Here is a 57671-nt window from a genome sequence, read left to right on the forward strand (position 1 = left end):
TCGATCTGTAAAAATTCTTCATACTGCATTTTGACCGAAATGGCGATCCCTAATAATATGCTGATGAGATTGACTAACTCATTCTGAGCAGTGATCGACAAACGATCCAATACCCCACATTCTCGTAACAAATTTCCAAACATCAAAAAACCAACAAGTGGCAGAGAAACAGGCGCAATCAAACCAGCGACGACTGAAATAACTAAAGGAAAGAGGATTTTTGCTGTTTGCGACACTTCCCCTGCACGATAATTCATTCGAATACGTCGCTCTTTTTTAGTCGTCACAGCTTTGATCGCAACTGGCTGAATGATTGGCACGAGGGCCATATACGAATAGGCAGCCACCATGATGGCACCCATATATTTCGAATTCAACGTGTTCGCGACAAAAATGGAAGTTGGTCCATCCGCTGCTCCGATGATGCCAATAGAAGCTGCATCATTCAAATCAAAACCTAATAGGATCGCTACGATGATCGTAAAGAAAATCCCAAATTGTGCGGCGGCTCCAAAAAGTAATAAAAATGGATTTTGTAACAAGGGACCGAAATCGATCATTGCACCAATACCAATGAATAATAAGAGCGGAAATAGCTCCGTCGTAATCCCCATATCAAACAAAATTTGGAATGCGCCGGCCTCACCACCGGCACTCAGCACACCTGAATTAGGGAAATTGACTAAGATCGTACCTAACCCCATCGGTACGAGTAACGTTGGTTCATATTCTTTTTTTATCCCAAGGTACATGAGGACTCCGCCAATCACCATCATCACGATGCGTCCCGGCTCTTGCCCCATGCCAATAACTCCTTCAATAAGTGTTTCCACACATGTCACTTCCTTTTACTTAATATTGAATACCAAGAGTCACCAAAATGACTCTACTCTCAAAGCGAACATTTAACTAATCGTGATAAGTGGATCACCAGGATTCACCATTTCTCCTTGACTGATATGGATTCCAGTCACTTGACCAGCTTTTCCAGCAACGATTTCATTTTCCATTTTCATCGCTTCTAAAATCATCAAAGGTTGATTGATTTCCACTACCTCCCCAACTGTAACTAATAAACGAGAAATCGTGCCTGGCATCGGCGAAGTCATCGCATCCGCTCCCGCTTCGACTGAGGATTTCGTTTCTGGTACAGTTGTTGAGACCTCTGATGGTACGACCGCTTCCACTGGTGTAGATCGTTCTGGTGTTGGAACTGGGTTCGTTTGCGGACTTCCACCGATTTCTTCCATTTCCACTAAATATTCTTTTCCATCAATTGAGATTTTGAATTTCCGCAACATTTTTTCTCCTCCAAAACATTTATTTTTTGGCTATTTTTCGTATAATAAACTGACTATTTGGATTGACTCCCGCTGCTACACTTGTAGCAATCAGTGAAACCAAAATTGCTTCCGGATTTCTCTGCTTGATTTTTTTGATAATGAATCGACTCTCCGGATCATATTCTGCTGCTAAACTTGCAGCTACCACACTGACAAGCTGAACATCAGCTGGCGCAGCATCAATATATGCAGGAACCGGTTTCATTTCATCCATCTTTTCATTGTCTCTTTCTACTATTGTGGGGCTGGGCTCCACTGCTGGTTGCTGCTTCTTTCTTCGTTTTGTAAACAGCCACATACTTCTTGCTCCTTTCTTCTTTTCTGTCCTTATTTTTATTATAGGATGTTTCAACCAATTATGTTTTCCAAACTGATATAAGATTGTTTTTTTGTTGTTTCTTTTTCTTGAATCAGGCAAAAAAAGCAATACAAACATTGATATAAAAGCTTTTTCCAATGAATTAATGTTCTGTTAAGGTACTATTAAGCATTCGATAAGATTAGGTAGACCAAATTGTTTTTTTCATGTTCTTTTTTCTTACTTCACCTATCTTCCCTTTAAAATATTGCTTATCCTAGAGTCGTCAAGGAGGCGTCAATTTTAGAAACACACAACTCTTTCTGTCCTAAGAATAATTTTCTACCCATCTAATTTTGATACCGCTTACAAACAATACAATTAGAAAAGGAGAAGCGTATGTTATTAACCGTTTTATCTTATGCAATGATCATTATTTTTATGTATGTCATCATGAAAAAGAAAATGTCTCCATTTACTTCCCTTGTGATCATTCCACTATTATTTACTTTAGTTGCAATGATTTCCGGTGCTTCACAGAAAGGAAATATTGGCGATTTTGTATTAGAAGGTATCAAAACAACTTCAAATACAGGAATCATGCTATTATTTGCCATTTTATATTTTTCAATCATGTTGGACGCTGGTCTATTTGATCCAATCACTAAAAAAATGATTTATTTTGCCAAAGGCGATCCAATGAAAGTTTTAATGGCAACTGCGATCGTTGCCGCAACCGTTTCGCTGAATGGCGATGGGACAACGACTACGTTGATTTGCTGTTCCGCTTTTATTCCTATCTATAAAAAATTAAACATGAAAATGATGAACTTAGGGGTATTGATCATTCTTCAAAATACCATCATGAATCTATTACCTTGGGGTGGACCGACCGCTCGAGCGATGGCAGTATTGGAAGTCGATGCGGATATCTTGTCTTACCTAGCTCCTGGAATGATCTTGTCTTTGCTTTATGTCATTTTTTTCGTTGCACGCCGGATGGGAAAACAAGAACGTGACCGTTTAGGTATTACCCAATTATCAAATGAGGAAATTGAAGAAATCACTAAAATCACCGATCCTGAAACAGTCAAAATGCGCTGTCCTAAAAATTTTGTATTCAATGGGATACTCACGATCGTGTTGATTGCCTGGTTGGTTGCCAGCTCATTTATTTCTTCGATTGCCTTACCACCTCTTTTATTATTTTTAGTAGGAACATGCATTGCCTTAATGGTCAATTACCCTAATCTAAAAGATCAATCCGCCCGTATTGGTGCAAATGGTGGCGATGCGGTGCAAGTCGTGATTTTAGTTTTTGCGGCGGGAGTTTTCATGGGGCTTTTCCAAGGTTCAGGTATGGCTGAAGCACTCGCGAACAGCTTTACTTATCTCATTCCAAAACAATTAGCAGGATTCTGGGGATTAGTTATTGCGTTGATCTCAGCGCCAGGTACTTTCTTTATTTCAAATGATGGTTTTTATTTCGGTGTATTACCGGTTTTAGCAGAAGCCGGTCATGCGTACGGCTTTACCAATATGCAAATGGCCCTTGCCTCTTTGATGGGTCAAGCCTTCCATTTGCTCAGTCCGTTAGTGGCTTTTATCTATCTCTTGTTACGTTTGACCGGATTGGATATGGGAAAATGGCAAAGAGAAGCCGGAAAATATGCCTTAGGTATTTTTACTATTTTTGTCGTCACAATTATTCTTTTTGGACATATGCCATTTTATATCCCACAATAAAAACCGATCGTACCAACAAGAGTGACTAACTAAACGAACGGCTCCTTCATTATTGGAATACTAATTTTCACGTTCTGCCAAAGTGAAGGAGCCGTTTTAATTGCTATTGACATATTTTTGGGTTCGTTCTCTTGAGGGTTGGAAAGCATGATAAACTTAGAACAAAAACTGAATGTCTAAGTAGAAATGGGGAGAAAAAAATGAAGCAAGTGGTTGAAGCATTACGAAAAAATTTGGATCTAACTCAAAATAAAACATTGAATGCACTTATTTATGAAGCGTTTCGTAAAACGATCATTCTTGGTGATATTCCTGCAAATACACGAATCAATGAAAAAGTCTTAGCGGAAGAATTGAATATCAGTCGCACACCCATTCGGTTAGCAATGAAGCAATTAGTCAATGAAAAATTAGTTGAACACGTGCCTAAGATCGGCATCGTCGTCAAAGGTATTCGTATAAAAGATGCTTACGAAATCTATGATATCCGTAAATCTTTAGATACCCTTGCCACGATCAAGGCAATGAATCAGATGACAACAGAAGACTTCATTGAACTAAAAGAACTGTTGTTACGCGGTGAAAGTTATAATCAAGCAGATCAAACAGAAAAAGTCTTGCAAAATTTTTCAGACTTCAATACGTTTATTTACGAGAAAAGCCAAATGCTCCGTTTAAAATCTATTGTCTTAGAGTTACAAGCTTACCTCGTTTATTTTCGCGATATCGCCATTCGTTCATCCAGACGGAGAGATAAAGCTCTTGAAGAACATTGGCTGATCTATCGCGGAATGCAAACAAAAAACGCAGAACAAATCACCTTGATCACCCACGAGCATTTAGATCGTTCATTACAATTTATTTTAGCTGAAATGGAGCGTAGAAAAATTGACTAATCATACACTGATAGGTACGATCGCACAGGCTGCACAGCACGCTTTGTTTTACGAAGTAGCATTAAGTCCAAAACCAGGACTAGTCGATCCTATTTCAAATGGCGCGCATAATGATATGGATTTTCAAACCTTTCAAATAAGTATCGAAACGTTAACACCTTTTTTCCAAGAATATATCGAAGCAGGTTTTACTCATAAAGGGAATACGAAATCATTATTTAAAAAACTAAGAAGCATGGGGTATCAAGCAGAACAAGCAATGCTTGTCGCAACGAATGATATCAATACACATAAAGGAGCGAATTTTTCGTTTGCAGTCATCTTGGGCGCGATCGGTTGGCACATGCAACAGTGTTTTATCCAAAGACTTCCATTAAACGCCAAACAGACGGAGCAAATACTAGATTTTACAGGAGAACTGACACATGATTTGATCAAAGAGGATTTTCACGACTTAGCGCGGAAAACACACCGTACACATGGGGAAGAGCTTTTTTTGACACATGGTATTTCAGGTATTCGTGGCGAGGCTGCTCAGTGTTATCCCAGCCTTACTTCCATTCTTCTCCCTTACTTACGTTCAGCAAACTATCATGCGCCCGATGAAGTCTTTCTACGTGCCTTGGTTTTATTGATGAGCGAAATCGAAGACGGGAATATACTTCACCGAGGCGGTATTCAGGAGTGGCAAAAAGTACAACAAGAAACAAAAAAAATTCATCAAGCAAAGCTCCCATGGAAGCAGCTACTTGATGAATTAACAATCTATGATCAACGATTGACCAAACGCAATTTAAGCCCTGGTGGTGCAGCAGATTTACTTTCATTAGGTATTTTTTTCGCTCAATTAGAAGGATTACTTTCTTTACCAGAGGGTAAGAAAATATAACCAAGTCCTCTAACCGTTCTGAGGTACTGGACATTTTTTGGATCATCTTCGATTTTGTTTCGTAAGTGATTGATAAAAACCATAATGGTATTGGCATCCAGCTCACTGTCATTCCAAACACTTTGATAAATTTGTTCCTTTGAAAAAACCTGTTCGGGATTTTCTATAAAGAATTGCATCAGCTTGATTTTTTTTGAAGACAACTCAATCGATCTGCCTTTTTTATATAAACGATAGAGCGCTTTGTCAAAGCAAAAATCACCTATGATGATTTTATTTTTTTTACAGTTGGTGGTTTGTTCTTTAAGTACCTTGTGTCTGTCCAAAATAGCGAGAACTTGCGCCTTTAGCAGTGTCGGATTGAATGGTTTAGTGATGTAATAATCTGCTCCCATCTCCAATCCAGTGATAATTTCAATCTCATTTTGTTGTTCGGTAAAAAAAACGATGGGAGAAAGACTGTCTTGCTCTCGGATGAGTTGCACAATATGGTAGCCATCTGTTTGATGAGCTAAACGAATATCTAAAAGATAGAGATCAAAAGTCACTCTAGACATGATATCCAGTGTTTTTTCAACGGAATCACTTTGATAGATCAAAACCCCAGCTGGTTGTAAGGCCTTCCAAATCATTCTTCTAAATGTTAGATCTTCATCAATCGCCAATATCTTTTCACTTCTCATTTTCTTTCCTCCTGCCCAGAACATCCATAGGTTAAAACTGTAATTTACTTATTCAATTAAAAAAAGCAATTGATCATAATATCACAATTTATTCTTCAGCTCTATTATACGCACAGAAACGATGATTTCTCGTCTCAAAAAAAAGAAAATACAATAAAAAAACATTTTTATTTACTCCATATAGACGTCGCTTCATATAATAATTTGTTTTTACTATTTTTTATGATAGTTAAACCTAGTGAAAATTTTTATAGAATTTTTTTTTACAGCTTTATAGTATGACTAACTATAAATATCTATTATTAAGAAAAGTACAATTTGTCCTCAGAAAAAACTTTGAAAGAAAAATCCTTTAAAAAAGAAAGATACTTATAATTGTGGATAGAGTATGCAATGGAATATTTTGCTCATTTTTTTAATATGTTTTAATTATGTACACAAGATAATTCTAATACAGATTTGAATGTTACTGCTGAAGTCACTTTAATCAAGAGTTTTAAAAAACATAGCATATTATAAGAAAGAACGGTAAAAATGTCCTGAAATACTCATACAAAAAACTTTTAAAAATTAAATTATATCTCTTAATAGTTCTGAAAAATCGTAATCAAGCCTAACCTTACTCGTTACTCTCGTATATAGATTGGGATTAGCTAATTTAAAATTATAAAATAGCGCCTTAAGTTCTCTTATGAAGTTGTTCCTAATTGTATTTCTCTTTGATAACATAATGGCTATAGTAACGAATAAAGAAGAGATATCATTTTTTAATATACCCTTTGTATATAAGCTTCTAATTTCTTTTCTTTCAAGTGCGTATAACTCTAAAAGATGGATTTTGATATTGTGTCTAGAGCGATGATTAATGATTCTATTACTGTGTGCAGCACGATTCCTGTATTCTTTTATGATTGTAGTTAGATTTACAAAGAATTCCAGATTTTCTTCTATATCAGTTATGTGGTAAAACGGGTACTGGCTGAAATCATACATCATAGTTTTAACGGTTTGCTCTTTTATTTGTCTATCAGATAGCTTATACCAATACATAAGAGTATCCATAGATAAACAACCCGCCAATACCCATGGTGGTACATAGCCATACATATTGGAATAATGCTTTATCTGTAAATCTCTTTCCCTATCAATAGTTCGATTTAATTTTTCTAATAAAATCTCAATTTCGTATTTTTGTTCTTTTTTTACAAAACTACCTTTTCTATATTTTTTTCGATCAAGATAATCATGGTTTTTATGTCCATAATGTTTGCCAATATGGTATGAAAATATAGCTTTAATAGAATCTTCAATTCTCAATAAGTATTTAAAAATCAATGCTGAAAGTTCTTTATCAAAATCATATGTATCTCTTAAATCTACAAATAGTACGTATTGATAATCATCTTCCCCATTTTTATCTATAATACTGAAAAAATCTTTATATCCGTTAACTAGTGAATAATATGAATTATTTTGCAATGTATATATTGCATCTTTCCTTTCTTCATCATTCCTAAACCTAAGTTTTCGAGACTCAAGTTTTTTTATTTGTTCTTCCAAAGATAAAAAAATTTTTTCTCCCATATTATTATCCCTTCAAAATGATAGAAAAATAGCCCCAATCCATAAAAAATATGAAATGGGACTATTTTCCTAGGCATCGCGCCCTTCGTTAAATAAAATATATCATAGCAATTTGATCAAATCAATAGATAGATAGATTTTTTCATACTAATTTTTTAGCACAAGAATTTTTTCTATTTAGTTGGAATAGTCAATACTTAATACTTAAAATAAAAATCCTGATGTTCTTCATTATCGAAACCAACAAAACATATAAGAACGTCCAATCTCGCTTAGGTCATTGGGATATCCAAACGACTATGAATATCTATACTCATGTTTCTCCAGAAAAGCGTGATGAGACGGCAGTTAACTTTGCCAACTATCTAGCAATGAACTGAACGTATTCAAAAACGTATTCAAAACAAAAAAAATGTAGCAAGAACACTGTACAATCGCTGGTACAACAGTGTTTTTGCTACTTATATGATTTCTCCGAATGGAGACGGCGGGAGTCGAACCCGCGTCCAAACACATCGCCACTTAAAAATCTACGTTCATAGTCAACTCATTTAGAGGTTCGCTTTACAGCTTGCCGAGTGACAGGCATTCTGTATCGCTAGTCTGATGTTCTCTTTTTCAACTTACAGACGGAAAGTTGAAACGTATCCCACTAAAGTTAGGACCCTTACTCGAGCACATGGGCGATGCCGAGAGGATCTACGCTAACTGTTTTTAGGCAGCTAAAGCGTAAGAGTTGTTTTCGTTTTTAGCAGTTATATTTAACTGTAACGTTTTAGCGTAGACGTAACCTACGAAACGCAATTCAAGCTCGAACTGTGCCTGTCGAATCCGTAACGTCCCCTTAATAAAATGGGTTACGGTATTTTCAAGATACTTACATAATATACCACATATGTAGTTTTTTTTCAATATGGTTGATTGCTTTTCAAGTAGATGCTTCACTTCTTGAGGGAAACAAGAAAGGTCTAAGGGATAAATAGACATTAGACTTTTCTTGCTCCCTCTTAAAGTGAACGTTCATTCTACTTTAGCTGCTTCGATCGCAAAAGAACGTTTCAGCGAATTGTTTTAAGCAAGTGTTTTCGCGACATTCAATTCTGTTTCTTTTTCTGCATATTCAGGCATGTTTTTGAACAATTGTTGCAACAATGGACTTTGGTTATGTCCTTCGATTGCTTGTTCATCCCGCCAATTTTCAACCATCACAAAGACATTTACTTGTTCCGTTGACTCATACAATTGATAACTCAAGCAGCCGTCTTCTTTTCTAGTCGCTTCGATCAATTGTGTCGCTTCTTCTAAAAATTCAGCGCGCTTTGCTTCTTTGATAGTGAATTTTGCATTGATGATGATCATTCGTCCGTCTCCTTTTTCTTTCTATTTGAAAGAAGTGATTTTTTCTGAAGCTAAACGAACAGATTCGTAGCCTTGATCGACCGCTTTACCAACTGACAAGATCATTACAGGTACGTAACGTTCTTTGTCCAAATCGAAAGCTTCTGCTAATTGGTCTGCTTCAAATCCGCCGATTGGATTTGTATCATACCCATGGCTACGTGCAGTTAACATAAATTGCATAGCTGCTAAGCTTGAATCGATTTTCACTACGTCATTCATTTGTTCACGTGTGAAATTTTTGTAATAAGGAATGATCGCTGCTAGTTGTTCGTCACGAACTTCTGCTGGCATTTTACCTTCTTCTACAGCTTGATCATAAATTTCTTCTCCGTATTCGTAGCAATTCATATCACCAAAAATCAAGACCATGGCAGATGAAGTATCATTTTGTTTTGTGTTGAAACGGATCAATGGTTTCAATTTTGCTTTTGCTTCTTCGCTTTCAACTACTACAAAGCGCCAAGGTTGTAGATTCACAGAAGATGGTGCTGTTGTTGCTTCTTGGATCATTTCCAACATTTCTTCATGAGGGATTTTCACATTTTCGTCGTACACACGGATTGATTTTCTGCCAAAGACGATATCAGAAAAATCATTGTTTGCTAGAGTTTTATTCATTACTTAACCGCTTCTTTCTTCATTTTGATTTTTAGTATAATTTATCTAGTAATTTAGTCAGTTGATCGATTTCTTCATCTGATAGCGAAACACACAGGGAGTCATCTGATTCTTGATGATTTTTTTCACACTCGGTCAATTCATTCACTGCTTTATCGGACAAAGAAACGAATACTTCACGATTATTGTTCTCATTTCTTTTTCTGATCACATATCCTTTTTGTTCTAATATCTTTAGATGACGTGAAATAGCTGCCAAATCGATTTTTAAATCGCTCTGTAACTTATTTTGCAAACATTCCCCATTTTCTTGTAAGAACATCAAGATCTCGTACCTCGTTAAACTAAATCCAGTTTCCTTTTCAAATAAAGCTGTTCCTTCTTGACTGATGATTTTTATCTGATAAAGCAATTGACTTAACTTTCTCAGCTCCATACTGTTGCCTCCTACTATCGTTGACTAATCAATTATTGACTTGTCAACAATATAAATCATTTACTTCCTTTTGTAAAGTAAAAAGAAAAAGAAGCAAGTTAAAAGTTATTTTCCCTTTTAACTTGCCCTTTCTTCAACTGTCTGTATTCGAGTATTCTATTTCTTTACGATTATGTATGAATGCTCAATTGCTTCTATTATGTATGCAAATTAAAGGAAGTCTGATAATTAACAATAGCTTATTCAAATCAGACTTCCTGATAGGCGATAGTCGTATTCATCACTTTAAGATACCATTGCTTGTGTGTAAAGCTTGGTTGGTGACTGAAAGACTTGTTCAACGGGACTCAACTCAAAGATATCTGTATATTTTGCGACAACTTTCCCACATTTCTCTAGAATATCTAAGTGATCTGTACGATCATATTCCTCTACACTCATAATCACACAATTTTCTAATTTTCCGATTACTTCTCCGACTACTTTATTTTTGATGCCGATTGGATGGCATACATATTTTTGTCCTAAAACGATTGTTTCGCTTGTCATAACTCATTCTCCTCTTGTTCTTTAATATTTCATAAAATGATAATAACATTAAAATTAGATTATGAAAACAAAAATATTCAATAAATTTAAAAAAAGTTGAAAAAAAGTGATCAAACACCTTTTTTCAACTCTTTTTCACTTTATTTCATAACATTTACAGGAAAATCACCTAACAATAACTCAACATATCGTTCCAAAAATTCTTGATCTAAAGCATCGTAGCCCTCGGTCACACCACAATCGATATCAAGTACTCCGATCAATTGGCCATCTTTGATCATTGGCACTACGATTTCAGATTGTGCGGCTGAATCACATGAAATATAATTTTCATGGGTTTTCACATTCGCAACGATCAATGTTTTTTGCTTTTCTGCTGCTTCGCCACACACACCTTTTCCCATTTTGATACGGGTACATGATACTCTACCTTGGAAAGGACCTAAAATCAATTCTTGTCCATCATATAAATAATAGCCGGCAAAGACTGTTTGAGGTAATGTTTCATTCAATAATGCAGAGGAATTAGCTAAATTGGCTAACCAGTTATCTTCTGCTTCTAAAAGTCCTTTTTGTTGGAGTAGCAAAATTTCATAAGCATCTCTTTTTTCTTTTTCTGTCCATAACATCCAAACTCACTCCTTCTATGCCCAAAATTATAGCCTAATTCAAGGAGCAATGCCATGATTTGTTTTTCATTCTTAATGACTAGATCATTCTGCTTGCTCGATTTCAGCAGCTAGATCTGCATAGTCGATTTCATTTTGGATAAAAGTCGGATCATTTGTCGGAAAATGTTGCATCAAAGATTCCATTTGACTGATTTCTACTGTTCCTTGCGACACATCAAAATCAAGGATATGCCCTCCAAATGTTTTCTCATCGTCAATAAAATGCAAATGGAAGCCTGCAGCAGCCACCCCTTGAAATAATTCCGGTGTATAAAACCCAACAATTGTCCCTTGAATATCTGATCGATGGAACTCTGGCTGGGATTCTGAGATCTTCGCTAAGCGTCGGTATGGTTTCTCTTGTTTCGGCATGATCCGGATATGCATATCTTTAAATAAACCGCTGATCTTGACGGCTAAAAAGAGATTTTTTCCTGCTTCGTCCTTCAGGATTTGTTCTTTTAATGCTTCGCTAGATAGCTGTTTGACTGCAAATGAACGATCCGCTGAAAATGCAGTGATTGCCGCATAAGGAGTGGACTCTTCTCCGGACAAATGGATCAATGCGCCATCTGATCTACCTTGATAGGCTTCACCGTCTAAAAATATCACTTCTCCGTCTAACCCATGCAATGTTCCAAGACCTAGTGTACCGTACTTTAAGACCTCAGCGATGGAAGTTGTACCGTCCATCAGTCCCGCCATTAGCGCACCTAATGTACCATGTTGATATAATACTTTCTCTGTCATCTGAACATCCCCTTAGTAAAATTGGTCTGGTAAGATCGTTTCACCTAATTTTTCATTATCCCGATAGTCAATCGGGATATCGATGATGACTGGTCCTTCTGTAGCAAATCCTTCTTCTAAGGCAGATGCCAATTCTTCTGCATTGCTTACTCGCAGACCTTTAGCCCCAAAAGCTTCGGCATATTGAACAAAATCAACTGGTCCAAAATCAACCCCTGATGCTCGATCATATTTCATGATTTCTTGAAACTCGACCATATTATAACGACCATCATTCCAAATCAAATGAATGATCTTCAATTTTTTACGCACAGCTGTTTCTAAGTCTTGGGCAGAAAATAAGAAGCCACCGTCTCCTGACACAGAGATTACTTGCGTATTTGGACGAACCAGTGCAGCAGAGATCGCCCAAGGAAGTGCGACTCCTAATGTTTGCATGCCATTACTGAATAGCAAATGACGGGCTTCATAACTTCTAAAGTGGCGGGCCATCCAAATGTAATGACTACCTACATCAACCGTCACAGTCATATCGTCCGTTACTTTCGATTGCAGTGTATTGATCACTTCTAAAGGATGTAAGATCCCGTCTTCACTACTGGTTTCACAAATATCTCGTGCCTTCAATTTTTCTTGCAACGTATTTAAATATTCTTGCGCATCTGCCGATACTTGTGTTTCTTCTAATGACTCTGTCAGTAAATCTAATGTTGCAGAAATGTCCCCGATTAGTTCACGTTCTGGTTGCATGTAACTGTCGATTTCAGCTGGTGTTTCATCAATGACGATGATTCTAGCATCTTTTTCAGCATTCCAGTTTCTCGCTTCATATTCGATTGGATCATAACCAATCGCAATCACTAAATCACTCCGTTTTAACAGCATATCTCCTGGTTGATTGCGGAATAGACCTACTCGACCAAAAAAGTGGTCTTCTAATTGACGAGAAATCACACCGGCTGCTTGGAAAGTTTCTACCACAGGCAATCCTGTTTTTTCAACAAGTTGACGAATGGCTGCTGTTTCATCTTTACTTGATCCACGCATTCCAACTAACAATACGGGTAACTTCGCTTCACGAATCCGTTCAACCAAGTAGTCGATATCTCCTGAAGAAGCTGAGCCTAATTTAGGATCTTGTAATGGTTTGATGACATCACTTTTGACGGGTGCATCCACCACATCTTGAGGGATACTGATAAAACTAGCGCCTTTTTTCGAACTCTTTGCCATTCGGTAGGCATTAGCGATAATTTCTGAAATTGTTTCAGGATCTTGGATTTCTGCACTATATTTTGTGATTGGTTCAAACAACGCGGCATTGTTCATGCTCTGATGTGTTAATTTTAATAAATCACTTCGTTTTACTTGCCCTGCGATTGCCAACACAGGATCACCTTCTGCTGTCGCTGTGACTAGTCCGGTTGCTAGATTACTCGCACCTGGCCCACTTGTCGCAATCACCACACCTGGTTCTCCAGTAATACGACCAATTGCTTGCGCCATAAAGGCGGCATTTTGCTCATGACGCGTCACGATCAACTCTGGACCATGATCTTCTAATTCATTGAATACTCCATCGATTTTCGCTCCTGGAATACCGAATACGTAATCAACTTGATGATTGATTAAACTTTCTACTACAGTTGTTGAACCTTGTTTTTCTTTAATCACTTCTTCTGATACAGTTTCTACGCCTTGTTTTTCTTTAATCATTTCTTCTGATACAGTTTCTAAACCTTGTTTTTCCTTAACCAACATGAGACATCTTCCTTTTCAACGCTATTTACATGGTCATTACATAATAAATAGAAATAATATTAATACAGATATTCACACCTGTTTCATTTATTAGTCTAGCACTTAATGAGTCATTTGTGTAGTAAGAAGCAAAAAAAAAGACATACATTTTTGTCACATGGACAAAATGTATGCTTTTTTATTGATTTTAATATTTTTTTCCTAGAATGATCAGGTCATTTTCTTGATCGCCCATGTTGGCAATTTTTGGCAAATGTCCCCAAATGGCATATCCATTTTTGAGAAATAACTTTTTACTCGCCTGATTTACATCAAAAACAAATGCCAGCACTGTCTGGATTTTTAAACGATGCAGTTGAGTTTCCACAAAGGCCAGTGCGGCCTTGCCTAAATGATGACCACGTGTCACCGGGTCTAGATAAATACTGATTTCAGCTGTTTGTTGATACGCAGGCCGACCATAAAAATCACTAAGGCTGATCCAACCGACGATATGATCGTCGTGATACATCACCCAAAGCGGTCTGGTGTCAGGATGATGCGCTTCAAACCAAGGGATTCTCGAGTCAACCGTTATCGGTTCTAGGTCCGCCGTTGCTTGCTTCGATGCGATAGACTGATTATAAATGTCAACAATTCGCGGTAGATCCTTGATCGTTGCATAGGTATACTTGATATCGATTGGTTTCGCCCCCTTTATTTTTGAATAGTATAACACGTTTTTTATCATCGTTATACAGGAAAAAAAGGAGTTCTTTTGAAACCAATGATATTACTACTATTAGTATTTATTCTTCATTCTTTTTGATTGTTGGATGATTTTGAGCGCACGTTTTCGTGTTTTGATATTCGGGCTTTTCAATCTTCTGTATGCACTTGAAAGATCTTGCTTCTCCATTTTATCCCACCTTTTCTCGAATGTTCATTCCATACTATTTCACTTCTGTAAAAAGCATTTTCTTTCTTAACTTAGGTGAATATTTTTTCAGCGCTAATCGTTCAGGGGTATTTCTTTTGTTTTTACTCGTCAGATAGATCCGTTCACCGGTTTCCTTGCATTCTAATGTAATGTTTTGTCGCATCTTTTTTTCCTTCTTTCACTTATTTTTATGATTCAATCGCGGACTTATTTCGGCTTTTACTCAAATTTTCTATCCATCGCAAACAGTAATGATTACGATTTATAAAAAATAATATACGCTACTCATTTACTTGTGTCAATAAAAAAACGAATGAAAATCCGCTCAAATGAATGCGCACTCATTTCACTTCATAAAAAAATAACAAAAAAACTGCTGTTTAATGAGGCAACTGCTTACACCATTGACCGACAGTTTTTTGTCTTTACTATTAATTAGTACTTGTTTCTAGCAATTCAAATAAATCTGTTAATACAAACTCTGCTTGTGGCTCATCTGCCCAAATACCGACCATACTCCCCTTCACCGGTAATTCAGTACCGCTAACTACAGTGGATGTTGAGATTGTCGCTTGTGCGGTTTTTGCTGTATCAAAGGAGTAATGTCCTTGTTCACTTGTTTTTCGACCGATGACCCAATACCAGTGATCGTTCGTATTCACTAGTTGATGCCCTTGATCAAGTAAAAATTCGGCAGAACTGACGTGATAGTTGTCCCACCCTGCTGTCCAATAGGCAATCATTAAGTCTTGATCGAATCGACCAAATTGTTCTTTTTCCTCATAGTAAATGCCGTCGTTAAATACGATCGGAATCATCCCATAGGTTTTAACCAGTTGAGCCAATTGATTGGTATATGTGACAAAATCTCGATACTTCCCAGACTGCTGGAGTCCTCGCCACCCGCCATCAGTTAAATCATTGGCAAATTCATCGCAACCTATATTGAAGGAACTAGCTATCGTTGAGAAGTAGCTCACATATTTTTCAAGCAGTGCTTTCGTGAAAGCGACCGCTTCTTGATTGTCCAGATCAAGTGTGCGAATGGACGTTTGATAGCAGGGATGTTGAATACCTAATTGTTGCATTCCTGTTAAAATCGCATCCATATGTCCAGGCGTATTGATCAGCGGGATCACTTCCATGTTTTCTGCCTTAGCCACACTAGCTAACTCTGTCATTTCTGTTTCCGTCAAATAAGTACCATTAGGATCATCATAATACTGTTTTGTTCCTGCAATCAATGCTTCTTTGACTGATTGACTGGCATAAGTTATTCCTTTGACAATCAGCGTCATGTCATCCAGTAAAAAGCGTAAACCATTATTTCCCAATGCAAAAGAAATTGCCGTATATTGACATTGACTTGCTTTTTTTATGATCCGGATCAATTGTTCTTTTGAAAAATATTTACGTCCATTATCAATCAATAAAACCTTTTCCATCTTTACCTCCACAAAAGAGATCGTTTACATATTATACAATAAAGGAGGCCCAACGAAAATACTCTTTTTCATTTAAATAAAAAAATCCCCCTCCCAACCAGATTACTCGATTGTCAAGAAGGAGAGGGTTTGCTTATTCAACTGGAGCTACACAGAATGCCTTTTCTTTGGCTAAAAAGAACGGACGGAGATAACCGACAGTGTTTGATAATGGCAGTAATTCTTCACTTAAATGAATCTTCAAGACATCTGCTAAATATTGCTTACGTCCAACGATCCGCTCCCACATGTCTGGATATTGCTCCTTCAATTCATTTCTCAATCCTTCATCTGCAAGTGCCACACATTCTTCTGCACTTACTCCAGTATATCCTGATACAGAAGGAATAATATCTAATTGGAAGATCATACCACTCTTGATGATTTCTTGCGAACCAGAATAAATGGGTGAGGCTAACCATTCTTCATCCGCCGTCAAGTGTCCTGGATTCAAATGCCAGTGATAGGTCGCTTGTGGCAAGACTGTTTCAATCAACTGATACAGATCTGCCCCCTTCATTCCGATATGGATGGCTTCTAACCAACTAACGATAGCTGCATAATAAGGTTTTGCTACGCGATCAAGATAATCGGCTTGTTCTACTGGCAGTTGTGTTTCTTCTTCGATCACAAACCCTGTACGACTGGACAAGCCACCTTTGAAGCCTGTCGTCAATGACATCGGATCACCTAATTGAATCGTTTTTGCTGTCGGATAAAGATTTGCAAATTCAAAACGGCGTCCAGTTGCAGCAATCGTGATCACTGTATTTGCTTGTCCTTGTCCCTGCAACATCTCTCCGATCTCGGATTCTTTCACACCAGGTTCAATGGCATCCAATGCACGTAGCATGCAAGAAGAAGCAAGATTTGCACCGTATTCGTAGTGTGCGATTTCATTTGCATTGTTCGTGACACGTGCCCCTTTCTCACCAATCAATAGATGAGTGCCATTGACGATAGCAGTTTCCGCAGTGGTTGCTTGTTTTAGCGCATCTACGATAAAAAATGGTACATCGAACAATTGGCTATTGTCTTGTGTCGTAGACGTAAACAACTTCCAACCGACTAAACCGATTTTCTTTCTATCTGCTACCTCTAATGATGCAAAAATAGCTGACAGATTTTGTTCATGGTCCATTGGTTGATTCGGTAAAGAAAATGCTGGATAATGGATCAAATCAGCAGTGATCCGCGCATGTGCATTCATTTTTAGATTCTCATTCCCAAGGATCATCGTGAATTTGCCTGTTTGATCTAACACCAATAATCCTTCTTCAAATCGCGGGATAAAGCCTGTAAAATATTCAAAATTACCACCATGCTCTTTATCTGCGTATATCACCAACAGTTCGATCGCTTCGGCTTTCATGCGTTCGATCGTTTTGTTGATTCGTTCGGTGATCGTGTCCTCTGTCAAAAAAACAGGGGGAACATCTGGAAAAATCGCTGGTTTTGGTATAGTTGTTAACTGGATGTTTTCTTTTTTCATTCATTCTTCCTCGCTTCTATGAGTTCTACGTGGTTCTCAGTCAGTGCTTTGGCTAATGCTTTAGGAGGCTTTTGATCCGTTATCAAATAGTCAATCGCTGATAAGTCGCAAACTTTATAAAAACCAGTTTTATCTAGTTTTGTATGATCCGCTAGCGCGATCACCCTGCGTCCTTGTTGGATCATCTGGCGTTTCACTAAGCCTTCTTCCTCCGTATGGATGAACAGACCTTCGTTTGACAATGCAAATACGCCAAGTAGCGTATAGTCTGCTTGATAATTTTTCAACTGCTCCACTGTTTCCGTTCCAAATAAAAACAACTGTTCTTTGTGTAATCTACCGGGCAATAATGAAATAGCTGTTTTCGGATAATTAGCTAATAATAAAGCGTGAGATAAAGAATTGGTGACCGCATGGATTTTTTTGTCCGGTAGTTCTCTGATCACTGCTTCCACCGTGGTCGAAGAATCAAAGATGATCGAGGAAGGATCTGCCATTATTTCAAGCGCCTGCTCAGCCATTTGTTTTTTCACATCATTTAGGATCGTTGACCGTTGTTCATAATCAAAGATCGTTGCTTCTTTTTGAATTGCTAAAGCACCGCCATGGGTCCGTTTGATTTGGCGCTGTTTTGCTAACTGGATCAAGTCGCGGCGAATCGTATCTTTCGACACATCTAAGCGATCTGCTAAATCTTCGATCGAAGCACTTTTTTCTTGATCAATCATTGTTTTGATACGCTGGATGCGTTCTTCCTTCAACATGATGCTCACTCCTTTTATCTAAGATACGCTATTTTGCATTTTTTTGCAACATTCTGCTGTTTTTTCATAAAAAGTGGGGCATTCACCCTCTTGCACCACTTAAAACTGAATGAACGGCAAAAACAGAAGGAACTTCTTCGAAAAAAAGGTGTCATCCACAAAAATTTGAAGAACAATTCTTGTGGATGACACCTTATTGCTCGAGGTTAAACACTTCTGTGCAGACCTCTTGATGGTAGGACGAATCAATTCATAACAGCTTGCTTCTCTTCAATCATTTCTATGAGTCTTGGCAAATCAGAAAACCGATCGATCACATGATCTGCACCAGCTTCTAAAAATTCTTGACGCACCCGTTCAAAAAGTTTTCCTTTTTCAGCAGCTGACAATTGCTGATACGTGTCAAAGGAATAACCAGCTTGTGAACTTCCTTCAATTACGCCCACAGAAAGGACTCCTGCATTCTTCCCTTCGAGTATATCAGAGATCGTATCTCCTAGTTTTAACACTTCTTGTCTATTTTCCTGTTTAAAATAGTTCAAGTTCCTTAATAACATCTCTGGGGAGGGACGCCCTTTGCCGTCTACTTCATTTGGCGTGACGATGTGATCTGGTTGATATCCTTGTTCTTTCGCCTTCGCAACAACGATCGCCATCATTTCACTCGTATAACCTGTCGTACTACCGATTTTGATTCCACGCTTACGTAAAGTCGCGACGGTGTCAAGTACACCCGGTTTCACTTCTGCATGATTTGCCAATTGCTGGAACAATACTTCTTCAAATGTTTCATAGATTGCCTCGATATCAGTAGTTTCAGGCTGACGTCCGTGAGTTTCTAACCAACTTTCAGCAATTCGAGGCATTTCTAGCATCATTTGGATATGCTCGATTTTTTTCATTCCCATCGGCTCTCTGATTTCTTGTTCAGTCACAGTGATTCCTTGATGTTTAAAGGCTTCGCGAAACGCCGCCACCGGTGCCATACAACCAAAATCGACTGCTGTTCCTGCCCAATCTAAGATGACCACATTAATCATTTTTTCGCTCCTCCATATATTGCTGGATCAACCCAGCTACTTTTTCAATATCTTCCAGATAGATCTCACCAATATTCCCAATCCGGAAGCAATCAGTATCACTGATTTTTCCAGGATAGATTGCGTAGCCATGTGCTTTTAAATAGTCATAAAATGCTTGGAATTCGAATTGGATGCTCTCTGGATATTTGAATGACGTGATGAAAGGTCCTTGATTCTCACTAACATAGGCTTCAAACCCAATTTCCGCCATTCGTTCACGCAAACGCTCATTGTTCAACTGATACCTGTCATAGCGAGCATCGATACCACCTTCATCCGCCAACTCTTCTAGCGCTTGCCAAAACGCTAATACAGTATGTGTTGGCGAAGTGAAACGCCACTTCCCATCAATGTCCATCACACGAAATTGATCATAAAGATCCATACTCAACGTGCGTGCTTGTCCGGCACTTTTTTTTAGTAGCTCTTTTTGACAAATCACAAAGCCAAATCCAGGCACTCCTTGGATACATTTATTTGCACTCGAAACAAGAAAATCGATTCCTAACTCTCCAACAGGGATCGGAATGCCACCAAAGCTTGACATTGCATCAACGATAAAACACAATTTGTGTTTCTTTGTCACTGCTGAAATCGCTTCTAAAGGATTCAAAATACCAGAAGTCGTTTCACTGTGGATCATTGCAAGTGCAGTAATATCAGGATGCAACACTAATAGTTCCTCGATTTTTTCAGCTTGTGGTATTTCATTTTCAGCCACTTGATAAATCACATGATCAATGCCGTGGTATTCAGCCATTTGCACCATCCGTTGGCCATAAGCACCATTTGTACAGATCAGTAAGCGGTCTGTCGAGCCAACAACTGAACTTAACACAGATTCAACTGCAAAGCTGCCACTTCCTTGCATCAAAACAGCTGTATAAGCCTCATTGGAGACACTAGCAAGATCAAGCAATCGTTGACGAATCGCCTGGGTGATGACTTTAAAATCATCATCCCATGTACAATGATCGACAAGCATTGCTTCTTTCACTGTACGACTCGTGGTCAGAGGACCTGGTGTCAATAATTTATAATTGATTTTACTGTGATTGATTTCTTTTTCATACTGTTCAATCACCTTTGTTTTTCCACTCATTTTCTTTCTCCTATTCAACTAGACTGGCATGTTTTTTTAGTAGATCTGGGGTTAATGCCTCCGGAAAGACTTTTTGATTTTTGGCGGTTTCAACCCCCGATAGATCATCTGTTTCATAAAGTTTACTTGGGTAGAATTGTAATAAATCTGCCCGACCTTCTTTAAGGATCACATTCAGCATTTTTTCGGCTAAAGGATTCGTCGCTTCTCCTTTATCGATCACCGCGAGTGATTCTGTTAAAGCGTATGTTCCTTCACTTGGTTCTACAAAATCGATTGGCAATCCTTCATTTTTATCTTTGATTGCTTGATGACGTAACCCAAAACCCAACGCCACTTCACCGACGCGGACTTTTTTCAACGGACCCGAACCAGACGCTTCAATATGGTCGCCTGCATTGTCATAAATATCGGCTAAAATCGCTTGCGCTTTTGTCTCTCCATATTGATCAATCAATCCTTGGAACAATAACCAAGCTGTTGAGGAATGGTTGATATCAGAAATCGCTAGTTGCCCTTCGTAGATTGGATCAGCTAAATCAGCTAAACTCGTCGGTACAGGCAACTCCGCTTCTTTCAGTGCTTGAGTATTGTAGAAAATGACACCTTCTTGTGTCGTCATCGGTGCTTGGTAGTTTGGCAGATCATCCATCGGTTGGACTTCTAACGCCAATTCTTTGAATATCGGTTCATTTTCTTGAACACCATCCAAATAGAACGTACTCATTGTCACTAAATCCGCTTCAATATCTGTGCCTTCTGCCCAAAGTTTACCACTCAATTCCGAAGTACCGAAGGATTGCAGCAAGTATTGGTTTTCAAAACCATTCGAATCAAGGACATCTTTGATGATTTGAACCGGCTCTTCATCTGCGTTGGTGTAGATGATGACTTTTTCATTGTTGTCATTGGCATTCTCACTTGCATTTGACGTACTACACGCCCCTAAAATTCCTAAAGCGCTGACGAATGACAGATAAATGAACCCTTTTTGAACTAGTTTTTTCATTTGCTTCAAATCTCCTCATGATAAATTGTGCAAGTATTCTTGCGGTTAAATTGATCAATAATAATAAGATAGATAGGATAAAGATTTCTGTGAATCTGCCGAAATGCTGTAATTCTTTGATTTTGGTCGTGATCACCATCGTTCGGGCACTTGTCAGAAACACCACTGCACTGATCGTAACCATCGAATTTGTAAAATAATAACAAGCCATCTCAACGATCGTCCGCTTTGAATTTGGAAGAATGATTCGAATCACTGTATCAAGCCAACTATCCCCCATCATCTTCGCTGTATTTTCCCAGTTGGGATTCATTTTTAATAAGGCACTTTTCGCTAACTGATAAGGAGTTGCAAAATAATGCACCATGTTGGCAATCACCAAAATACTGATCGTACTTTGAAGAGTCGTTCCGCTAAACACCAGCAAATAGGCAATCCCTAAAACCATACCTGGAATCGAGTTCGTGACAGAAGCGAGACTATCGATCGTTTTTGTGATCACGCTTTGTTTTGTGGATCTAGCGGTGAAAATTGCTGCCAAATAAGCAATTACTGTTCCAAACAGCGCCGTCCATAGGGCAACGAAAATCCCTGTATTCAACGTTCTTCTTAAATCAGACGTTTGTAGGAACGCTTCGATATGGCGTGTGGTAAAAGTCATATCAAAGGGCCACCCTTCGACAAAAGGAAGAAGGAACATCACGAGGAAGACTCCTACAATAAACAGGCCACCAACTGTCAGTCCTACACCAAAGAAAAAATCTCTGACAGGGTTGCTTTTTACTGACATATTTGTCCCGGGGGTTGCATGATCATTTTTTTGGATCTTACGCAAAAACAGAACACTAATGATCGAAGGAACTAACATGATCAGTGCAATGACGGCTCCGCGATTAAAGTCTGGAATCGACCCCATAAAGTACTCATACAACAAAGTCGTGATAAACGGTTCTCGGCCACCCACCGCTACAGGTATACCAAAATCCGTAAAACTCATGAAAAAGGCTTGGACGAAAGCAACACCAAATGTTTTGCCCAACGGTTGCAGGATCGTGATTTTCAATCCTCTAAAAAATCCGTCTCCCATCAATCTGGATACCGTCAAATAGCGTTTATCCAAATAATTCATGGCGTCATTCATCAACAAGAAAGTCACTGGGATCGTATAGATCAGTAACCCTAAGATCACACCTGATTTTCCATAGATCGAAAACAACTCTTGACCGAACAAACGCGTCCACAATCCTTGACGGCCAAAAGAATAGATCAACACAAAGCCGTATGTGATGGTCGGTAATAACATTGGTAATATAAAGCATTTCTCAATCATCCACTTGAATCCTTTAGGTAGTTTCGTAAAGTGCATCCCGTAAGCAAACCAAAAGCCAAAGAAGGTCGCAAAAATCGCTGTGATCCCAGCAATGAGCAAACTATTACTTAACGCATTTAGCCAATCGAAGTCCCTTGCTAGTTCTCGGAACAGCTCAAAGGAAAAGCTGCCTTCAACAGTCAACGCTTCTTTCAAAACATTCGCTAATGGATAAAACAATACGAGGACAAAACCAAATAAGATAATCGTTGGCAATAGCGTTTCTATTTTCATCCTTCTCATGAGAAGCGAACCACTTTTTCATGAACTACGCCGGTTGCTTGAGTAAAGATCCGTTCAATATTGCGTCGTTTGATTTTTAGCTGATCGACAATAAATGCCTGCACAAAGGGTTCCATCGTATTTGTCACGATATCTTTCGGTGTACTGTATTGTGCGATCCGACCATCTTTCAAAACCATGATTTTATCAGAAAGGGTCAATGCCTCTTCTGGATCATGTGTGACGATGATCGTCGTTAAGTTCAGTTTTTTAGCAATCAATTGGATACGTTCTTTGATCGATTCTTTGATGACACCGTCCAATGCACTTAATGGCTCATCAAGTAACAATACTTGGGGTTTCATCACCAGAGTCCGACCTAATGCCACCCGTTGTTTTTGCCCGCCAGATAATTGGTGGATGCGTTTATCCAAATGATCATTCAAATCCAATAGATCGATCAACTCTTGTAATTCTTCTTTAGAAGTGATATTTTTTTGTTTTCGCAATCCGTAGACCAAATTTTCATAAGCACTTAGGTTAGGGAATAAAGCATAGTCTTGAAAGACAATATTAAATGGTCGTTTTTCCATGACCTGTTTTGTGATATCTTCGCCATCATAAAGTAGTTGACCGTTTGTTGGTTGCTCCAATCCAAGGATAATATTCAATAAAGTGGTTTTTCCTGAACCCGAAGCACCGAGTATTGAAACGATCTCACCTTTATCGATCGATACATTGATTTCTTTTAAAACTTCATGATGATTAAACGTCTTACTAATACCATCTAGCTTTAACATGCTTTCACTCCTTTGTTCTTTCTATACTGCTAATTGTAGAAAATCACTTTTTACTTCTGATTAACTTTAAGTAAATTCTTTGTAGGAATATATATTTTTTGTGTAAATTTTCTAATGATTTTCAGATAAATATTTCTATAAAAAAACAATGGCTTGCCTCAATGCGATATCCTCAGCATTGAAAGCAACCCACTGTTTCAGTAATTACTTGTTCAATTATTTTATTTATAAACTTGATGTAAATTTGATTCAAGCGTAAGCTCGCCTAGTTCTAAATCTCTCTCCGAAAATCAGCACTTCTTCGACTTGACTAACGTTGATCGGCGAGCGTTTCTTCAATATTTTTCACGATATTCTCTACTGTCAAACCATTTTCCGCTAATAGTTCCGATGTTTCATAGCGATCATGAAAGGCTTTATCTAAGCCGTAAGTTTGCACACGGATCGCTGCATCTCCTAAATAGCCAGCGACCATTTGACCGTAGCCGCCTTCCAAGATACCATCTTCAAGTGTGACAACTACATCGTGCGTTTCTTTAAGTTCATCCAGCAATTCAGTATCTAAACCAGAGATGAACGCTGGATTAATCACCGTAGCCGTTAGTTGGAGAGCTTTCTTCAATTCAACAGCCACTTCTTCTGCCAAACCATAAAAATTACCTACACCCATGATTGCTACTTTTTCGCCTTTTTGGATGACTTTGTTCTTATATAATTGACTGTAATCTGTTCGATCTACTTCACCAGAAGAAGTGATTGGGCCGACTGGTACGCGGATTGCCACTAATCGATCCGTTTGATCAATCGACCATTCAAGCATCGCTAAGTATTCTTCTTTCGTAGTTGGGGCTAAGTAGACTAGATTTGGGATATGACTCAAAAATGGAATATCAAAGATCCCTAAATGACTTTCATCATTCATTCCATTTACAGAAGCAAGTGTCACGAGGATCGTACCCGATAAACGATTCAATGCTAAGTCATGAGAGATTTGATCGTAACTTCTTTGTAAAAACGGTGAATGGACTGCCCATATAGGTTTTACCCCGCCTTTGGCTAATCCAGCAGTCATCGTCGCCGCATGTTCTTCGGCAATCCCTACGTCAACAAATTGTGCGCCGACTTGTTGACGCTGTTCCGGTGAAAATAAAATCATCGGTGTGCCTGCATTTACTGCCACAACTGTCGGATCTTCCTCCATTTTGTGCAATAAGAAGTCTGTTGTTAGGCTGCTGTAGGTTTCTGCCCCTTTCGATCGCAGATACTCGCCTGTTTCGAGACTAAACGGCCCTCCTGCATGGAACTTTTCGCGATTTTCTTCTGCAAAGGAGAACCCTTTTCCTTTAACGGTATGGATATGCAACACAACCGGCTCTTTTTGATCTTTTACTTCTTCGAATAACTCGATCAAAGCAGCTAAATCATTGCCTGCATCAAGATAACGATAATCAAGTCCTAAGGCTTTAAAGAAATTGTTCGTGGCCTGACCATTCGTTTCCCTTAGCTCTTTGAGATTTTTGTAAAGTCCCCCATGATTTTCTGCGATCGACTGGTCATTATCATTGACGATAATGATCGTATTCGTACCTAGTTCAGAAATATTGTTCAAACCTTCATAGGCTAAACCACCTGATAAAGACCCATCGCCAATCACTGCAACGACATTATTTGTTTCGTTTTTCAAATCTCTCGCCTTAGCTAGACCATTTGCTAAAGACAATGAAGTCGATGTATGCCCGATCGTGAAGAGATCATGTTCGCTTTCTAATGGGTTCGTGTAACCCGAGACTTCCTGATAATGCGCTTGGTCTAAAAACGCTTGTGCTCTTCCTGTCAACATTTTATGCACATAGGTTTGGTGTGAGACATCAAAAACAAATTGATCCTTTGGTGAATCGAACACATAATGTAGCGCCACCGTCATTTCAACAACACCTAGGTTGGGGCCATTATGCCCACCGTATTGGCTGATTTTTTCTAATAACGCGGCACGTGCTTCCTCTACCACTTGTTGAAGCTTTTCTTGCGTCATTTGTTTCAGATCTTGAGGACCTTTTATTTGTTTTAATAACATAGATTTCCCTCCTTTATTTCTGCTTAATCATACACCTTGAACCGAACTCTAAGTCAAGTGATTTTTTTAACAAATAATTCTAATTAGCGAAAATGTTGATCATACTGTTATAAAGCTATTTTTTTATAAAAAAAACCGTAGATCCTTCAATCTACGGTTTTTATTTATTTCTTCGATGAATAGTTCACAATGATGTCACTCATTTTTTTTGGATTTCGTCGCTTGTCACGAATAATTTGATAACTAACAAGAACGATCAAAATCAAAATCACGCCTGTCAAAACGTACAATACTTGTATTTGTTCTCCCAATGGTGGTAAAACGTTTTTTTTAGGCGGTGCGCTTGGAGTCACTGATTCTTTCGGATCACCGGTATCCGGCTTCGTAGGGCTTGTTTCTTGTGTCCCATTTGAGTCAAACTTTAGTTCTCCAGTGACTTCAATGTTATTAGAACTAGCTTCTATGTGCGTTTGTGGCAATCCAATGATCAATAGACCTAAAACCATGAACAAACAAAGAATTGTTTGTTTTTTTTGTTTCATCCAATCACCTCACGATTTGAACTATGGATACGGATCTCCAGCTTCATCTAGCGCTTCAATATTCAGTGTCAACGTACTTGCAATTGAGATTGATCCTTTATCCGTTGGAAAATCAAGAACATCAGTATCAACATCTCCTTCAAAAGTAAACGTCGCTGTACTAGCTCCTGTTAAATCACCAGGACGTGCATTCGGTGAAGCTAAAGTCATAAAGTCTTCTGATATGGTTGTATTTACCGAACCATTTTCAATCAAAAGATTGCTGGCTCCTAAACTACCAACCAATGTTAACCGATCGATTGCTGAGATATCTCCAGAAGAAACTGTGTAATTTCCTAGACTGATTTTTACTGGACGACCGGAATGATTGGTGATCTTATGCTCTCCACCTAGAATTGTCTTATAGTCTTCTGGTTCAGTGAAGAAGACCGCTTTTAAAGGTAACGTCACATTCAACCATTTATCTGGATTGCCTGGTTCCGGTGCCTCCGGATCTGTGTTGTCAAATCCTAAAGTTCCATCGATTGCCACATCTGCCGTCTTATCGATCGATCCACCTAATGAATTATCAATCGTCTGGTCATCCCCATTGATGATCACATCAGCTTGAACACTGGCCCCTGCTGCTAAAATCGTGCCGAACATCAAACCTGTTGCTAGAATATTTTTTACTTTCATTTTGTTTTCTCCTTTATTTATGTCTTTATATCCTAAAGCATGATTGCTTTATTCCGTTTTTATTGATTGACATTGATGGTCACGTCAACCGTCGTTTTACCCATAAGCTTTTTATTTTCTAAATCATAAAACTCTAATTCTACTACTCCTGGATGCGTGCCTGTCGTTAACTCTTTTGCCAATGTCAATTCAGTTACTTCATATCCAGGCTCCAATAAGCCTGTTTCATATAATGTTTCTTTAGAATCCTTCATGGACAATATTGCTTGTTGCCCATAACGATTGGTCGGCAAGTTTTGGATCCAGATATTGCCCGTTTTTCCATCCGCATTGACACTGACTTCTGGATACACATTGATAGTTACATTACTATCATCTACCGCTTGATTGGCATATTTTTTCAATTGGTCGCCTGTCATTTTTTCCGCATGTTTGATCTCCGGAAAATCGTCCGACAAAATCTGCGTTGGTTGGTTATTGACATACCAATACCAACCAATCGCAACGATCGTAAGCAATAATAAAAGAAGCGCCAGTAATCTTTTTTTCTTTTGTTGTTCATTCTTTTCAGCTATTTTCTGTGTTTCCTGTGTGATCATGTTCACCTTCTTGTGTGTGTTCAATTTATCTTCGCAGCAAAGTGTAAACTCAACTTGCCTGTTACTTTATTATTTTGTGTGGGATCACCAAAATATTTCCCTGTAAAACCAAGTGACATTTGGGAATCTGATGGCACTGATTCGGTCCATTGTGCACCAGCAAAAGTACTTGCTTGTCCAACTAACGGCTTGTCAGATGGCGTCGCACCGATTCGTTGCAAATATAAAAACATTGATTCGCTCGTCGCTTCTTGTTCCGATGAATCTAAAAAGACAATATTCGAAGTACTTGCTAACTCCACATCGTTTTTGGTATGGAAGGAAACTGTCAATTCTGTCGTTGTCGAATGATTGATCACCTGATAATCATCACTAGTCACTTGATCGTCTAAGACGTCAAAAGCCATTCGGACTGGTAACGTTACATGGATCGCTGGATCACTTTCCACCACAAAAGGAACGGTATATTCCCATGTGGCTTTTTCACCATTAACCAATGACTCGCTGACAACGATCTTGCCAGTCGTCGTTCCTTCTTTGGACGTATCGGGATATTGAGTGAAACCTTCAATTTTCAAGGTAGGATATTGACTGATATCTAAATATCGTCCAATTTGACGATCCATATCTTCACGAGACATTCCTAACACTGTTTTTTGTTCACTTGGATTTAAACGATCGATGTTTATTCGTTCAAATCCATTCGCAGTGATTTGATAACGGCTTCGATTATCCGATATCCTTGGTTGCACCACATTATCTTTGATATTGTCCAGTCCGCCATTGGCTTCCGCATGGAAAATTTCTACGATATCGCCTTTCGCCACTGATAGTCTTCGATTTGTTCCGAAACCATTCAAGGTATCCAACCTTTGATTACCATTAACAGAAAAATCGAAATCTGGCGTTTGTGCATTCATTGGACCATTAGAAACAGTTACTTGGTTATAGTGCCTGATTTGATAGTACATATCATTTCCAAAATAGGAATGAACCGAAGTTCCAGCTAATGCACTATTATAGGTCGCAACAATTTGCGTTTGATCACTGTTCAAGCTTAAAGTTGCTGCTCGTAGGTCTGTTCCTTGAAAACTAATTCCTCTTACATTTAACGAATGACCAAACTGATAAGTGACTGGTACATCGATCGTAGCCAATACTGTGCCATTTTTTGAAACCTCTACACGTGCAGATTGACCATTCAGTGAATCTGGGAAACTTACAAAACGCGCGTCATAATCATCTGTTTCAGTTTGATCTTTGAAGACTTTGACAAAGTCTTTTGCCTGATAATCCGTTTCTCCATATCCATAGTTCAAGACTTGGCTATTCGGCTGGATATCTGTGTAATTTCCGATACCAGTAAAGCCAATGATGCCTTGTTCATTGATGACCCCGATTGAAAAACGCTCGGCATTATTCCGATTGATCTGGAATGTACCTGTTGTGACCTCTCCTGCCAAGTCCGCTTGATATGGATTGAATAAGCGAACAGGGTGTCCTGTAAGATCTAAAGTTACTGTTACTTGGTTTGTTGAAACAGCTGTATCTACTTCTGGTTGGATCGAGTTGAAGAACTCGGAAGTTTGTGCCCCATTCGTCTGCCACCTCAAGTATGGGTATGTTCGATTGGCACTGCTCCCCAAAGCAAAACCTGTGAACCACTTTTCACCAAACCCAAGCTCCGTTATGGTTGCATCGATCAATCCTGTAGTGCTACGCGCTTCACCCACACCACTTGTCGTCGTTTTTCTTGTAGTGCTTGCATCAAAATAAACATTGTTTGCTGTAATTCCTGTGGTAGTATTCGAAATCGGTTCTCCAGCAGTAAATCCTGCGACGAATAAATTCGTGAGCTGTGCGGTTGCAGTTGCACTTATCGCTCCGATCACTCCTTGTCCATTTGATGAACCAACACCATAATTATCGGTCATCACTAACTGACCACTGTCTTCAATCCTACCAATAAATCCACCAGAACCATTAGCAACATTTCCAAGAATATAGCCACTGTGATAACTCTCATTAATCGTCACATTTCCTGCTAAACGACCAATAAATCCACCAGCATAACTATTTCCACTTCGAAGATCACTCGAATTGATACTTCGTTCAATGTGTACTTGACCATTTTCTGTAACAAAGCCAATCAACCCTCCACGATAGCTAGATATTGAAGAATTGACCGTTGAGCGAGTCTCGCTATGCGTATCGGTGATCGTTACTGTACCAGATACTTCACCGATCAATCCTCCTAGATTCAAGGAGTAATTATTACCACCAGTAAAATTCACTTTTGAACTAGAATGACTCATGGTAAGCACTCCTGTCGTGCGACCAACGAGACCACCTAGTAAACCGTTTGAAGTATTCGAGTGAAGATTACTTGAGACTTGGCCATTCGTAATCGTTAGTTGTCCACTGTTGTTTCCAACGAAAGCCCCGCTCCCATTCGACTGGTTTGAAAGAATACTACTGCTACTGTCCATTCTGATATTCTCAAGTTCAACAATACTTCCTGCGCTGATTACGGCAATCACTCCTGCAGTATAGTTGGTAAATGACTGACCTCTAGTATTCGTCACTCGTAAATTTTCAAATGTTAGATTCTCGATTCGTAAAGGATCGTTTCCGACTGAGCGAATAAATGCTAAGTCTATTTCTCCACTAGTCAACGTCAAATTCTTGATGACTGCATGATTACCGATCAATTTCGCTCCATATACTTGTCTACCAGAAAAAGTACCTGCATTTGCCATATCGATTGCTATTCCATCTTCTGGTTCAATCGAATAGTTTTCATCATCTTTATCAAAAGGCGCTTGACTATTCAGAAAGCGACTTAGATCTTCTGCCGTTCGTATGACCGTTTGTACATAATTTGCCGTCACTGTTGCATCTTCTGTCCCCATCGTGAAAGTAGCCGTTCGATTTTCCTGATCAAATCTTGTCACCGTACTCCCTGTGCCAGTCACGCTAAATCCAACAAAGCGATACCCTGCATTTGCTTCAGCCGCCTGAATCGTTGTGGTTTCCCCTTCGATAAAATTCGTTCGGTCAGCGTTTGGATCAGCTGCACTTCCTGCCAAGGGATCACGGACCAGTGTCAAACTCATTCGCCGTGCGGTAAATCCAACCACTCCTTGTTGATTGATGACACCAATCGATACTCTTGCAACAGATCCACGATTGAAAGTGAAGGTTCCTGCTGTCGCTTCACCAGCTAAGCCAGAGCTGTATGGATTAAATAGTTTTAAAGGCTCGTTTTGTAGATCTAACGTGACCGCCACTTGATTGCCCGTCACTTGACGATCGACCATTGGATCGATGCTATCAAAAAACATCGATGGTTGCGTATTTTGCGTCTGCCAACTGAGATACGGATAGGTTTTATTCGTTCGTTGAGCGACTGAAAAATCGGTCCGCCAACGATTCCCAAAACCTAACATAGCGGTTGTTGATTCGATCAACTCTAGCGTAGTTTTCGCTTCCCCTACACCTGTCGTTGTTGCTTTATTCGTGGTACTGGAATCATAATAAACATTGGTCGCAGTAATACCTGTCGTATCTGAGGTAATTGGCTGTACCCCTGTAAAACCTGCAACAAATAGTTGGCTGAGTGTCACTCGATCCGTTAATTGATTGATCCCGATCACACCATTGCCATTGGAGGAGCCAATGCTATAACTATCCACGACACTGAGTGCGCCATTGCCTTCGGTCATACCAATGAACCCAGCAGTTCCTAGACTTGTACTTCCTTGGACATGTCCATTGTGATAGCTTTCCTCGATTTTAGCAGTTCCTGACATCCTTCCGATAAATCCGCCCACATTACTGTTATTTCCTCGCATATCACCGGCATTGATACTTCGTTGGATCGTGACATCACCTGAGAAGGTCACTCGACCAATCATTCCACCTCGATATGTTCCGCTCAATGAATTGATTGCTGTTTGGCTTTCACTTACAGAATCAGTGATTATTACCTCACTACTGGTTTCGCCCACTAGTCCACCGATATTTAATGTATATGAACCACCACCAGTAAAAGTAACTCGAGAAAGACTACTCTCAATGGTCAATGGACCGTCATTTTTACCAACAAGTCCACCCATTAGTCCATTAGCTGTGTTGGAGTGTAACGTTCCTGAAACCTCACTGTTTTTGACCACTACTGAACCCATATTATTCCCAATCAACCCTGCACTTCCATTCGGTTGATTCGCTAAGATTCGGCTACTCTCATCGATCGTGATATTTTCAAGCTCCACTGACTTACCGCTTGCTACTTGACCGATGATTCCAGCTGAATTAGACGATGATCGTGTATTATTCAGCGAGATACCAGCTAAGGTCAGATTCTCGATTCGTGAAAGATTACTGCCATTGATTGTTTGGATCAATCCAAGGGAGGCATTTTGAGATACTAATGAAAGATTTTTGATGATCGTGCCATTTCCGATCAGATGACCAGAAAATTGACTACGTCCTGAAAAATCACCTTCTCCTGACATGTCGATCGTTTGATTTGTTTCTGGTTCGATCGTGTAAGTCTGGTCGTTTGCATCATAAGGAGACTCACTTCGTAAAAACTTTCCGAGATCATCGGCATTACGGATAATCGTTGAGGCGTATTCTGCTGTGATGACCGTGTTTTCAGTTCCAATCGTTACTGTCGCTGTTCGTGCGTTCAAATCGATGTTGGAAACTGAACTCCCCGCACCAGTTACACTGAATCCAACAAAACGATACCCTTGGTTAGGTGCAGCTGCTTTGATCTGTGTCGTTTCGCCTTCAAGAAAATCATTTTTTTCAATCTCCGGATCATGATCGCTACCAGCGATTGGATTGCGAGCGCTCGTCGCCGTCATTCGCCGTGCGGTAAATCCAACGACGCCTTGCTGATTGATGACACCAATCGACACTCTTGCAATAGATCCACGATTGAAAGTGAAGGTTCCTGTTGTCGCTTCACCAGCTAAGCCAGAACTATATGGATTGAATAGTTTCAATGGCTCATTTTGTAGATCTAATGTTACCGACACTTGATTACCCGTTACTTGACGATCGACCATTGGATCGATGCTGTCAAAAAACATTACCGGTTGCGCGCCTTGGGTCTGCCAACTCAGGTAAGGGTAGGTTTTATTCGTTCGTTGAGCGACTGAAAAATCGGTCCGCCAACGATTCCCAAAACCTAACATAGCGGTTGTTGATTCGATCAACTCTAGCGTAGTTTTCGCTTCCCCTACACCTGTCGTTGTTGCTTTATTCGTGGTACTGGAATCATAATAAACATTGGTCGCATTGATACCTGTCGTATCTGAGGTAATTGGTTGCCCTCCCGTGAAACCAGCGATAAAGAGTTGATTCAACGTAACATTACTTGCTAGTTGATTGACTCCGATCACTCCATTACCGTTGGAAGAACCAATACTATAACTATCCATGATGCCAAGGGCTCCACCGCCTTCAGTCAAGCCGATGAATGCTGCGGTTCCTAGACTTGTACTTCCTTGGACATGCCCATTATGGTAACTTTCTTCGATTCGAGCAGTTCCTGACATTCTTCCGATAAATCCACCGACAATACTGTTATTTCCCCGCATATCACTAGCATTGATGCTTCGTTGGATCATCACATTCCCTGAGAATGTGACTCGACCAATCATACCACCACGATATGTCCCACTCGCTGAATTGATTGCGGTGTGACTTTCACTTCTAGAATCAGTGATTGTGACCTCACTACTGGTTTCACCAACTAACCCTCCTATATTTAAGGTGTAAGAGCCTCCTCCAGTAAAAGTAACACGAGAGACACTATTTTCAATCGTTAGTTGTCCTTGGTTTTGCCCAACTAATCCGCCCATCAATCCATTAGCAGTGTTGGAATGTAAGGTTCCTGAAACCTCACTGTTTTTGATCGTTACTGAACCTTGGTTGTTTCCAATCAACCCTGCATTTCCAGCGGGTTGATTGGCAGCAATTTGGCTACTTTCATCGATCGTAATATTTTCAAGCTCGACTGTTTTCCCGCTTGCTACTTGACCGATGATTCCAGCTGAATTAGACGATGATCGTGTATTATTCAGCGAAATGCCAGCTAAGGTCAGATTCTCGATTCGTGAAAGATTACTGCCATTGATTGTTTGGATCAATCCAAGGGAGGCATTTTGAGATACTAATGAAAGATTTCTAATAATCGTACCATTCCCGATCAAGTTACCAGAAAATTGACTACGACCTGAAAAGTTCCCTTGTCCAGACATATCGATTGTCTGATTGGTTTCTGGTTCGATCGTGTATGTTTGTTCATTTGAATCATAAGGAAACTCGCTACGTAAAAACTTTCCGAGATCCTCTGCATTGCGAATGACTGTCGAGGCATACTCCGCTGTGACTGTCGCATTTTCAGTCCCCATTGTGAAGGTTGCGGTGCGATTTGCTAAATTAACATTCGTAATCGTCCCGTTTCCTGTCACATTAAAGCCAACCAAACGATAGCCAGGAGACGGTGCTCCTGCTGTGACCGTCGTTGTTGCACCAACCACCAGACTAGTCGTCGGCGCAGTCGGATTACTTGCACTTCCAGCCTGTGGCGAACGTGCTAAAGTTAAGGTTCGATTACTCAGTTCGTAACGTGCAGTAACTGTCGCATTTTGAGAACCCATGGTAAACGTGCCTGTTCGATTAGATGTATTTACATTCGTGATTGAACTTCCCGTACCACTCACATCAAATCCTGCAAACTGATAACCAGTCGCTGGGGCTGCAGCGGTGACCGTCGTTGTTGCACCTTGTGCCAGTGTGGTCACAGGCGCCGATGGATTTGCACTCGCTCCTTGCGATGGATTTCTAGCAAATGCCAAAGTATGAGCGGGTAATTCTGTAAAACTGCCACGGATCGCTTGGTTTACCGTTGCTACAAAGTTCGGATAATATGAATGATTCCATATAGTTGCAAAATAAAAATAGGTATTGAATATCCAATCCAAATCTACCGTAAATGAATTTGCTCTTTGACTAGTAAAAGAAGCATCACGGATACGCTCAACTCGTATAGTAAATTCTTGAAAATCCGCTAAAGTCCCTTCATTCAGATTGGATGGCGATAAAACTGGACCTTTTATTTGGTAAGGTGTTGTTTCTTGAATAGTAAAGTGAAAATCTCCTTGTCCATGTTGAATCGTATTCACTCCAAATTGATACTGATTTCTTGTTGGCATTCCATAAAAATCGACTCCTGCATACAACAAACTATTTCCGTCGCGATATAAAAACTGCCTAGGCAACATAATTCGCCCTACAATACTATTTCCTGTTCGGTTACCTAACTGATTACTCCCCGACCATACAATGGACGCTCGGCTGTCATTTAAAAAATAATTCCTAAAAGTTGTTGGAAACTGTGTACGGTTTCCACTGGCATTTCCTTGTAAAAATCTAGAGATCCAAAAATTATCTAGCGTATTCAATAGCTGCGCATTTCTTGGTTCCCTATCTAATAAAGGTCCATCTTCCACCACTTCTTCTGGCGTCGCTTCTACCGGTTCGCTCTCGTCCTCAGTCGCCTCCTCACTTTCTACCAATGTTTCTTCTATTGTTTCCTGTGTTTCACCAATATCTTCTACCTGTTCTTCTACACTTGACTCGTTGATCGTCTCAGCAATAACGCTGATACTATTTCCTAATGACGAAAAAAGCAGCAAGATAATTACAATCATATGTAAAATTTGTTTCTTATAAAAATGAGTCATTTCCTCCTCCTACTCTACACGTATTACTTGACGTGACGTAATCTGCTGATTTTTTGGCAGAAAGTTATACTCAATGTATTGAATGTACTGACTTATGGTGCTTCGTTTTCTACTTAATATCTTCTATTGTACGATTGATACCCTACACAACTGTTCTTCGTAATAGAACATGCCTACTTTTTTGATATCCGCTAGTTGTATGTTTGACTAACTAAATGTATGCACCCCTTTCTTATCCAGATGAAACTATGATATTAAATAACAATGTAATAAAACTATTATTTTTTCATCTTTTGATTATAATAACACTAATCTACTTTTTGTTTATTTTTATTTTTTTCTCAAACAAAAAAAATAAAGCACTACCTTATTTCTATAAGTTCCGTAATTCTAGCAATAGTCATTGTTTACAATACACGCGCCCATAGTCAAAAACTTTTTTTTTATTATTTAGAAAAAAATATCACACTATGCACCTAGGAAATTTCTGCATAATTTTTATTGGAAAAACAAAATCTCCTCACTTTTAAAAAATAACAAAATTATTTAAAAAACAATTATTCGATAAAAAACACTGCAATTCCAACTATTCCCCCTTGATTTAAAACACATTATTTTTAAATTATCATGAATTTTCCATTTAAAACGTTTGTTTTTTTTGTATACTTATACTATGCACATCTTCCCCTTAGCCTATCTAACTATGTGTTTTAACATTAAAGAGAGACTCTATTTCTTACATATCTATAGAAAAATAAAGATTGGAAGCCAGAATAATGGAAAATTTACCCATCACCTTACAACTTGATAATCAGTTTAAACGACAATATCAAATTTTAAATTTAGTACATAAAAATAAAACCAACCAGTTAACAATCAATGATCTTGCTCTTGACTTAGAGAAGTCAAAGCCTACACTCAAAAAAGACATTGAAGAAATCAATCAAGCGTTGAATGAGCAGTGTGTTTCACTAAAGATTGATCATAAAGGACTATTATCATTCCAATACAAAAAAGTAATGACGATCGATTCGATGATCACCTTATTAGCAAAAAGGACCATCACTTACCAAATTATGGATCTATTACTTCATAATGTGACCTACTCAACCGATGAATTAGCCGATGCCTTGATGGTCTCTAGAAGTACAATTTTTAAAACGATTCGTCATATGAATAATATCTTGAAGGAGTTCAGCGTGACGATCACTACTGGACCATTGACTTTGTCAGGTAGAGAGGAAGATATTCGTTTTTGCTTTTTTGCCTTTTACTCAAGTTTTGGCGATAGTACGATCATTGATTCAGATAGTGAGATCGATGCACAGTATTTAGTTGACGAAGGTCATAAAAGAGATCACGCCTTTTTACATTTTAGCCATTTCCGTGCCGCTTTATGGCTGTCGATTGCAAAAGCGCGGTGGAAGTGTAAAAAACTTTGCAACTTGAATCGAAGTATCAAAGTGTTGATCAAAAGTAGTAAAGGCTTCTCTTCACTTGAGCCATTATTACAGGATTACTATCTTTCACGCTCAAATGAAACGCTCTCATTAAATGAAACGATGTGGTTATATTTAGTCTCACTTCATTGTATTTCCTACACACGTCAAAGTAATTTAGATGATGGACGCTCCTATGCATTTTATCGAGAAGAAAACCCTACTGTCATCGAAGTGATCCAACGTTTTCTAGCGACTGTTTTCCCAGAACACATGATCAAAAACGGGACACTAGAAAAAATGGAAGCCTACTTAGTCAATGCGCGTTTACTTTCTAAAATGAGCCATACTTACGAATTACATTCACCAACTATGGTTACTCAAATGAAAGCACGTTATTCTGAGATCTACCAAGTATGGCTTGAAAAATTGACGCTTCTAAAAAATAATCCATTGTTTGGTTTTGTTCATATCGATTATCTCGCAGCTGCGTTGACAACGTTTCATGCTTCGCTTTTGATGAGACAGTCGTATCGTCCTTTACGTATTTTGTTTACGATCCAAGGACCGCCATCTTTAGATGATTATATCCTGAATGAGATCGAGACACTCTTTATGCAACGTTCAACGATCGAATTTCAAATTGAACATGCTGTCACAAAAGAATCGATCGAAACCTACCAAGCTGATCTAGTAGTTTGTAATTATGATCTTCATTTGATCGATGAACAGACTTGCCAAATTCATCGCATCTCCAATGTTCCGACGATTGCGGACTGGCGTCTTTTAATGGAGACGATCACTTATTTGTCTTTGCCTGCTTATTTAGAAAATAAATAGAACAAAAACGCTACTTGTCCTTTATTCGCGAAATAAAAAAAGAGTAACCTGCTTTTGATCACAGGTTACTCTTTTTGTTCGGTCATCTATCTGATACACTATCAAAATTTAAAAATATTTTCTTTTTTTTCTTTTCTGCCTCCTCTAAAGCCTGACGATAGTCAGAGATTGGATATACAGGAGCTGTGGTTAGTAGATTCAATTGTCCCTCCTCAACCAAATGGAATAATTGTTGAAATACTTTCTGCCATTCTTCATTTGAAACCGAGTCAGCCCAGTGCCTTAGATGATAGACTTTGGCTTGGATCGGCAACGTATGGAGAAATGACCAATCAACTTGTTGACCAGATAGCAACCCGATCGCAATGAACTTCCCATAAGGTTGGACCGCTCGTGCAAGGATCTCACCACTTTTCCCTCCAACTTGATCAACGGCTGCGCGGACCCCTTTGGCATTTGTATGTGCCAAAATTTGAGTCAATGTTGTTTCTTCATCCCAAACAACGACCAAATCTGCTCCTAGTTCGGTTAACTCTTCTTTATATTTTTCGTGTCGAACAATTACAATGACTTTAAATGATAAAATTTTACTCAATTGGATAAAAATTCTGCTAATGGAGGAATTTCCTGCATTAAGCAAAACATGATCTCCTTTATTCAGGTCCAATTCTTTTGTACAGATCAACCAAGCAGTTACAGGATTGATGTACATTTGAGCAGCTGTCAGTCGATCGATCGAAGACGGGACAATAATGAGGTCTTTCTTTGATACTATGTGATAGGTTTGCCAAGTTCCTGCTACTCGTAGTGGTAAGACGTATTGTCCTATCATTTGCTCATCCTGAGGATCAGTGACTTGGATTACTTCCCCGACACCTTCATATCCAGCGATTTGTGGCAAGCTAATACGGTGTGCATAAGCCCCATGGATTGGTATCAAATCAGAAGGATTGATTGGCGCCATCAGCATTTTGACCAAGACTTCTCCTTGTCTTAAAGTGAGTGGCTGCTCTTCTAGTTGCACAACCTCTTGCGGTAAACCAAACTCTCGGTAAATCAGACAGTGATTTTTCATTTTTTTCTCCTTTGGTGATCGTTGGGTTCTTTTAACCAGTGTATCATTTCCCTGAAATAAAAAGAAGACTGTGTGCCACCTTAGAAACGAATAAACGGTGGGAACAGAAGTACTATCTTCGACAAAAAGACGACGGCCACAAAAATTTAAAGAAGCAATTTTTATGGCTGTCGCTTTATTTTTTGAGACTAAAAATTTCTATTCCCACCTCTTGTGCTATGATCAATGAACTAAGTAGCCTTGGGATCATAGCACGTTACAGATCACTTCCTAGCAACTACGTATCAGTTGACGGCTACGACTGTTACTTTGACTGTTTTTTCCCCAAACCCATACTGATTCGCCATCAGTACCACCTCGTATTCGCCAGGAATAGGCAACACGTTGTTCTCTTTGATGACTGCACCTTTCACGACTTTGCCATCACTATAGACGGTTCGTGCATTTGTGGCTTTGATGATAGAGGCATCATCTATTTCATCCACCGTAATAACGGCATCTTCTGCCATAAACACATAGCCTTCTGTCAAATTTTCAGAACGAACGATCACTTTGACTGTCTTCTCGATATCCCCTTTATCAATACCAATCGTTACTTCATAGTAGCCAACTTCATCTTTGACCGTCGATGCTTTGATCACTGGTAACGCTTCTACTGGTTGACCAGATAAATCCGTTACAGTGGCCCCGACCGCCACTAAAATTGATTGGTCATCGGTCTGACCGACAGTTACAGCAGCATCCGCTGCGCTTAAAATATACTCTTGTTGTGGTAGTTGTTCCCCAACTACTTTGATTTTCACTGTTTTTTCTACACGGTCATCCTGTTCGATACCGATTGTCGCTTCATACTCTCCTGGAGTATCTTTCACTGTACTAGCCTTGATAATCGGTGTACCTTGTTTTCCTAGCGTTTGGTTGAACACATACGCGTTCGTTGCTATAAGAAGGGAATAATCATCGGTCTGACCGACCATCACTTCTGCATCGTCTGCTAACAATATATAATCAAAAGTAGGATTTTCAGAATCATTTTCTTCAATCGTTACAGTGACTGTTTTTTCAACCGAAGGGTTTTGCTTAATCCCTAGAGTGACTTGGTAAACACCAACTTCCGCTTTGATTGTTGAATCTTTAACGATAACAGTGATCGCTCTTCCCTGACTATCATAGGCATAGGCGTTCGTTGCTTCGATGATTGAACGATCATCTGTACGTTCGATCGTAGTAAACCCATCATTGGCGTAAAGTTCATAGGACAATTCAGGTTCAGTTGTATCCTCACCAATGACTGTCACTTGGATTTTCTGCTCGATTGAAAGGTCTTTATCAACTGTAATCGTTGCTTCATAGATACCTGCTTTGTTTTCAACGGTTGACGATTTGATCATTGGATAGGCTTCATAGGATAAACCACCATCTTTGTCAACGACTTCTGCACCACTTGCCCAGAGGATCGCTTCCTCATCCGTTTGGTCAACTTCCAAAGTGACATTTGTTTCCCACACATTCAAGCGATACTTTGGTTGGTTCTCTAGCTGTTGAACAGTCACCTTCACCTTTTTTTCAACAGCAGCATCTTGTTCAATCCCAAATATGACCTCGTAGGTTCCAGGAGTATCTTGCACCGTTGATTCTTTGATGATTACTCTTGCCACTTTTCCTGTTGTTACATCAAAAGCATAAGCTCCGCTTGCATCTATCAACGATTGTTCATCTGTATGACCAACATAAACTGTTGCATCCTCAGCGAGAAATTGATATTCGTGAACACCTGTCACTCCATCATTTTCTTGCATCACAGTGACAGTGATCATTTTTTCAAGACTTAGATCTTTATCTACAGCAATCAGTGCCTTGTAAGTTCCTGGGATGTCTTGCACAGTCGATGACTTGATCACGGCTTTTGCATCCACTGCTTCACCACGCTGATTCGTGATCTCGACATTAGCAGCTGCGATGATTGAATCATCATCCGTTTGTCCTACCATGACTGTAGCATCTTGCGCACTGAATGTGTAACTTTCTTTATCTGTGATAGTAACTTTGATCGTACGCTCCACCCGAGGATCTTCTTTGATCCCTAATGTCATTTCATACTCACCTAATTGATTTTCAACGGTTGAGCTTTTTACGATCACATCAAATAACTCGCCCTTTTCATTACGTGCATAGGCACCAGCAACTTTTAGAATGTAATCAGTATCAGTTTGTCCTACTAGTACGGTCACGTCTTCTGCTAAAATCGTATATTTTGTTTCTTGCTTATCATTTAAAACTGTAACGTTTACTGTCTTTTCCACACTGGCATCTTCTTTTAAGCCAATGGTCATCTGATATTCCCCTGGCTTTTCTTCAACAGTTGTTCCTTTGATATAAGGTGTGAAGCCACTTAGCGGCTCCCCTTCTTCATCAACGACTTTCACATCTGCAGCCACTAAGAGTGAGGCAGAGTCAATTCTTTCGGGCAAGACAGTGGCATCATAAGCGACTAACTCATACTTTTGTTCTAAACTATTGATTTGTTCTTGGACGGAGGTGATTGATCCTAGTAAAGACTGATTTAGTTGACTCGTCTGTATAGAATCATTCTCCTTGCTCTTTTCTACTGATTGATTTGCAGCTGACACATGGGAAACTGGCACCATCATTGTTGACACAGTGAGACCGAGCAACATCAATTGACACATTGTTTTCCTTTTTTTCATAATGTAGATCATCCTCCTAAGAAAATTTAGCTCACCAATTATCTATGAATAGATTCTTCACCCATTCATAGCCCCCTTTTATTGGCGGTTTTTTGTAAAGAAATAACAATCCACATCCTTTACACCAAGAATAATAACACCATTTATCATCATTATCGTGCTTATTATTTCCTATTATAGAAATAAATTAACACCAATAAATTAGAATTATTCGCCATTGATTATTGCTATAAAAGAACACTGAATTATTAGAATTCTCCCAGTATCATATTTTTTTAAAGAAATAAAAAAAAAGAAAATTAAAATGTTCCAACTATGATTCTATGGATTCTCCATTACTGATCAACCATTTGATGATATACTTGATTGATGAAACCCTTATCAAATAGTCACAATAAGCAATGGAAGGAGTGATGCTTTTATGGATACAGCTTATCGATTAAAAATGAAAATACAACAAAATGAGCCGATTGAAGATCCGATGCTCTATCTTGAGCAATCACTGATCGTCAAAAAATATGAGCAACAAGAGAATCTATCCAGTCTAGGTAAAATTTTTGCTTTAATCGGTTTAGCAGAAATCCCTTATGCAAATCAATTACCAGTTACCCAGTCATTGATCCAATATGTAGAAGAAATGGTTGCGACACCAGACGGTTTTTCTTATACCGGAAAAGCAGAAGATATCGTTCCTTGTTACAACGCGATGTTACTGGAGACCTATGTTCGTCTCGGTTTAGGACAGACACTCCCTGCCCAGCGAGCACTCACGTGGATCAAAAACTATCAGCTCTTTGAACGTAATCAAACAACCTCGTGGACAGGACGTGGTATTTGCCAACATGGTGGTTGCTTAAGAAAAACTCCTTGTTACATTGGCATCGGAAAAAGTGTTCGTGCATTGATCACTTATCAAAAAATGGTGGATCAATCTGATCCACAAGTAAAACAAATGATTACTGATGGTGTGATATATATGGAAAAACATCAATGGTTCAAACGTTTGTCGAATGGACAGCCCATTTCTGCACATATTACAGAAAATATGTTTCCACAAGGCTATGTTTTATCCCTGACCGATCTTATCTACATTGCTTCTCATACTAATGACCTTGATCAAGAGGCTTTACAACCTTTGATTGACTTATTACAAATGAAGCAGACTAAAACAAAAGGTTGGAAAAATGAATATATCTATCGCTATAATGGGTACCAACCATTCAGTATGCGCCGTCATGACTGTCTTTGGATCACTGAAATGGTTTTACAGTTTATTCATACAAATTCGTTAAAATCATTTTAAAAAAATGGTCGATATATAACAAAGGAACCTAATTTTATTTTTATAGCTGTTATTAAAAAAACAAAGGTTTAACATGATCAACTAATCACAAACTAATATAAATCATGGTTTCCTATATAATAACTCCTTATTCTTATTTTGAAATCAAAAAAAATATTTTGTTATGATACTATTAATAGTTTTAAAAATAACACAGAAATGGTATTATTTATTTACGAAGATAATAGAGGAGTGAATGATGTTGGTTCAGTTAAGCAAGTTTTTATTTTGGTTTCCTTTATGTATTGCCGTGCTAGCATTTTTTTATTTCTTTAAATTAACTAAGCGCACTTTCTTGGTGTTCCTAGCTGCATGTCCAGTGATTTATTTTATCACTAAAATCATGGTATACTACTTTTACGATTCTCTGAGGGTGTTTGTATATTACGAAATCGGCCTTCTAATATCTGTGATTTTTTTTATCAGTGTGCTTTATTATTTCTATAAAAAACGCTAACTGACAGAAAGAGATTGTGATCCCTATGCTAAGACTCGTGTTAACATAAGGATCACAACCCCTTTTGGTTACTCTTCTTTTTTCTTCTTACGTATGAATAGAAAATAAATGATCAATAGAATGATAACCCCAAGTAAGACACCCACAACTACATAGACCCACGTTGGGATCGACTGTTGATTTACTTCAGAGATTGCTACCTTATTCACTTCTTTCGCATCACTCTCACTGATGGTAAATTTGCGATCGAATACCCACTCGTTGTCTTTTGCATCTGAGATTGTCAAATGCAAGGAATAATCTCCCGCTTCCAGTCGCTCATTGTCCCAATCGATCGCAAATCGATACGTCGACAAGGGCGCCATTTGCATCTCTTTATCATAGGATACTTCTTTTATGACTTCCCCTGTGGCATCTTTCACCTCAGCTACATATTTCAAATGACCGATCGCATCCATCGTTGGATTCTTCAAGGTTGCTACCACACTTGTTTTCCCAAATGAAATGGCTGGTTCGACGCCTGCCAATTCCACCTTTCTTTGCACTTCATTCGTGTTATTCGTTAATTTCAATCCTAAGACATAGCCATAATTATTAACGATTTGTCCCTCTTGTTCCGCTTGATCTACTTTCATAACATGGATGGCTGCCAAGATTTGTCCATCAAATTCTTTTTCTGGCATTGTAAGGTCAACGCTAACTTCTTGCGACTTTCCACCAGCTAAAGTGATGCTTTCTGGAACTTTCGCAATGTTGTCGATTTGAAATTCGTCCGGTATATCTGGTTCATCTATTGGTTGCGTATAATCAATAAACCCTTGATCATTCGTATAGGCTTGGTTGACTGCAACCTGATAAGTTGACTCTTCATTCGATGTATTTTCTATCAGGAACTTGATCGTTTGTTTTTGACCAGGTTCTAGTTGTAAATCAAAATAAGTTAATTTTTTATCGGCTTGATTTTCTGGAATAATTGCTTTGATATGAAAGCCCACTACACTCTCAGTCTCTGCCTCGGTGACTAAGGGGAAGCAAAAAGCAAACATGAAACAAATGGCTAAAATTATTTTCCGCATCACTACACCTCATTTATCGATTCATTTGGTTTTTCCTATAGATTTGATCATGAACAAAAACCTATAGAAAGAATTGAAGCAATCGCTGAATGCGATTGCTTCAATCTTCTCAATTCGGACACAGCCATTAAGAAGCATTTGCCGTATTGTACAATTGATAATTGATCGTACCGTTCAAGACATTATTTACTTGTAAGACATTGCTCGGATCAGTAAAACCAATCGCGATCGATGTTACCGGAGTGGTGATTTGACCGGTATTATTTCCGGCATCTGGTGTAGTAGCTGATTGAGCGACAATTCCAGTTGCACCTGTACCAACTAATTGTGCGCCATTGATTTGGAATGAATTCACAGTAAATGTGGCTGGCGCAGCTGCTCGCGTCAATTGATTATTCGCAACAGTTGCTCTCACTGACCAAGCTTGAGCGATGCTATCATTTGAAACAACGATATTTCCTGGTGTACCGATTGTTCCAGTGCTAAGTGAATACGTACCATTTTCGATTTCTGTTTCAAACGCATAAGTCGCTGGAACGGCATCGAGTCTTAAATCTCCTGAAGTAGCATCGGTAATCGTCACAGTCGTCGGTGTACTTCCAGTTTGTCCTGGTACCTCTGCTGCGAATGCTGCTACCCCACCTATATTTACTAAAATCAACCCTGCGAATACTGCACTCAATGTTTTTGTTTTGTGATTCATTTTTATTCCTCCTTGATTTTCAATTAATCTACATCGGCAACCACATTTACGAGGTTGACCGTCTGTATCGCTTTATAGGTACCACTTGGACTATTAGCAGGAACACTCAACTTAATACTTTCTTTCGGGAAGATCAATCGAAAGTTTTGTTTTGTTCCTTGACTGACTTTGACGAGTTCTTGCGTTTCGCCATAACTGATATTTTCTATATCATTGACTTGATAGACGGTTGTTTGTTCTGTCGTCAACTGTCCATCTTTCATAGAAAGTTTTGCTGCATATTCCTGCTGATTTTTAAAAGCAGATAAGGAATAATCGAGTTTCCACCCGTTCGTTCCAGAACGATTGTCAACCACTTCGATCACAAGATCTTGCTTTGCTGGTACTTCAATGTCCGTCTCAGGGACTGGGTAGCGATCAAAAGTCGGTGGTATCACTTTCTTTAAATAAATAGCAGGTTCGATGATTTGGACATTCACTGCTGATTTTTTCTCTTCACCCACAGAAGATGCTCGGATCTTAGAAGGGAAAGCAAACATCAGCGGCAAGATAAATAGTAGCAACCATTTGATTTTAGGCTTCATCGCTTCTGCCTCCTTAATCGATACATCAGTCCGACAAATCCAATCAACAATGTACCGAGAAATGCAGACGTTCCATACAACAAACTACCCGTTTGCGGAAGCATCCCCTCCGCTTGCGGTTTGCTCGTTCCACTTTCACCCTTATCTGTGGGAGCAACTTCGTCTTTTTCATATAATTCAAACTGGATTTCTTGCTGATCGGAAGCAATCACCTCGTCGGCAAACGCAGGAGCGACTCGCACAAAGCCAGTGAACAAAACAACACTAAGCAGGAACAAAAGATTGGTAGTTATTCGCTTCATCTCATCGCCTCCTTATTCGATCGTAGCTGTGTCATATAGCTTCCAATTGGCTGTCGCTCGTCCGCTATAATCACCCACAGGCAACAGTTTCGAGCTATTCAACAAAACACCGGCATTTTCACTCATATTCAGCGTATAAAGATAACCTGTCGGTGTCACACTCGCAGAATCAAACACTTTGATTGGTGAATTACCCAAATTTTGAACAGCACTCGTAGGACTTGTTTTCCAGACGAAAGAAAAAGGTGCGTTCGTTCCACTCGTGATCGAAAGACCAACCGACCAATTTCTTGTTGTCCGTGGATCTCTCGAATCCCATACCTTTAATTCTAAGCTATTGCCCGCATCACGATCCAAGATCCCTTTACTTTGACGAACCTTTCGATTCGTCCATTTGAATGTACTTGGTGCCTGCTCAAGTCTTAATTCTCCAGTGTAGGTGACCGTCAGATTTAATGACGCTGCCGGTTCTTCGGGTTTCGTCAATTTCCCAGAAGAGTACACTTCGATGACAAATTTATTTTCACCATAATCAAAATATTTTGTAGGGATCGCTAATTGTGTATTTGCATTAAAACTTGTTGCCCCTGTTGTCGTGACATCAGAAAATGGGACATCGGTCAGATAAGTCGTTCCCTTTCTCACTTTGAAACTCAATCGATCGCCAACATCTAAATCTTTCCAATAGAATGTCTTTTTGTATCCAGGATCGCGATTCGCAGAGATATCTAGCGTCTCACTAAAATTGGGCACCGTATTGACACTTTCCCATGACAGAGTAGTAAATTGATCCGTTTTTCGAACCCAATAATACACGGTATCGCCATAGTAGGTGACGTTTGTTGTATCATTTGGCGTCGTTCCCACTGGATTTGCCAAGACTGAACTTCCGTAACTAGTTAGTGCATCGACTGACAATGTTCTTGTTGGTGCTGAATAACTCAGTGTCGCTGAATCTCCTGGATTGAGATTGATTGCGTTATTGGCTATCGTCGTGACCACTGTGATCACGCCAGTCGTCGCGTTATTTGTCACGACTGTTGATAAATTTGCTGGGGCAACCGTTGACGTCACCCCTGCGGCAGTCGTTTTCGTGATCGTCGGTGTGACTGTCGCATTTGTTGCCAAATTGATTGCTTTCGCATCAAGCACCGTCGTCCACCTCGTAGTATTCAAGGCTGCTTCACCTGTATTTACCTTGATCGTTGATTGGATCTTAGCAGGCTGCTCACTCATCAAATATTTACTTTTACTTGTATCTGTACTTGGAACAGTCACCGATGTATTGGCGTTGTCCAATACATTACTCGTCACTGTCGCGCCTATCGGTATCGGTGGCTGAGTAAAAGCAAAACGAACTTGTCCTGATACGCTACCGTTGGCCGCTGTAAATCCCCAGTAGGCTCGATTGTTGTTGGTCGCTAATTGCAATTCCGAGTTCAAATCCCCCCAAGGTATCGTTGTGTCAGTAGTTTTTGCCCCATTGGCAGGATTCCTAAATGAATAGGTAAAGTTCCGTGTGGCGCTATTAAAGCTATAATTGAACTCGTACCATGTTCCATCTTGGACATTGGTACTGACAGCTCCATTAAGTGGGATCAAGCTGTTGTGTTTGATCCGTCCGGGATTAGCGAGGGTCAAAGTGAACCAATCATTTGCTCCTAAATCACCATTCACTGCATTGATTGGTTGATACGTTCGGCTTAGGTTACCCGGAAAAGTATACGCCATATGTGGCGTACTTCCAGCAGGAATCTGAGCGTCATAGCGTGCTCTACCAGTTACTGCTTCATTGGCAAATAGATCAAATTCAACCGCAAATGAATTACGAATAGCTGTCGTTTCTGGTGTTCTCTGAGCCAATAACTCATAGTAGCCGCCAGTCGCTCCGTAGACTCCCAAGTTTTGACCGTCGACACCTACCGCCCGTGAGTTCGTAATGGCAGTTGTTTTTCTTGCATCGTTATGCATGACAAACGCCACGCCATCTGCTTGTTGTGTGCCGAAATTGACATAGACACGTTGTGAAAATGATTTCGTGAAATCTAAGCGATATGCGTCATTTGACCAAATCGACGTCCAGTTATTACTACCTGAAAGAGAAATTTGTGAAAATGGTTTTCCTCCATTGTCATTTGTATTCGTGACATTTGACACCACAGCCCCACCATTTGGTGCGGCAAATGCGCCACTGATAGGGATAGCTCCCGGCGGTACATATTGAGATCCTGTCCCTGTTGCAAAAGCTTGGGCTGCTCGTGCCATGGGTGGTTGGTAGTCAGAAGAGGACGTGTCCTGTTCTTCCGCTATTTTTGATTCACCGGATGATTGCTGTGTCTCATCAGTCTCTGGACTCTCTCCAGACTCTCCATTTTCTTCCACAGTACTGCTACTGCTATTCATTTTGTCGGTCAGTTCACTTTCTGAAACGGTTGATTGAGCATTCGCTTGTTGTGGAGTCATCTGAACTAACTGTCCTTCTGGTGGCGTAAGCTCCCTCACCACCCCATCATTCCTCTGATAGTGAATAAACAGTCGAATGGGTTGCATTGGTTTGGTAAAGGACAAGGACGTGACTTGCTCTTCTGTTAGCCACTGGTTCTCAGACACTGAGTCTTCATTTAAGAAAAGAGGGACTTTCGCTTCCTTCGAGTCCAGTATAGTCATCATGAATTGCAAAGACTCTGGTAAGCTTTTATCTACGTGGAATTTGACATCTTTATCTGTTTCTTCAAGATAAAAGGCAAGGTGCTCATTTTGGGCAAATGGCTTTGTTTGTTGGCTTTGATCTTCATCGGCATAAGAAATAGAGCAAGCGCCTCCAACTAAAAAAGCGATAAAAATAAACGATAACATACAAAAAAACCACGAGTTCGTTTTTTTGTTATTTAGCATCTCCATAGGTTTTCCCCCTTTATCTATCTTCCGTTTGAATGAAGAAGACTTGTGAAACAGTCATGTCTATACTTGGACTGTTTGTAAACAGCATTTGAATGACAATTATTTCTACTTAAATACAAAAGAAGCTGAAAATCTTCAAACGCCATTATGTATAGATAAAGGAAAAGCCTAACTTCAAAGTAAAATTATGTAAACTTTTTGACGATCGCTTTCATTAAACAAAGAATAACACACTTTATTTTTTAAATGAATTTTTATGCTTATAACGTTATGTAATTAGGTAGCGCTTACTTAATAAGATAAAAACCTATAAAAAATTTTATTTATGCTAATAATTATAGTTTTTTCATCATCTATGATGAAGCCAACTTGACACAATTTTTCATGGATGTATAGGAAAAATGCATTGTAATAAAGAAACGAGCGCACAATGATCTATTTCTCTCAACTTGTTTATTTATGCAACTTTGAATCTATGCTTATTGGCGTGTCTCGATCCTCTGATTCTTTTGTAACCAAAAAAAAGATAACACTAGAAACCAAAAGATCAGTTTGACTAATGTTATCTTTATATCATTTAACTATTCTCACCGAGTCAACTCTGACCATTTCCAGTTTTCCACTACTGGCAGATCATGACCTTCTTTCCGAATATACTCTCGATGTTCTTTCAACTGTTGGGTCATTTCTTCAGAAAAAGTCGAAGCTTCTTCACCATAGACAGTCACCGCTGCATGTTGCGCTAAGTGGAAGCGATCCAGTTCACTAAAGACGCGCATATCAAACGGCGTGGTGATATCACCATTTTCTCGATAGCCATGGACCATCAATTGGTGATTGTGTCGTAAGAAGAAAATATCCCGGATCATGCCTTCATAGCCATGGAAAGCAAACAGAATTGGTTTGTCTTTCGTAAAGAACGTGTCAAACACTTCATCACTTAGCCCTCTCGGATCAACAGATGGGTGTCTTAACTTCAAGATATCAACCACATTGATAAAGCGGATTTTTAGTTGTGGAAATGCTTGATTCAATAGTGAGACTGCGGCAAGTGCTTCAAGGTTTGGTTCTGTGCCTGCTGCTGCGATCACTAGATCTGGCTCTTCATTCGCAGAAACCGTACTAGCCCAATCGATGATTTTCAACCCCTCATTAGCTAGTTCTTCTGCTTCTGTTGCAGAATAAAATTGCGGACGTGGATGTTTACTTGAAATAATCAAGTTGATGACTTGCTCTTCTTGCAGCGCACGATCCATCACAGCCATCAGACTATTCGCATCTGCAGGCAAGTACTCGCGAATAAACTCTGCTTTTTTCTCTGCTAAATGGGTCAACACCCCAGGGTCTTGGTGGGTATAACCATTATGATCTTGTTGAAAAACAGTGGATGTTGCAATCAAGTTCAATGAAGGATAGTTTTTCCGCCAAGGCTGATCACTGGCTTTACGCATCCACTTGAAGTGTTGCGTCAACATCGAGTCAACGACACGTAAAAAGGATTCGTAACTAGCAAAGAATCCGTGGCGACCTGTCAAAACATAGCCTTCTAAAAATCCTTCTGCTTGATGTTCCGACAATTGACCATCAATAACTCTTCCCACAGAAGACTGCCACTCATCTGAAGCATCTTTAGGTTCCAACCATTGTCGATCAGTCACTTCAAATACTTTATTCAAGCGATTGGATTTTGTTTCATCCGGACCAAAGATCCGAAAATTGGTTGGATTCTTCGTGATTACATCTCTCGCTTGTTCCCCAAAGACCATCATATCTTGTGCAACGACAGCTCCTGGTGTTGTAGTATCTACGGCATAGTTTTTCCAATCAGGCATGATTAACGGTTGAGGATCGATTCCGCCATTTGTGATTGGGTTTGTCGACATCCGGCGATTGCCTTTCGGAGAGAGATCTTTGATTTCTTGGTTGATTCTTCCTTGTTCATCAAATAACTCTTCCGGGCGATAAGACTGTAACCAATCAATCAAATGATCGACGTGTTCCATATGCTCAGAATCGACTGGAATCGGTACCTGATGCGCACGAAATGTTCCTTCAATTTGTTCATTTTCCCACGTCTTTGGTCCTGTCCAACCTTTTGGCGTCCGAAAAATAATGACGGGCCACCTTGGCATCGTGGCTGATTCCGCAGGTGCTTGTCTTGCTTCTTTTTGGATTTCTTTGATTTCCTCGATCACTGTATCTAGCGTTGATGCTAGGATGTGATGAACAACTTCGGGATCTGTCCCTTCAACAAAATAAGGTTTCCAGCCCATTCCTTCGAAATACTTTCGAAGATCCTCATCACTCTTGCGGGCAAGGATGGTCGGATTTGAAATTTTCCCGCCATTCAAATTCAAAATCGGTAACACCGCACCGTCATTGACCGGATTGATAAAGACATTTGAAAACCAACCGCCAGCTAATGGTCCTGTTTCTGCTTCGCCATCGCCTATGACTGTCGCCGCTATCACATCGGGATGATCAAGGATTGCACCTGTCGCATGAGCAAGGGAATAACCAAGTTCTCCACCTTCATGGATCGATCCTGGTGTTTCTGGCGCGGCATGAGACGCAATCCCGCCAGGATAAGAAAATACCCGACATAGATGAGCCAATCCGGCTTCATCTTCTGTAAATTCTGGGTAGATTTCACTGTAACTACCATCAATATAAGAATTAGATACCATCACTTGTCCACCATGACCGGGACCCTCTATGTAAAACATATCCAAATCGTATTTATTGATGACACGATTTAAATGTGCATACACAAAATTTTGCCCAGCAATTGTTCCCCAATGCCCAATAGGATGTGTCTTTACATCTTCCTTAGTTAATGGACGGCGTAATAATGGATTATCTTTTAAATACATTTGAGCAATAGAAATATAATTTGCAGCCCGCCACCAAGCATCTAATTGTTCAAATTCTATTTGTTTGTCTACGTTTGTCATATCGAACACCCCTTCAATCATTGCTAGTCCTAAGAAAGAACAAAAAATGAGTCTGGCCTTTACCAGAGTGTCCAGACTCATCTTCGTCGCTTCTTTCGACTGCTCGCCTATGCTATCGACCTCGATCAGTTGATAACATTACGGTATTTATTTAACTTTAACTTGAATCTCTAAGAAATGACATCATAACGCTCTACTTCTTTGAAAAAGTGTCGTTAGATGTAAGTTTTTCTAAAGTCCCTTATTTGATCATTTCATTTATTTGATAACGATATCTTCTAAATCTACTAAGCGTGCCCACGTTTGGATCTGCTCAGTCGTAAGGTGCAATGACACAACGGTATGGTGTCCGCCACCTGTGCGGATCCAAGCACCTACTCCTTCATGGAAACTCGGTTTGACTTTCCAAAGTACGCGTGCCACTGGTAAATGTGGGGCTGCTTCCGTTGGTTCAAAAGCTTCCACTTCATTGATCAACAATTTGTAATGCGTGCCAAAATCTGCCATGGAAACTACAACACCATCGCCTGCTTTACCGTCAAACACCAAACGAGCCGGATCTTCTCGATCACCCATCGATAATGGCGAAACAACGATTTTTGGTCGATTGACTGCCAATGTTGGATCTACTTCCATCATGTGAGACTGTAAAATTGCTTCTTTTCCTGGTGTTAATTCATACGTGTAATCTTCCATGAAACCTGTGTCTTTGTTTTGTGCCATGATTTTTAACATCCGATCCAAAGCAGCTGTTTTCCAATCCCCCTCACCGGCAAATCCGTAGCCTTCTGCCATTAACCGTTGGACTGCTAAGCCAGGTAATTGTTGCATACCGTAAAGATCTTCAAAGTTTGTTGTGAAAGCATTATAATTGCCCGCTTCCAAGAAACGTCTGATCCCGATTTCTTGTTTTGCTTGTACTTTGACATGTGCCTCCCAAGTGTCATGGTCATAATCGGCATAATCAAAATCATAAAGTTGTTTATATTCTTCAAATAATGACGCTACCTCTTCATCAGTGACTTCATCGATCACTTTGACTAAATCGCCGATCCCATAATAGTCGACCACCCAGCCAAACTGGATCTGTGCTTCTACTTTGTCTCCTTCGGTCACAGCCACATTACGCATATTGTCGCCAAAACGAGCGACCTTGATCGAGAAGCTTTCATTATAAGCCACAGCCACATGCATCCAGTCTGAGATTTGACGTTGCACATCTTCTGATTGCCAATGGCCTACCACGATTTCATTTTTCTTATTGAGACGTGCATTGATAAAGCCATATTCCCGATCCCCATGAGCTGCCTGGTTCAAGTTCATAAAGTCCATATCGATCGTTTCCCATGGGATACTCTCGTTAAATTGAGTAGCTAAATGCAACAAAGGCTTTTGTAATAATTGTGTGCCACGAATCCACATTTTTGCTGGGGAGAAAGTATGCATCCAAGTGATCACACCTGCTACTTGCTCCTGGTAATTCGCTTCTTTCATGATCGAGGTGATCGTATCAGCAGTTACTGCTAGTTCTTTTAGTACGATCGGATAAGGCAACGTTTGGTGATCATTTAGTGCCGTAACGATCGTCTCTGCATTCTTTTTGACCTGTGCTAACGCTTCCTCCCCATATAGATGTTGTGAACCTACGACAAACCAAAATTCTTTTTTACTGATTGCTAACATGATTGTAACTCCTCTATTTTTTTATTTTTTTTGGCCATAATACGCATCTTTACCATGCTTGCGTAAATAATGTTTATCCAATATTCGTTGGGGCAATGGTTCGGAAAAACTATTCAATTGACGAGTGAATAAGTTCATTTTCGCTACTTCATCCAGTACAACAGCATTCATCACCGCTTGGGAAGCATCTTTCCCCCAAGTAAATGGTCCATGGCCATGTAACAACACTCCTGGAATTGCCATGATATCAATATTTCTATTTTGGAATGTCTCAATGATCACATTGCCGGTCTCGTGTTCATAACCAGCATCGATTTCTTCTTGTGATAAAAATCTTGCACAAGGAACGCTACCATAAAAAGTATCTGCATGAGTCGTACCCATGGCGGGTAAATCGAGACCCGCTTGCGCCCAAATCGTTGCCCACGTCGAATGAGTGTGACAAATCCCACCAATTTCAGGGAAATGTTTGTAGAGAACCGCATGTGTCGGTGTATCGGAAGATGGATTTAGTTCACCTTCGATGACTTGATTATTCAAATCAACAACGACCATATCTTCTGCTTTCATTTCCTCATAGCTCACACCACTAGGCTTAATGACAAAATATCCTGTTTCTCGATCAAACGCACTGACATTCCCCCATGTGTATTTGATCAAGCCTTGTTTTGGTAAAGCTAAATTCGCTTGATAAACCGCTTCTTTCAAACCTTCTAACATTCTCTCACTCCTTCTTCCATTGATACGATCGCGGATGCTTCGATAGGCAACCCTTTTTCATACATCTCAATAAACCGTGCGTAACCACTTAAGTCTTCCTCCGTTGGTTCGATCGTCAGACCTTCACTGGTTGAAAATACATCTTTTGCTAAAAATTCTTCCAAAGTCATTGCTTCTGCCGCTTGGAGATAAGCAGCTAATAAGGCGATCCCCCAAGCGCCTCCTTCTCCGGCTGTTTCCATGACTGTGACAGGTGCTTCCATTGCTGAAGCTAGAATCGTTTGAGCAACTTTCGGCGTTTTAAAGATCCCACCATGTGCCACTAAACGATCGATCGTGACTTGTTCGGATTTAAGAATCTCCATCCCTAGACGCATCGCCCCAAAAGCACTTGACAGGTGCATCCGCATAAAATTCGCTAAATCAAACTTACTATCCGGCTGTCTCACGAATAGTGGTCTGCCTTGTTCCATTTTTGTGATGTTTTCGCCTGAGTGGTACCCGTAGCTGAGTAATCCTCCGCAGTCGCCATCCCCTTGTAGCGCTTTCAAAAATAAGGTTTCATAAATCTGCTGTGTATCGATCGTCACGCCAAGACTCTCACTGAACTCTTTGAAAATCTTGACCCATGCGTTGATTTCTGATGAGCAGTTGTTTGTGTGCACCATTGCCACAGGGCTTCCGTCAGGTGTTGTTACTTGGTCGATCTCTGGATGGATGTTTACTAACTCTTTGTCTAGTACGATCATTGCAAACGCCGATGTCCCTGCTGAAACATTCCCTGTACGTAACCCCACACTATTCGTTGCGACCATGCCTGTGCCAGCATCCCCTTCTGGTGGACAAACAGGAATCTCTGCAGATAAGTTACCGGATAGATCTAAGAGCTTGGCTCCCTTTTCAGTCAGCGTCCCTGCAACCTCACCAGCCAAACGAATTTCTGGAAGAAGCGTTTCTAACGGTTGCGAAAAGCCTTCCGCTTGTGCCAATTGATCAAAAATAGCAATCTTTTGTGCATCATATCCCTTCGTTTGACGATCGATGGGAAACATTCCTGAAGCATCTCCAACTCCTAATACTTTTTGTCCGGTCAATTGCCAATGGATGTACCCAGCTAAAGTTGTAAAGTAACTAAGATCTTTTAAATGTGTTTCTTTATTTAAAATCGCTTGATATAGATGGGCAATGCTCCAACGCTGTGGGATCGTATAATGAAAGGCTTTGCTCAGTTTTGCTTCTGCCTCTGCGGTAATGGCATTGCGCCACGTGCGAAAAGGAACAAGCAATTCATCGTCTTGATCGAATGCCAGATAGCCGTGCATCATTGCGCTAAAGCCGATAGCCCCTATCGTAGTCAGTGTCGTCTCATACTCCGCAGAAACTACATCGACTAACTGTCCATAACTCGATTGTAACCCCTTCCAAATCTCATCAAGTGAATAGGTCCAAATACCGTTTTCTAACTGGTTTTCCCAATCGTAACTTCCAGCTGCAATCGGCTCATAGTGTTGATCGATCAGCACTGCTTTGATTCTCGTTGAACCTAGCTCAATACCTAGTGCTGTTTGCCCTGTGCGAATCGCTTCTATTCGTTTCAGCCTAGTTTCTTTCGCTTCGATGTCAAACGCCTCCTTAGTTTCTCTTTATGATAGTTACAGTATAAAACTTTTTGTACGTACATGTCAACGATATTATAGTTATTTGTTCGTACATAAACCTTTTTCTTTTTCCTGATAAATTCACATTTGCCATATAAAAAAGGCAAAGAGAGTAAATTCCCCCTCTTTACCTTTTTAAGAGCAAATAATCTTGCTAGACATTGACTAATTTTCATTAAATAAATTTTTATCGTATCTGGTACACTTAGCGTTTCCCCTCAGCTACTCGCCCTTCTTTGCTGCACTTACTGAATCTCTGATCACCAAACTAGGTTCATAGACGATGTTTTCTCCTTGATCACCCGTTTGGATCGTGTGAATGATCCATTCTGCCGCATCTTTTCCCATCCGCTCTTTTGGATGAGTTAAAGTGGTCAGTTTCACTGCGCCCATCTGACTCAACGAGGAATCATCATTTCCGATGATCGACAATTGCTGCGGTACTTGATAACCCTTTGCGATCACCTCATCAAGCAACTGGCTAGCAACTTGATCGTTGTAGCAGATGATGCCGGTGCTTGCCGATTCTTTTAGCTGTAAGAGGACTTTTTCACCTAGTTTCCCACGAGAATCAGTCGTGTAGGTAATGATATCTTCCGGCGAAAATTGGATACCGTAGGCTTCGCACGCTTGAATAAATCCTTTCATCCGATATTTTCCTTGTAAATCATCAATTTTCGTGATGAACAGTAATCGCTGATGTCCTTGCTGGATCAAATACTCTGTCCCTTTAAAGCCAACTTTTACATCATCAACACAAATCGAGGCGACCGCTAATTCTTCATAGACAGCATTGATCATGACCATCGGGATTCCTTGTTCTCTCAATCGGACATAGAGCGCAAGGTTCGGATTGTATTCATTACTTTTTGTTGGCTCTACGATCAAGCCATCTACACCAAACTGCAGCATTTTTTCTAAACAGTTTTTTTCTTGTTGATGATCATTATTCGTACTAGCTAATAAGAGTGAATATCCTTGTTCACTCAACGCTTTTTCAATTCCTCGGATGATCGAGGGAAATATATAATCCGATAAATACGTCGTGATCACGCCAATCGTCTTTTGATTTTTTCTACTTTCTGATGTTTTCTTATACGCGTCATCGACATATGTTCCAGAACCTTTTTCTTTACGTAGATACCCTTCATTGACTAACAATCCAATCGCTTGTCTTACCGTATGACGGCTGACTTGATAGTCTTTTTGTAATTGGAGTTCAGGTGGTATCGGTTCATTTAGTTTAAAAATTTGGTCAATGATCTTATCCTTTATCTCGTCTGCGATCATTTGATATTTTGTTTTATCCATGGTTACATTGCCAATCCTTTCACTCCGACGTAAGTTGTCCGAACAATCATTTGATATCATTGTAGCACAACTTGTTTTGGAAAGGATTATTAACACAAAAAAATATCTGTGAGATTCTTTTTATTAGCGCTTTGTAAGGAACAACTGCTCTTTTTCAACTTTTACTTCAAGTGATTTCAAAAGAATTGTAAGATATCTGCTAAGACAGATTCACCATCAAATGTTTCGTAATCTTCTTTACGAATCAATTTGTAAGGAACAGCTTTTACCGTCAGAAAATCTTTTAACCGTTCCACTTCATACTCTGATTGTGGACCGATCATCAGTCCGTCAATATGTTGGTTTTGGATCGCCTGCTCTGCCACGATTGCTGGTGCAGAATATACATGTAGAG

The 57671-nt window shown here is 39.6% G+C and carries 46 protein-coding genes and 1 other RNA gene (2 of these 47 cut by a window edge); 5 read left to right on the plus strand and 42 right to left on the minus strand.

Annotation, left to right across the window (positions count from 1 at the left end; all coding sequences use genetic code 11):
* From IGJ00_RS10075 to IGJ00_RS10085, 3 genes are all read right to left on the minus strand, one after another.
* Nucleotides 1-833 carry the 5' portion of a sodium ion-translocating decarboxylase subunit beta gene (locus tag IGJ00_RS10075; RefSeq protein ID WP_034691433.1) on the minus strand. The gene continues 283 nt to the left of window position 1, outside the view, so 833 of the gene's 1116 nt are visible here — the first part of the coding sequence; its start codon is at nt 831-833; its stop codon lies beyond the left edge, outside the window.
* A 72-nt stretch (nt 834-905) separates the two neighbouring features.
* Nucleotides 906-1301, minus strand: a complete 396-nt coding sequence (locus tag IGJ00_RS10080) for an acetyl-CoA carboxylase biotin carboxyl carrier protein subunit (protein ID WP_029594282.1) — start codon at nt 1299-1301, stop codon at nt 906-908.
* 19 nt (nt 1302-1320) lie between these two features.
* Nucleotides 1321-1641, minus strand: a complete 321-nt coding sequence (locus tag IGJ00_RS10085) for a hypothetical protein (RefSeq protein ID WP_258183249.1) — start codon at nt 1639-1641, stop codon at nt 1321-1323.
* 399 nt (nt 1642-2040) lie between these two features.
* On the opposite strand from IGJ00_RS10085, the gene IGJ00_RS10090 reads away from it, so the two are divergent.
* The 3 genes from IGJ00_RS10090 to citG all read left to right on the plus strand — a co-directional run bounded on the left by IGJ00_RS10090 (nt 2041) and on the right by citG (nt 5172).
* Nucleotides 2041-3387, plus strand: coding sequence for a CitMHS family transporter (locus IGJ00_RS10090; protein ID WP_108146127.1), 1347 nt, complete (start codon nt 2041-2043; stop codon nt 3385-3387).
* 200 nt (nt 3388-3587) lie between these two features.
* Nucleotides 3588-4283 (plus strand): GntR family transcriptional regulator, encoded by a 696-nt coding sequence (locus IGJ00_RS10095; RefSeq protein WP_065095987.1) that lies wholly within the window; start codon nt 3588-3590, stop codon nt 4281-4283.
* Entirely contained in the window at nt 4276-5172 is an 897-nt protein-coding gene (gene citG, locus IGJ00_RS10100; protein WP_161641969.1) for a triphosphoribosyl-dephospho-CoA synthase CitG, read from the plus strand. Before IGJ00_RS10095 ends, citG begins: the two co-directional genes overlap by 8 nt.
* On the opposite strand, the gene IGJ00_RS10105 is transcribed toward citG, so the two are convergent.
* The 26 genes from IGJ00_RS10105 to IGJ00_RS10230 all read right to left on the minus strand — a co-directional run bounded on the left by IGJ00_RS10105 (nt 5127) and on the right by IGJ00_RS10230 (nt 35524).
* Nucleotides 5127-5855 carry a response regulator transcription factor gene (locus tag IGJ00_RS10105; RefSeq protein ID WP_066025248.1) on the minus strand — a complete coding sequence of 243 codons (729 nt, stop codon included), beginning with the start codon at nt 5853-5855 and terminating at the stop codon, nt 5127-5129. The two genes, citG and IGJ00_RS10105, sit on opposite strands and share 46 nt — an antisense overlap.
* A gap of 570 nt (nt 5856-6425) precedes the next feature.
* A complete protein-coding gene (locus IGJ00_RS10110; protein WP_438844391.1) occupies nt 6426-7439 on the minus strand; it encodes an Abi family protein in 1014 nt (337 codons plus the stop codon).
* Nucleotides 7440-7915: 476 nt separating this feature from the next.
* Nucleotides 7916-8283: a transfer-messenger RNA gene (gene ssrA / locus IGJ00_RS10115) on the minus strand.
* Nucleotides 8284-8510: 227 nt separating this feature from the next.
* A complete protein-coding gene (locus tag IGJ00_RS10120; protein ID WP_023519920.1) occupies nt 8511-8798 on the minus strand; it encodes a putative quinol monooxygenase in 288 nt (95 codons plus the stop codon).
* Between the two features lie 21 nt (nt 8799-8819).
* On the minus strand, nt 8820-9458 hold the full coding sequence (locus IGJ00_RS10125; protein WP_010735080.1) for a nitroreductase family protein: 639 nt from the start codon (nt 9456-9458) through the stop codon (nt 8820-8822).
* A gap of 31 nt (nt 9459-9489) precedes the next feature.
* Nucleotides 9490-9894 (minus strand): MarR family winged helix-turn-helix transcriptional regulator, encoded by a 405-nt coding sequence (locus IGJ00_RS10130; RefSeq protein ID WP_019724433.1) that lies wholly within the window; start codon nt 9892-9894, stop codon nt 9490-9492.
* Between the two features lie 285 nt (nt 9895-10179).
* Nucleotides 10180-10443, minus strand: coding sequence for a hypothetical protein (locus IGJ00_RS10135; protein WP_066025247.1), 264 nt, complete (start codon nt 10441-10443; stop codon nt 10180-10182).
* Nucleotides 10444-10583: 140 nt separating this feature from the next.
* Nucleotides 10584-11072, minus strand: coding sequence for a GAF domain-containing protein (locus IGJ00_RS10140; protein ID WP_071866834.1), 489 nt, complete (start codon nt 11070-11072; stop codon nt 10584-10586).
* Between the two features lie 84 nt (nt 11073-11156).
* The gene (gene budA, locus IGJ00_RS10145; protein WP_071866835.1) at nt 11157-11864 is read right to left on the minus strand and encodes an acetolactate decarboxylase; all 708 of its coding nucleotides are present in this window, start codon (nt 11862-11864) and stop codon (nt 11157-11159) included.
* 12 nt (nt 11865-11876) lie between these two features.
* Nucleotides 11877-13580, minus strand: coding sequence for an acetolactate synthase AlsS (gene alsS / locus IGJ00_RS10150; protein WP_071866872.1), 1704 nt, complete (start codon nt 13578-13580; stop codon nt 11877-11879).
* Between the two features lie 232 nt (nt 13581-13812).
* Entirely contained in the window at nt 13813-14355 is a 543-nt protein-coding gene (locus IGJ00_RS10155; RefSeq protein WP_071866873.1) for a GNAT family N-acetyltransferase, read from the minus strand.
* Nucleotides 14356-14406: 51 nt separating this feature from the next.
* A complete protein-coding gene (locus tag IGJ00_RS10160; protein WP_086334907.1) occupies nt 14407-14523 on the minus strand; it encodes a putative metal homeostasis protein in 117 nt (38 codons plus the stop codon).
* Nucleotides 14524-14557: 34 nt separating this feature from the next.
* Nucleotides 14558-14707, minus strand: coding sequence for a 50S ribosomal protein L33 (gene rpmG / locus IGJ00_RS10165; RefSeq protein ID WP_071866836.1), 150 nt, complete (start codon nt 14705-14707; stop codon nt 14558-14560).
* Between the two features lie 268 nt (nt 14708-14975).
* Nucleotides 14976-15989, minus strand: coding sequence for a family 20 glycosylhydrolase (locus IGJ00_RS10170; RefSeq protein ID WP_438844392.1), 1014 nt, complete (start codon nt 15987-15989; stop codon nt 14976-14978).
* 133 nt (nt 15990-16122) lie between these two features.
* Complete coding sequence (locus IGJ00_RS10175) at nt 16123-17520, minus strand: M24 family metallopeptidase (protein WP_438844393.1); 1398 nt, start codon at nt 17518-17520, stop codon at nt 16123-16125.
* Complete coding sequence (locus tag IGJ00_RS10180) at nt 17517-18284, minus strand: DeoR/GlpR family DNA-binding transcription regulator (protein ID WP_438745153.1); 768 nt, start codon at nt 18282-18284, stop codon at nt 17517-17519. The genes IGJ00_RS10175 and IGJ00_RS10180 overlap by 4 nt, the downstream gene beginning before the upstream one ends.
* Before the next feature lie 245 nt (nt 18285-18529).
* Nucleotides 18530-19324 carry a phosphonoacetaldehyde hydrolase gene (gene phnX, locus IGJ00_RS10185; RefSeq protein WP_438844394.1) on the minus strand — a complete coding sequence of 265 codons (795 nt, stop codon included), beginning with the start codon at nt 19322-19324 and terminating at the stop codon, nt 18530-18532.
* Nucleotides 19317-20468 carry a 2-aminoethylphosphonate--pyruvate transaminase gene (gene phnW, locus IGJ00_RS10190; protein WP_071866839.1) on the minus strand — a complete coding sequence of 384 codons (1152 nt, stop codon included), beginning with the start codon at nt 20466-20468 and terminating at the stop codon, nt 19317-19319. The genes phnX and phnW overlap by 8 nt, the downstream gene beginning before the upstream one ends.
* Before the next feature lie 10 nt (nt 20469-20478).
* A complete protein-coding gene (locus tag IGJ00_RS10195; protein WP_071866840.1) occupies nt 20479-21477 on the minus strand; it encodes an extracellular solute-binding protein in 999 nt (332 codons plus the stop codon).
* On the minus strand, nt 21404-23089 hold the full coding sequence (locus IGJ00_RS10200) for an ABC transporter permease (protein ID WP_438844395.1): 1686 nt from the start codon (nt 23087-23089) through the stop codon (nt 21404-21406). The genes IGJ00_RS10195 and IGJ00_RS10200 overlap by 74 nt, the downstream gene beginning before the upstream one ends.
* The gene (locus IGJ00_RS10205; protein ID WP_074800891.1) at nt 23086-23868 is read right to left on the minus strand and encodes an ABC transporter ATP-binding protein; all 783 of its coding nucleotides are present in this window, start codon (nt 23866-23868) and stop codon (nt 23086-23088) included. Before IGJ00_RS10205 ends, IGJ00_RS10200 begins: the two co-directional genes overlap by 4 nt.
* Nucleotides 23869-24178: 310 nt before the next feature.
* The gene (locus IGJ00_RS10210; RefSeq protein WP_438844396.1) at nt 24179-25942 is read right to left on the minus strand and encodes a 1-deoxy-D-xylulose-5-phosphate synthase; all 1764 of its coding nucleotides are present in this window, start codon (nt 25940-25942) and stop codon (nt 24179-24181) included.
* Nucleotides 25943-26106: 164 nt separating this feature from the next.
* Nucleotides 26107-26484 (minus strand): hypothetical protein, encoded by a 378-nt coding sequence (locus tag IGJ00_RS10215; RefSeq protein ID WP_438844397.1) that lies wholly within the window; start codon nt 26482-26484, stop codon nt 26107-26109.
* Nucleotides 26485-26505: 21 nt separating this feature from the next.
* Nucleotides 26506-27162 (minus strand): hypothetical protein, encoded by a 657-nt coding sequence (locus IGJ00_RS10220; protein ID WP_071866845.1) that lies wholly within the window; start codon nt 27160-27162, stop codon nt 26506-26508.
* Nucleotides 27163-27221: 59 nt separating this feature from the next.
* Nucleotides 27222-27761, minus strand: a complete 540-nt coding sequence (locus IGJ00_RS10225; RefSeq protein WP_086334915.1) for a hypothetical protein — start codon at nt 27759-27761, stop codon at nt 27222-27224.
* Nucleotides 27762-27781: 20 nt separating this feature from the next.
* Entirely contained in the window at nt 27782-35524 is a 7743-nt protein-coding gene (locus IGJ00_RS10230) for an InlB B-repeat-containing protein (RefSeq protein ID WP_438844398.1), read from the minus strand.
* Nucleotides 35525-36300: 776 nt separating this feature from the next.
* Here IGJ00_RS10230 and IGJ00_RS10235 point away from each other — a divergent pair.
* Nucleotides 36301-37803 (plus strand): helix-turn-helix domain-containing protein, encoded by a 1503-nt coding sequence (locus IGJ00_RS10235; RefSeq protein ID WP_071866848.1) that lies wholly within the window; start codon nt 36301-36303, stop codon nt 37801-37803.
* Nucleotides 37804-37885: 82 nt separating this feature from the next.
* On the opposite strand, the gene IGJ00_RS10240 is transcribed toward IGJ00_RS10235, so the two are convergent.
* Together IGJ00_RS10240 and IGJ00_RS10245 are read right to left on the minus strand one after the other, a co-directional pair.
* Nucleotides 37886-38878 (minus strand): zinc-dependent alcohol dehydrogenase family protein, encoded by a 993-nt coding sequence (locus IGJ00_RS10240; protein ID WP_086334917.1) that lies wholly within the window; start codon nt 38876-38878, stop codon nt 37886-37888.
* 284 nt (nt 38879-39162) lie between these two features.
* Nucleotides 39163-41586: a hypothetical protein gene (locus IGJ00_RS10245; protein WP_438844399.1), complete on the minus strand. Its 2424-nt coding sequence runs from the start codon at nt 41584-41586 to the stop codon at nt 39163-39165.
* A gap of 421 nt (nt 41587-42007) precedes the next feature.
* Here IGJ00_RS10245 and IGJ00_RS10250 point away from each other — a divergent pair, with 421 nt between their 5' ends.
* Entirely contained in the window at nt 42008-42889 is an 882-nt protein-coding gene (locus IGJ00_RS10250) for a hypothetical protein (RefSeq protein WP_071866851.1), read from the plus strand.
* 564 nt (nt 42890-43453) lie between these two features.
* On the opposite strand, the gene IGJ00_RS10255 is transcribed toward IGJ00_RS10250, so the two are convergent.
* The 11 genes from IGJ00_RS10255 to IGJ00_RS10305 all read right to left on the minus strand — a co-directional run.
* Entirely contained in the window at nt 43454-44461 is a 1008-nt protein-coding gene (locus IGJ00_RS10255; protein WP_438844400.1) for a DUF916 and DUF3324 domain-containing protein, read from the minus strand.
* Between the two features lie 127 nt (nt 44462-44588).
* Nucleotides 44589-45164 (minus strand): hypothetical protein, encoded by a 576-nt coding sequence (locus IGJ00_RS10260; protein WP_071866853.1) that lies wholly within the window; start codon nt 45162-45164, stop codon nt 44589-44591.
* Between the two features lie 23 nt (nt 45165-45187).
* On the minus strand, nt 45188-45748 hold the full coding sequence (locus tag IGJ00_RS10265) for a WxL domain-containing protein (RefSeq protein ID WP_161641955.1): 561 nt from the start codon (nt 45746-45748) through the stop codon (nt 45188-45190).
* On the minus strand, nt 45745-46050 hold the full coding sequence (locus tag IGJ00_RS10270) for an LPXTG cell wall anchor domain-containing protein (RefSeq protein WP_074799495.1): 306 nt from the start codon (nt 46048-46050) through the stop codon (nt 45745-45747). Before IGJ00_RS10270 ends, IGJ00_RS10265 begins: the two co-directional genes overlap by 4 nt.
* A gap of 12 nt (nt 46051-46062) precedes the next feature.
* Nucleotides 46063-48951 carry a hypothetical protein gene (locus tag IGJ00_RS10275; protein WP_438844401.1) on the minus strand — a complete coding sequence of 963 codons (2889 nt, stop codon included), beginning with the start codon at nt 48949-48951 and terminating at the stop codon, nt 46063-46065.
* Between the two features lie 587 nt (nt 48952-49538).
* A complete protein-coding gene (locus IGJ00_RS10280; RefSeq protein WP_161641951.1) occupies nt 49539-51905 on the minus strand; it encodes a phosphoketolase family protein in 2367 nt (788 codons plus the stop codon).
* A 258-nt stretch (nt 51906-52163) separates the two neighbouring features.
* The gene (gene araA, locus IGJ00_RS10285; protein WP_438844402.1) at nt 52164-53588 is read right to left on the minus strand and encodes an L-arabinose isomerase; all 1425 of its coding nucleotides are present in this window, start codon (nt 53586-53588) and stop codon (nt 52164-52166) included.
* 21 nt (nt 53589-53609) lie between these two features.
* Nucleotides 53610-54308 carry an L-ribulose-5-phosphate 4-epimerase gene (locus IGJ00_RS10290; RefSeq protein WP_071866859.1) on the minus strand — a complete coding sequence of 233 codons (699 nt, stop codon included), beginning with the start codon at nt 54306-54308 and terminating at the stop codon, nt 53610-53612.
* The gene (locus IGJ00_RS10295; RefSeq protein WP_438844578.1) at nt 54302-55927 is read right to left on the minus strand and encodes a xylulokinase; all 1626 of its coding nucleotides are present in this window, start codon (nt 55925-55927) and stop codon (nt 54302-54304) included. Before IGJ00_RS10295 ends, IGJ00_RS10290 begins: the two co-directional genes overlap by 7 nt.
* Nucleotides 55928-56188: 261 nt before the next feature.
* Complete coding sequence (locus IGJ00_RS10300; protein WP_074799500.1) at nt 56189-57277, minus strand: GntR family transcriptional regulator; 1089 nt, start codon at nt 57275-57277, stop codon at nt 56189-56191.
* Between the two features lie 176 nt (nt 57278-57453).
* Nucleotides 57454-57671 carry the 3' portion of a PTS sugar transporter subunit IIB gene (locus tag IGJ00_RS10305; protein ID WP_071866862.1) on the minus strand. 106 nt of this gene lie beyond the right edge of the window, so the window shows 218 of its 324 coding nt (coding positions 107-324); its start codon lies beyond the right edge, outside the window; the stop codon is at nt 57454-57456.

Source organism: Enterococcus sp. AZ062 (assembly GCF_051715065.1).
Lineage (GTDB): Bacteria > Bacillota > Bacilli > Lactobacillales > Enterococcaceae > Enterococcus_B > Enterococcus_B mundtii.

What these genes read in the sequence shown, in the direction of transcription:
- IGJ00_RS10195 (WP_071866840.1), bottom strand. Translation starts at nt 21,477, where the DNA reads ATGAAAAAACTAGTTCAAAAAGGGTTCATTTATCTGTCATTCGTCAGC.
- IGJ00_RS10135 (WP_066025247.1), bottom strand. Translation starts at nt 10,443, where the DNA reads ATGACAAGCGAAACAATCGTTTTAGGACAAAAATATGTATGCCATCCA.
- IGJ00_RS10260 (WP_071866853.1), bottom strand. Translation starts at nt 45,164, where the DNA reads ATGAATCACAAAACAAAAACATTGAGTGCAGTATTCGCAGGGTTGATT.
- IGJ00_RS10130 (WP_019724433.1), bottom strand. Translation starts at nt 9,894, where the DNA reads ATGGAGCTGAGAAAGTTAAGTCAATTGCTTTATCAGATAAAAATCATC.
- IGJ00_RS10140 (WP_071866834.1), bottom strand. Translation starts at nt 11,072, where the DNA reads ATGTTATGGACAGAAAAAGAAAAAAGAGATGCTTATGAAATTTTGCTA.
- IGJ00_RS10270 (WP_074799495.1), bottom strand. Translation starts at nt 46,050, where the DNA reads ATGAAGCGAATAACTACCAATCTTTTGTTCCTGCTTAGTGTTGTTTTG.
- IGJ00_RS10215 (WP_438844397.1), bottom strand. Translation starts at nt 26,484, where the DNA reads ATGAAACAAAAAAAACAAACAATTCTTTGTTTGTTCATGGTTTTAGGT.
- IGJ00_RS10175 (WP_438844393.1), bottom strand. Translation starts at nt 17,520, where the DNA reads ATGAAAAAAGAAAACATCCAGTTAACAACTATACCAAAACCAGCGATT.
- IGJ00_RS10205 (WP_074800891.1), bottom strand. Translation starts at nt 23,868, where the DNA reads ATGTTAAAGCTAGATGGTATTAGTAAGACGTTTAATCATCATGAAGTT.
- IGJ00_RS10110 (WP_438844391.1), bottom strand. Translation starts at nt 7,439, where the DNA reads ATGGGAGAAAAAATTTTTTTATCTTTGGAAGAACAAATAAAAAAACTT.
- rpmG (WP_071866836.1), bottom strand. Translation starts at nt 14,707, where the DNA reads ATGCGACAAAACATTACATTAGAATGCAAGGAAACCGGTGAACGGATC.
- IGJ00_RS10275 (WP_438844401.1), bottom strand. Translation starts at nt 48,951, where the DNA reads ATGGAGATGCTAAATAACAAAAAAACGAACTCGTGGTTTTTTTGTATG.
- IGJ00_RS10180 (WP_438745153.1), bottom strand. Translation starts at nt 18,284, where the DNA reads ATGTTGAAGGAAGAACGCATCCAGCGTATCAAAACAATGATTGATCAA.
- IGJ00_RS10120 (WP_023519920.1), bottom strand. Translation starts at nt 8,798, where the DNA reads ATGATCATCATCAATGCAAAATTCACTATCAAAGAAGCAAAGCGCGCT.
- IGJ00_RS10250 (WP_071866851.1), top strand. Translation starts at nt 42,008, where the DNA reads ATGGATACAGCTTATCGATTAAAAATGAAAATACAACAAAATGAGCCG.
- IGJ00_RS10280 (WP_161641951.1), bottom strand. Translation starts at nt 51,905, where the DNA reads ATGACAAACGTAGACAAACAAATAGAATTTGAACAATTAGATGCTTGG.
- phnW (WP_071866839.1), bottom strand. Translation starts at nt 20,468, where the DNA reads ATGAGTGGAAAAACAAAGGTGATTGAACAGTATGAAAAAGAAATCAAT.
- IGJ00_RS10090 (WP_108146127.1), top strand. Translation starts at nt 2,041, where the DNA reads ATGTTATTAACCGTTTTATCTTATGCAATGATCATTATTTTTATGTAT.
- IGJ00_RS10235 (WP_071866848.1), top strand. Translation starts at nt 36,301, where the DNA reads ATGGAAAATTTACCCATCACCTTACAACTTGATAATCAGTTTAAACGA.
- IGJ00_RS10080 (WP_029594282.1), bottom strand. Translation starts at nt 1,301, where the DNA reads ATGTTGCGGAAATTCAAAATCTCAATTGATGGAAAAGAATATTTAGTG.
- araA (WP_438844402.1), bottom strand. Translation starts at nt 53,588, where the DNA reads ATGTTAGCAATCAGTAAAAAAGAATTTTGGTTTGTCGTAGGTTCACAA.
- alsS (WP_071866872.1), bottom strand. Translation starts at nt 13,580, where the DNA reads ATGATTAAAGAAAAACAAGGCGTAGAAACTGTATCAGAAGAAGTGATT.
- IGJ00_RS10220 (WP_071866845.1), bottom strand. Translation starts at nt 27,162, where the DNA reads ATGAAAGTAAAAAATATTCTAGCAACAGGTTTGATGTTCGGCACGATT.
- IGJ00_RS10170 (WP_438844392.1), bottom strand. Translation starts at nt 15,989, where the DNA reads ATGGAAAAGGTTTTATTGATTGATAATGGACGTAAATATTTTTCAAAA.
- IGJ00_RS10290 (WP_071866859.1), bottom strand. Translation starts at nt 54,308, where the DNA reads ATGTTAGAAGGTTTGAAAGAAGCGGTTTATCAAGCGAATTTAGCTTTA.
- IGJ00_RS10210 (WP_438844396.1), bottom strand. Translation starts at nt 25,942, where the DNA reads ATGTTATTAAAACAAATAAAAGGTCCTCAAGATCTGAAACAAATGACG.
- IGJ00_RS10160 (WP_086334907.1), bottom strand. Translation starts at nt 14,523, where the DNA reads ATGGAGAAGCAAGATCTTTCAAGTGCATACAGAAGATTGAAAAGCCCG.
- IGJ00_RS10265 (WP_161641955.1), bottom strand. Translation starts at nt 45,748, where the DNA reads ATGAAGCCTAAAATCAAATGGTTGCTACTATTTATCTTGCCGCTGATG.
- IGJ00_RS10105 (WP_066025248.1), bottom strand. Translation starts at nt 5,855, where the DNA reads ATGAGAAGTGAAAAGATATTGGCGATTGATGAAGATCTAACATTTAGA.
- IGJ00_RS10125 (WP_010735080.1), bottom strand. Translation starts at nt 9,458, where the DNA reads ATGAATAAAACTCTAGCAAACAATGATTTTTCTGATATCGTCTTTGGC.
- IGJ00_RS10245 (WP_438844399.1), bottom strand. Translation starts at nt 41,586, where the DNA reads ATGAAAAAAAGGAAAACAATGTGTCAATTGATGTTGCTCGGTCTCACT.
- IGJ00_RS10200 (WP_438844395.1), bottom strand. Translation starts at nt 23,089, where the DNA reads ATGAGAAGGATGAAAATAGAAACGCTATTGCCAACGATTATCTTATTT.
- IGJ00_RS10085 (WP_258183249.1), bottom strand. Translation starts at nt 1,641, where the DNA reads ATGTGGCTGTTTACAAAACGAAGAAAGAAGCAGCAACCAGCAGTGGAG.
- IGJ00_RS10095 (WP_065095987.1), top strand. Translation starts at nt 3,588, where the DNA reads ATGAAGCAAGTGGTTGAAGCATTACGAAAAAATTTGGATCTAACTCAA.
- budA (WP_071866835.1), bottom strand. Translation starts at nt 11,864, where the DNA reads ATGACAGAGAAAGTATTATATCAACATGGTACATTAGGTGCGCTAATG.
- IGJ00_RS10230 (WP_438844398.1), bottom strand. Translation starts at nt 35,524, where the DNA reads ATGACTCATTTTTATAAGAAACAAATTTTACATATGATTGTAATTATC.
- IGJ00_RS10225 (WP_086334915.1), bottom strand. Translation starts at nt 27,761, where the DNA reads ATGATCACACAGGAAACACAGAAAATAGCTGAAAAGAATGAACAACAA.
- IGJ00_RS10240 (WP_086334917.1), bottom strand. Translation starts at nt 38,878, where the DNA reads ATGAAAAATCACTGTCTGATTTACCGAGAGTTTGGTTTACCGCAAGAG.
- IGJ00_RS10300 (WP_074799500.1), bottom strand. Translation starts at nt 57,277, where the DNA reads ATGGATAAAACAAAATATCAAATGATCGCAGACGAGATAAAGGATAAG.
- IGJ00_RS10155 (WP_071866873.1), bottom strand. Translation starts at nt 14,355, where the DNA reads ATGATAAAAAACGTGTTATACTATTCAAAAATAAAGGGGGCGAAACCA.
- IGJ00_RS10255 (WP_438844400.1), bottom strand. Translation starts at nt 44,461, where the DNA reads ATGCGGAAAATAATTTTAGCCATTTGTTTCATGTTTGCTTTTTGCTTC.
- phnX (WP_438844394.1), bottom strand. Translation starts at nt 19,324, where the DNA reads ATGATTAATGTGGTCATCTTAGATTGGGCAGGAACAGCAGTCGATTTT.